Consider the following 55,584-nt stretch of genomic DNA (forward strand, 5'->3'; position numbering starts at 1 on the left):
ACCCCCCAGGCTCGGGGGGTCCCATCCCCCCTACAAACCCCATGGGGCGCTGGGCTGGGCCTAGCTTGGCCCGCACCCCTGCAACAAAAACCCCCCGCCCCCGGGGCGGGGGGTGGGGGGGGGGGGGTGCTTTTCCAGGAGGGGGATCCCCTGGACCTGCTCAAGCTCTCGCCCCACGAGCGGGCCGCTTGGATGCAAGCGGTGTGGGAGCGCCACAGCCAGCCCTAGACTGCGGCGGCTTGCTTGGCGTGTTCCTGCCGTAGGTAGGCCTGGATGAAGTGCATCAGCTCCTCCGGCTCGCCGTTCATAAACGCCTCGACGTTGGTGGTTTCGGCGTTGGTGCGGTGGTCTTTGATTAACTTGTAGGGATCGAAGGTGTAGGTGCGAATCCGACCCCCAAAGCCCTGGGTCACGATCTCGCCGCGGATCTCGGCCAACTTTTGCCGGCGCTTTTCCTCCTCGATTTCGAGGAGCTTTGCCTTGAGGATCTGGATGGCCCGCTCCTTGTTTTGCAGTTGGGAGCGCTCCTCGCTGCAGCGCACGGCAATGCCGGTGGGCTTGTGGATAACCCGCACCGCCGTTTCCACCTTGTTGACGTTTTGGCCTCCTGCCCCTCCCGAACGGCAGGTCTCGAACTCCAGATCCTCCATCCGCAGCTCAAACTCGTTCTCTTCCTCCAGGATGGGCATGACCTCAACGCCGGCAAAGCTGGTCTGGCGCTTGCCGTTGGCGTTGAAGGGGCTGATGCGCTCCATGCGGTGGTTGCCCTTCTCCGCGGAAAGATACCCGTAGGCATAGGGCCCCTCAATCAACAGCGTGGCTGACTTGATGCCCGCCTCTGCCCCTTCCGAGTAGTCCGAAAGGGTAACCTTGTAGCCCTGGTTCTCTGCCCAGCGGGTGTACATCCTCAGCAGCATCGCCGCCCAGTCCTGGGCATCGGTTCCTCCGGCTCCAGCAGTGATGGTGAGGACGGCGCCGTTTTTGTCGTAGGGTCCTGAAAGCAGTTGCTGCAGCTCCCATTGGCTTAACTCTCGCTCCACCGCGGCTAGAGATCCCGCTGTCTCGGCCAAGAGCTCCGAATCGGCTTCTTCTTGCAGGAGCTCCAGGGCAGTGGCAACCTCTTCCAGGCGGGCTTTCCAGCGGTGGACCTGCTCCCAGGAGGCCTTGAGGCTGTTGAGCTGCTTTAGGTGGCGACGAGCTGCCTCCACATCGTTCCAAAATTGCGGCTGGGAGGCTTCCTGCTCCAGAATGGCGATCTGCTGTTCCAGGTAAGGCAGGTCAAAGGTAGTCCTGAGCAGTGCTCAGGCGCGCGGTGAGCGCTTCTAGGCTGCGTTTCAGCTCGGCCAGTTCCATAGGTTTACGAACACTGTCTCATACTTTTGGACCCCGTCCAGAATCTCATCTTAACTTCCCGACCTCCAGAAGGAGGTAGCTATCTATCGTATTCAGACTAAATCCGAGCTTGCTCCAACAAAGCTTGCAACTCCTCCAGGGCCACCTGGGCCGACTGGGCTTGCTGGTAGAGGGATTGCACCACCTCGGCGCTGGCCTGGGCCGATTGCAGGGTGGCTTGGCTTTGGCGTTGGATGCGATCTGCCAGGCCGCGGATGCGGTTGCTGGCCTCGGTAGTGCGCCCCGCCAACTTGCGGATCTCCTGGGCAATGGCGCCAAAACCCCCGCCCCCACCGCTGCGGTTGGCCTCTACAGCCGCGTTAAAGGAGAGCAGACGAATGTAGCCCGCCACCTCTACGATCACGTCGACGATGGTGTTGATTTCTTTGAGCTCGCGGGATAGCTCCTGATTGCTGTCGGCAATTTCCTGAAATAGGCGGCGCACCGCCTCTACCCCAGCAAAGGTGGCGGCAAAGGTGGATTTGCTCTTCTCCGAGAGCACCGAGCTGATCTGGATGAGGCGAGCGTTGAGGCGGACCAGTTCTTCCGAGCGCTGCTGGGCCCGGCGCCGCTCTTGCTCCAAAGCAATGTTCTGGCTGAGGATCTCGGCTTTCTGCCGCTCCAGATCGCGGGCATACTGGAGGCTGCGGTTTTTCTCCTGCTCCAGCTCGGCCAGGATCCGTTTCATCTCCTCCTGCTGTTCTTCGAGCTTCCGCTGGGTGGCTAGATGTACCTGGGACTGAGCCACCAACAACACCGGCACATCCAAAAGGCGATAGTCTTGGGGGCCGACTTCTACCACCACCGGGTCGTAGATAGTCTCCTGGGGCCGCCGGAAAGCCTGGCTGGCCGCCTCAATGACATCGCAGTCGCCGGGCAAAAGGAGAAAACCCTGGCCCTGGAACTCTGCTAGGGAGCTGATGGGCCGCTTCGAAAACACCTCCAGGCCATAGGGTTTGCTCAGCATCCACTCCAAAATGGCACGCCGAGTCAGCATCCCCCGCAGCTGCGACTGCCCGTCCAACACGACTACCCCTGAAAGGGTGGGGTCGTCTTCCAGGCGGCGCACCACGTTCTCGCAGGGGGTGGACTCACCTACCTGAAAGTCCACTAGCGCCAGATCGCGCAGCTTGGTGTGGATCGATAGGGTGGGAGTGGGCGGATTCGTCAGGGTAGTCATCCTAGGGATCCTCAGCACAGGCTGGGTAGAGACAAAGTAATGTACAGAGGACAATAAGGACCTGCCTCTGCTCTGCTTTTCAAAGGCCTAGCAGCAGTGGTGCTGGTTACCTTTAGTTTGACTTGGGATCTGGTTTCCTGGCTACAGTTCTGCCCGGAGTTATACGGAAAGAGGCTCTTTTTTGCGGTTTTTACGGACAGACAAGGGAGCTGTCCCAACCCCAGGGGCTGAAGCGATCTGAGCTTAGCGAGGCTCTTGGTAGCGGTGGTAGATCTCTAGAATTTCACTGCGGCCACGGTTAAAAGCTGCCACCACTTGAGGATCGAAGTGGCTACCGCTTTGGCTTTCCACGAAGCGAAAGATATCTGACAGATCCCAAGCTTCTTTGTAGGGGCGGCGGCTAGCTAAAGCGTCGAACACGTCGGCCAAGGCCACAATCCGCCCTTCTAGCGGGATCTCTTCTCCCTTAAGGCCCCGCGGGTAGCCGCTGCCGTCGAACTTCTCGTGGTGGGTGAGGGCAATGATGGCGCTTTTTTTCATCAGCTCCGAGTCCGATTTACTGAGGATCTCGTAGCCAATCTCGGGGTGGCGGTTCATAATTAGACGCTCTTCGGGGGTGAGGGGGCCTGGCTTCCGCAAGATGGCATCCGGGATCCCGATTTTGCCCACATCGTGCAGGGGGCTGGCATAGAAGATCAGCTCTTGTTCATGGCTGGAGAGGCCCAACTGTTTGGCAATGATGCGGGAGTAGTGGCTCATCCGCTTGAGGTGAAAAGAGGTGTCCTGATCCCGGTATTCGGCGGCTTGGGCTAGACAGAAAATCGTTTCCAGGTGAGCGGCTTTCAGCTCTTCCCGCAAGCGCACATTTTGGTAGGCAACCGCCGCCTGGGAAGCCAGGGCTTCTGCCACCCGGACTTCCAGCTCAGAAAACGGCTGGCTCCAGTTAGCCACCTGGTTGGGCGCTAGGTTGGCAGGGCAATCCGGCCTGAGACGGTTCAAGAGTTGCAGGGCGCCAAGGATATTTCCTGAGGGATCCCGCATCGGCACCGTGAGCAAAGAGCGGGTGCGGTAGCCGGTCTGCTGATCGACTTGGGAGTTAAAGGCATAGGGCAAGCCCGCTGGCAAGCGATAGACGTCCGGCAGATTCAAGCTCTCCCCCGTGAGCACCACATAGCCCACAATGCTGGAAGGAGCAAGGGGCAGGCGCAGATCCTGCAGCTCCTCGTTGCGGTTGACCACGAAAAAGCGCAACTCTTCTCCCTCCCGGATGAACAGGCTAGCGCCATCACAGCAGGTCAGCTCGCGGGCTTGGGCGACAATCAGTTCCAGCAGGCGCCTTAAATCCGTTTCCGAAGAAAGGGCGATCCCCACTTGGATCAGCCGCTGACTCAGGCGCAAGGCAGCAGCAGCCTCAAATTCGGCTTCGCCAAGAGCAAGAGAGAGATCGAAGGCGGAAGGCCCATGGGACATAACCTTATCCTCCAGTGGGTTACGAGTGTTCCAAAGGAAGCGGGATTGGAGCGCTAGCAGGGATCCTGCCCCTGCTCCAAGTTGGGAGGCTGGGGGTCGCCAATCCAAAGTAACTCTGCTACCCTACTTTACCTGTGGAAGCGAGAGACGCTGTGACCCAGGTCAAGACCCAGCCGCCAGATGAGGTTGCCCTCCAGCTCATCGTTGGCCTAGGCAATCCTGGCCCACAGTATGCCAACACCCGCCACAACTGCGGCTTTATGGTGGTGGATCAGTTGGCAGAGCGCTGGGGGATCCCATTAGCTCTGGAAAAGCAGTTCCAAGGCAGCTACGGAGAAGGTTTTGCCCTAGGGGGCAAGCGGCGCCTGCTCAAGCCGGCGACTTATATGAATCGCTCTGGCGAGGCAGTGCGGGCAGTCCTGGATTGGTACAAGTTGGATCCCAGGTCGGTGCTGGTGGTCTACGATGATGTGGACTTGCCCCTGGGTCGCCTGCGACTGCGGGGATCTGGCTCCGCCGGCGGGCATAACGGCATGAAGTCTGTCATTCAGCACCTGGGCAGCGAAGCCTTCCCTCGCTTGCGCCTGGGCGTGGGCAGGCCCAAGGGCAACCAAGACATGGTTGGGCATGTTTTGGGAAGGTTTGAACCTACTGAGCAGGCAGTGCTGGAGCGGGTTCTAAGGGCAGCAGTGGAGGCAGTGGAGTGTTGCTTGCAAGAAGGATTGAGGGCGGCGATGAACCGCTTCAACCCTCTGGATCTCTCTGAGCCGCTATCTGAGCGAGATCGGCAAGATCCGGCAGCTTCTCTCGACCCAGCCAAGACTGGGCCTGGGGAAGGCTGAGGCCGGGATCTTGGGCGCTATCCGAGTGAGCCAAGCCGCCTCATCGAGGACTACGTTCGGCCAGCCGCGGCAATTTCTCAGAACCGTCTGACTGCGTCAGGAGGTCGGCTTCCCCAGAGCCACTGGCAGGAGAGGGCAAGGAACCCTCTAAGATGCTCCCCGCAGGGGCACCCCCAGGTCCAAAAAAGTCAGCAACTCCCCTCCCTCAAATGGAGCGAAGCCGTTCTCCTCCTCAGCCGAACTTTTTACCCTCTCTAGTCGCAAGCTAAGCGGGGCTACGGCTGTTGCAAGAGGTCTTGCCGCACCGCCTCCACATACTGCAGCAGTTTTGGGGATCCCGTGCCCGCAGACCGCCACAGACTCAAGGCGCTGTCCAGATCCGCAGCAGCGCCAGCCTTGTCTTCTCCCTGGTAGGCGCGCGCCATGCCCCGGTGGTAGTACCCTTCAGCCCGCTGCGGCTGCAGCTCAATCGCCCGGCTGAAATCGGCAACGGCCAGTTGGAAATTGCAGATGCTCGCCCACATCAGGCCGCGATGAAGGTAGGCATCGAAGAGATCGGCGATGTTTTGATTTTGTTTGGCTAGTTCAATAGCCAGGTTAGCTACATCAAATGCCGATTCCAAATGCCCTTGCTCGGCCCAAATGCGGGAGCGCAACAAGTGGAGTTGGGGGTTGCGATAGGCAATGCGATCCAAGGGAGACAAGGTTGCCAAAGCCTGCTCCAGCTCTCCAAAATGCTCGCGCTGAATCCTGGCCTTGAGCAAATAAGCCTCAGGCAAATAGGGATCCAAAGCAATGGCAATGTCCAGATCCCGCAGAGCCCTGAGCACTAGATGGTCGGCCGCTGGCTGCTCTGGCTCGCCCACCTGCGAATACTCCCAGAGGTACTGGGCCCGCTGGAGATAGAGCCGCGCATTTCCTGGCTCCTGCTCGATGAATTGCCCTAGCTGCAGGAGCAGTTGATGAGCCTGGGAGCGCTGTTCAAGCTCTCGTGCCCGGGCTTGCCATTGAGCTTGCCGCCGAAGCAAAGGTTCAGGACCTGGCTTGTCTTTAAATCGCGGCAACTGAGCTTCCTGCAAGAGGGGCACAGAGAGACCTTCCGTGGTCTGCCCCTTGCGCAGCGAGGCCAGCCAGCCACATTCGCCGTTCAAACACAGCCAAGACAGCAAGCCCACCAGGGCCGATCCGGAAAGCAAAAGACTGGGCCTAAGCATGGATCCCGCCCCACGAAACAGCATGGAAAGAGAAGTTGCCTCTAGGCTAGTTCGCCATCGCAGCGGTGTCCAGATTTCTTGGCTACACAGGCGTGCTCCAAAGCCCGAAGGTCTTAGAGGATTTTGCCGCTAGCCAGCTCCACTAAGAGGCGGTTCTTCGCCCGGCCCTCGTCGGCAGCCTGCTCCGACAGCCATAGTGCGGCGCCCTTCGACAGCTTGAAAACGATAGGGCTGCACGGAAAAACACTCTCAATTGGTCTGAGGCGCCGGCGGCATTGAGAGAAGTCTCACAGCTTCCTGAGGTTGAGCTTGGAACATTTGGGTTAGTGCGGAAAACCTAAGTGACCAATAAAACTGGGTTTCAAGCCCCGACCTTGGGAGCGGCTTTTTGTATAATGCTCTAGATAGCAGAAAGACAATTTTTTGCATGTACTTTGTCCGCAAGCTCAAGCTGGGAGTCTCGGAACAACTACAACTTTTGAGCAGGGCGGCAGGCGAGCTGTACTCCCAGACACTCGTCAGTTTTTGGCGCGTCGTCCGCAAGAAAGGGCTGTGGTTGAAGCCTGCCACGCTTATGCGTTGGTTTCCCAGTGATCCTGAAAACAGACTTCACGCCTACAGTGCGGATGCTGTTGTCCAAAGTTTCTTTGCCTCCCTAAAGTCGTGGCGAGAACGCCGCAAAACGGATCCCAATGCTCGCCCACCTCGACGCCGACGGTACTATTACAAAATCCAATGGAAAGCTTCAGCCATCAAAGTCGTAAATGGAAAGTTGCGGTTGTCCAACGGAAAAGGCAACGAGCCTTTGGTCATTCCTTGGGCTTGGGATACGCCTGTCTGGGTAGAAATTGGCTGGGACGGCAGGCAATACGAGCTAAGGGCTTGCTACAAATTGAGTGATGCGCGCCCCAAAGAAGAGAGGAAAGAAAGCGGTGTTGCCGGTGTGGATCTGGGTGAGGCTCACCTGGCCGTTGCCCATGATGGGGAAACACCTACATCGCCAATGGCAGGCTGCTGCGTTCCAAGCGCCGCTACCAGAACAAGCTGAAATCTACTCTGTCAAGGCTGCTTGCCAGAAAGAGGCGTGGCTCAAGGCGTTACAGGAGAGTTTTAGCTTCTGGGCGAAAGCAGCTGGCGAGGTTAAATCACCAAATTCGAGATATTTTGCACAAGCAAACTACAAGGCTTGTCTCGACGCTGTATGCAAGGGGCGTCCAGACCGTTGTAATTGGGGACATTCGGAATATCAGGGTGTCTGCTGATTACAGCACAAGGTTGAACCAAAAGCTCCACCAGATGTTGCATGGCCAAACTCGGCACCACATCACCTACAAGGCTGAACGACTGGGAATGAAAGTTGTGCTGCTGGATGAGCGGTACAGCTCTCAAACCTGTCCTGCTTGCAACAAGAGGAACAAGCCGTTCGCGTCAGCGGGACGGAGTCCTCAAGGCCGTGTGTATAGGTGTGGGTGTGGGTTTGAGTTTCATCGCGACGGGGTGGGAGCACTCAACCTTCGCAGAACGTATCTGGGCTCTGGCCTAGTAGTTGGGGTTATGGCATCCCCCACAGGGTTGAGGTTTCAGCCTCATGCTCTGTGTAGCTCAGCCGGTAGGAGCCATCCTGCTGTCTGAGAAAGAATCCCTGCCTTTTATGGCAGGGAGAATGTCAAGTGCCCTGTCCCACACCAAAAGAGTATGAATCCCAAGCCAAAAGCTCGTCCACAGCCAGTTATCCAGCCAGATCTTGCCGAGAACAGGTAGGGTCAAACCCTCTGTCCCTCCCAAAACTAGGCCGGCTGCCAAGATCAGCCCTTCAAAAGCAAGAAAACCTAGGATGAGCATGGCTGCAATCCAAAGATAATTCCACAGCCATCGTCCAGCTCGGAGAGGGTGGGGCTGGAAGAAAAGAGGGCGGTAGCTGGCTAGCAGGGCCACCCCCACCGTGCCGATCCCCAAGACCACCCCCCAGGCAAAAGAGTCAGGCGTGCGGGGATAGTTGTGCCAGACATAGCCAAAGATTTGGTTGGCTAGCCAAATCATCGAGGCGCTAACTATTGCCCTTTGGCGAGTTAACGTGGTGCCCGCAATGATGCCAACGGTTACAAAAGGAAGCGTACAGGTATAGGCAATGTTGCTAAGGCAGCCAATGGTGGTAAATAGACTGGGCCAAAATCGGCCACAGGCCAAGTCTTGGGCAGCCCGTAGCCAAATGGCAACCGGGATCCAGGGGCGAGGTTTGGGGATGGACTGCACAAGGGATTGCAGACTGACCATAGGCTAATCTCCGGGAAAAAGGTGAGCTTTCAGGGGGCAGTTCTTTAGCAGATGCTCCTGGACAATTTGCCGCGCTACTGGAGGTGTAACCCGCTTGTACCAAGTGCGGTCGCCAGAGTAGAAAACCACAGGGCCTTCCTGACAGACTTCTAGACATCCGGAAGTAATGACCCGAATATCTAAATTCGCTTCTTGCAGGGCAGATTGCAGGGCTTCCACAACCGGTTGATAGTTGCGGGAAGGATAGCAGCGGCTGGAGCGGCAAACCGCCAAGTAGGGCCGCTTGAGAGGGTTATCTTCGTAAGGGATCCGCTCTTTTCCCTCTACATAAATGGCTCGCAGGCGTTCATAGAGGGAGAGCTTTTGGTAGTTGGCTTGGCTTTCGGGCAGGTAGTCTTCTCCTGGCCCTAAAAAGGGACTGGGCAAGAAGATCTGCAGCAGAGATTCCTCTGCCCCGTTCCAAAATTGAATTCCCCATTGGCGAGGCTGGCGCTGCGGATTGAGGCGGCGATAGAGGGCGGCGCGGCTGACCAATCTTTTGCGGCGCAGTTCTAGGGGGGTTCGGCCATAGGGGCCGCCTCGGTGCTCCTCTAGACACAGATGCAAATGCCAAGTTTCGGTAGCCACGGTCAAGTAGCCGTCGTAGAGCACACAGAGAGCAGGAGGACTGGTAAAGGCCGCTTCCAGCACTCCCCCCTCCGCCACACAGCCCACTTGGATCTCAGCCCAGTGCTCCTGGAAGAGCTCATAGAGGAGCGGCCCAAGACAGTCGATGTGAGCCGGGATCCCTTCGTAGAGAGTTATCCAGCCAGTGGGGGAAATCTCCTGCCAACTTTGGTTTAAGGGCGTAATCCAGGGACTGAAAGCGGCCATAGGTTGCTCCTATTGGACTGGTGGAATGCGGGCAATCACCCCCTTTTTAAGAGGGCGCTCTGCCCAGGGCAGGACGCCATCGGGCTTTGTCAAATACAGCTCCGCTGTCTGCAAGATTGGCTCCACGTCTTGGGGATCGAGATCTCCAAACACGTAGGTCATCTTTCCAGGGGCTGCCAGGGCAATCACGCAGGCATGGCTGCAGCCGCTCATACAGGCAACTGGCTTAAGCTGCAATTGAGGATTGAGCACCTGCGATTGCAAGGCGGCTAGAAGCATTTCTCCTTTGCTAGTCCCTTCTTTTTGGCCGTTGACCCAGCGAGATCCGCAGGTGGTACAAACCCAAAGGTAATGTTTGGCCTCAGCTTGAGTCGAGATTCTGGTTGAGATCGTCATACAGTTGCTTCCAAACTAGAAGCACCCCACAAATGGTTAGCCAGAATTCAAAAACAACCTGAGATGTTGCTAAAATTGCCCCCGCAAGTTCACCCTCAACGTGCGACCAACGCCGGGATAGCCGGGGAAGACTTCATACTGCTCATCCAGCAGGTTGTCGATCCCCATCTCTAGGCTTAGGTCCTCAGTCAACGGGATCCCTCCTCGCCAAGCTACGGTGGTGTAGCCTGGTAGGGATTCCGTGTTGGTGTTGTTGGTAAAAAAGCTCCCAATGTGATGGACTAAAATTGAGCTGTACCAGCCTTGCTCGTGACGGTAGGTCAGGCCTAAGTTCAGGCTATCGGCTCCCACAAAGGCTAGCTGCTTGCCAACTGTGGCTGAGTCAAGGGCAGCGCGGATGATGGGATCATTGAGGGTGTAGTTGGCAAAAAGCGTCCAGTTTTCCCCTAGCCGCACATCTAAGGCTGCCTCCAGGCCGGTATATTCAACCAGCCCAATATTTTCATAGGTTCCCCGGCGCGGCCCAAGGCTGACAAAGGTGATGCCATCGCGGATGCGGTTGTGGGCAAAAGTCAAGCGCAGCAGGCCAAAATCTCCCAAGGCTTGATCTAAGCCAATGTCAAAGCTTTCCCCTCGCTCTGGGCGGAGATTGGGGTTGCCATCCACTTCAAAAAAGCCGCGCAGCCGGAAGAACAATTCCGAGATCAAGGGAGTGCGAAAGCTGCCGGCATAGCTGGCCCTCAAGGTGGTGCCTTCCGCCAAAGCCCAGCGGATCCCTAGAGCAGGCGAGGTAGCCGAGCCGCTGGCCAAACTGCTGAAGTCCTGGCGGATGCCTAAGTCGAGGTGGAAACGGGGATCTGGGCTGTAATCCAGGCGGGCAAACAGGGCTCCCTGGTTAACCGTATCGTCGTAGTTGATATTGGTAGAACCCCTGGCAAACGAAAAAGTTGTATTGCGGGCTGAGATGGAGCGATAATCTGCCCCCAGGACTCCTTCTAGGTTTTCGCCGGCTTTCCAAGCATACTGGAGCTGGGATCCCCAGCTATCGCGCAGGATGAGGTCGCGGGAGCCCTGGCTTTGCGGGGCGCTGAAGCGGTAGTTGAGATCGTCCAAAAAGAGCCGAGCTTGCAGGGAGCCTGTTTCCTGAGTCCACAGCCACCTGAGATCCAGCAGCAGGTCGTTGGTGGTTTGCTCGGCATCGGGAGAAGGAAAGTCTACGCTACCGGGCACGCGGAAGGTTTTGTTGAGGTAGAGGGCGTTTGCCGTTAGGACTTGGTCTTCGGCCAGTTGCCAGGTGAGCTTGGCCTGCAAGTTGTGGTACTCCACCGCCGAGTTTTCCCGCCTGCCTGACTTGCCCAGCCGCCGGATGGTAAAGGGAAAGTCGTTGTTGCTCTGCAGGCGACGGTAGCTGAGCACCCAGCCCAGCTCCTGCCCTTGGCCGCGGCTTTGGATCCCTTGCTCATTGAGGCCATAGCTGCCGACCGCCGCTTCCACCACCGTCTCCGTTTCTGGCTGGGGCTCCACCGTGACGATGTTGATGACGCCGCCAACAGCGTCTGAGCCGTACAGGGTAGAGCCGCCGCCGGGGGAGACTTCAATTCGCTCGACGACATCGGTGGTGATTTGCGAGAGGTCAAACCCCCCGAAAAAACCCAGATCGTTGAGGGGGCGGCCATCCAACAGCACCAGCACCTGGGCCGTTCGCGCCCCTCGCATGAACTGAGAGCTGAGAGCCCCCAACTGGGTGCCGGCTGTGCCATCGCTGAGGATGCCGGGCAGATAGCGCAGGGCTTCCTGCACGGTTCTTGCCCCTTGCTCGCGCATCTGCTGGCGGGTGATGACATAGACGGGGCGGGAAGACTCTCGCAAGAGGCCAGGACGGCGAAACGGGGTGGTGACGGGTTGATTCAAAATCTCGGCGCTGAGGCCGGTATCCAAGACTGCTTGCGCCCAGGCTGGGATCCCCAAAACCCAACTTCCCAGCCCAAGGCTGAGACCTAGAACTGTCTTTTTCACTAGAACTGTCTTTTTCATGTCAGCTCCTTGCTCCGTGCAATGCGGAAGGGCTCTGAGCCCTGAGCTGAAGCCGCAGGCGGGCATCCTGCCATCACAGTTGCGGCACAGCGCCGGATTTGCACCGGACTTTCCCCATTGCTTGCCCTGGCTGATCCCCAGAGCAACCTAGCGGCACAGCTTTCTCCTTAGTCCTTCTGGAAAAAGCCGTGCTAGGCATCATATCTCTCCCGCCCTGGAGTTCCCATCCTGCTGGGGGGATCGGCGCTAGGGTCTAATCGTGAGACGGAAAAGAGCCTCGTCGGCCATTTGAAGAACTTCCTGCCCCGCTGCCATAAGCCGTTCTGGGGGCAGCTCTCGGTACTTAGCAATAAACCCAGGCAAGACTTGAAACTCCACCCGCTTGCCAGTTTCTCGATGGATGACAACACTGCGCATTTTGTCCAGGGAGTCCACCTCCACCAGCTTTAAGTTCAGCTTGCCCAAGCTGGCTCCAGTGGCGGCGTGCAACCCATCCACGATGCAGGCAAAGGGAATCTGGAGCGGCGACTCGTGAATGACTTCCACCACAAAGCGACTTGGGGAGGTGGGGGGGAGGGGACTTGCCAAGCCCAGCTCCTTGAGATCCCGCATCCCCATGCGATAACCCACCACCGCCCAGGGGCCAGCACCCCCGTGGATTTCGGTAACTCGCTGGGTGGCAGCCTCAAGGGCAGCCGGAGGATTGGCAGAGCTGCTGCTGGGGTGGGCCAGGGCAGGGATCCCGACCGCTAGCTGAATGGCCACCCACAGGAGAGGAAGCTGCTGCGGCTTGAGAACCCATCGCTTGCGCATAGGCAGACAAGAACTAAACCCCAAGGCAGTATCCTAAGCCCTGCTCCTGGGTCTTGCCTATGCAGGGGGGGAGGTTACCTGAGCAAACGGAGAGCTAGACAACCACGTTGACCAGCTTCTTCGGCACCACGACGACCTTCTTCGGCGTCGCCCCTTGGAGATACTTCTGGGCCGCTTCCGACTGCAGAGCTAGCCGCTCCTGCTCCTCCGGCGTGACATCGGCAGGGGCTTCAAAGGAGCCGCGCAGCTTGCCGTTGACCTGCACCACAATCGTGACCGTATCGGCCACCAGCGCCGCCGGGTCGTAGCTGGGCCAAGACTGGCGATGCACCGAGTCGGTACCGCCTAGGGCCTGCCACAGCTCTTCGGCAATGTGGGGGGCAAAGGGCGCCAGGAGCAAGACCAGGGTGCGGATCCCTTCTGCATAAACTGGCGAGTCTGGGATCCCCGCCTCGGCTAGGGCATTGCTCAGCTTCATCAGCTCGGCAATGGCAGTGTTGAACTGGTACTCCTCCAGATCCTCACTGACTTCCTTGATGGCCGTGTGGACGGCACGGCGCAGATCCCTTTCCGCCTTGGTCAGGGATCCCGCCTCGACTTTGGCCTGCAAGGACGCCGTCCCGCCACCGCGACTGACAAAGTCGTACACCTGCCGCCAGACGCGGTTGAGAAAGCGAAACTGCCCTTCCACGTCGGCATCGTCCCATTCCAAGTCCTTTTCCGGCGGCGCCTTGAAGAGGATGAACATGCGGGCCGTGTCTGCCCCGTAGTTGGCCAGCACCTCTTCCGGATCCACGCCGTTGCCCTTGGATTTGGACATCGTAGCGTAGATAACCTGCAGGGGCTCACCGGTTTCGGGATCCCGCGGATCGTTGGGATCCTTAACCAGCGCTGTAGGGATCCAGCGATCCTTGCCGGACTTGTTGGGGTTGTAGTAGGTGCGCGCCTGTACCATCCCCTGGGTGAGCAGGCGGGAGAAGGGCTCATCGAAATTCAGCAACCCCAGATCCCGCAGCACTTTGGTGAAAAAGCGGGCGTAGAGCAGGTGCAAGATAGCGTGCTCGATGCCGCCCACGTACTGATCCACCGGCAGCCAGGCGTTGACCAGATCCTTGCGGAAGATCTCGCGGTCGTTGCGGGGATCGCTAAAGCGCAGGAAATACCAGGACGAGCAGATGAAGGTGTCCATGGTGTCCGTTTCCCGGCGGGCCTCTGCGCCACAGGTGGGGCATTTCACCTTCACCCACTCCTCCAGTTGGGCTAATGGGGATCCGCCTCGCCCCGTCAGCTCTACATCTTCTGGCAAGAGCACTGGCAGATCTTCTTCCGGCACTGGCACAATGCCGCAATGGGGGCAGTGGATGACCGGGATGGGGCAGCCCCAGTAGCGCTGCCGCGAGATGAGCCAGTCGCGCAGGCGGTAGTTGACCTGCCGTTCCCCTAGCCCCTGCTCCTCCAGCCAGGCGATGGCCCTTTCCACACTTTGCCCTGGGCCCTTGCCCACCGGGATTCCGTTCAAGGGGCCGGAGTTTATCAACACCCCCTCCCCTGTCCAGGCCGCCTGCAGATCTTCAGCAGTCTCCACCCCACCCTGAGGCGGCTGCACCACCAGCTTGATGGGCAGGCCAAACTTGCGGGCAAACTCAAAGTCCCGCTGGTCGTGGGCCGGCACGGCCATGATGGCCCCTGTGCCATAGCCCATCAACACGTAGTCGGCAATCCAGATGGGGATACGCTCTTGGTTGACGGGGTTGATGGCGTAGGAGCCCGTCCAGACGCCCGTCTTTTCCCGATCCTCAGCGCTGCGCTCGATCTCGCTGCGGGCAGCAGCCTCGGCCTGGTAGGCTTTGACGGCAGCCTGCTGCTCGGGGGTGGTGAGCTTCTCCACCAAAGGATGCTCCGGCGCCAGCACCATAAAGGTGGCTCCCCAGAGGGTATCAGGCCGGGTGGTAAACACCGGCAGCTCTTCCCCTGTTTCGGTTTTGAAGAGAACTCTAGCCCCTACCGACTGGCCAATCCAGTTCTCCTGCATGGTGCGCACCCGCTCTGGCCAGCCGGAGAGCTTCTCCAGGTCAGCCAGGAGTTGGTCGGCATAGGCCGTGATCTTGAGAAACCACTGCTTGAGGAGGCGCTTTTCTACCCGAGCCCCAGATCTCCAGGATCTCCCTTCCGCATCCACCTGCTCGTTGGCCAGGACGGTCTGATCCACGGGATCCCAGTTCACCGGCGCTTCCTTTTGGTAGGCCAGGCCTGCCTTGAAAAACTGCAGGAACAGCCACTGCGTCCATTTGTAGTAGTCGGGGGCGCAGGTGGTGATCTCCCGCTCCCAGTCGTAGGAAAGCCCCAGCCGCTGCAGTTGATCCCGCATCTGGGCAATGTTCTGGTAGGTCCACTTGGCCGGCGGGATCCCCCGGTCAATGGCGGCGTTCTCTGCCGGCAAGCCAAAAGCGTCCCACCCCATGGGGTGCAGCACCGCATACCCCTGCATCCGCTTGTGGCGGGCAATGACATCCGTGATGGTGTAATTGCGCACATGCCCCATGTGCAGGCTGCCGCTGGGGTAGGGGAACATCGACAGGGCGTAGAACTTGCGGCTTTCTGCTGTTAGCTCTGGCGTGCGATCCAACCCAATTTCACGCCAGTGGGCCTGCCATTTCCTTTCAATGGCCTGGGGATTGTAGCGCGCGTCCACAGCTTAGGACTCCTGGAAAACCTTTTGCCTCTGGGGAGCCTAGATACCAGCATTTTGGCATGCTTTGGCCGCTCCAGAAACCTCCAGGACCCCCTAGTAGGTTTCCTCGTTCCAGCGGCTAGCTTTCTTGAGCTCCTTCTGGAAGCTGCTCCAGTCTTGGCCTGCTTGTTGGGCTACGGCAGCCATGACGCTGTTGATGCCATCTTCCATCCCCTTGAGACCACAGATGTAGACGTAGGTGTTAGGTTTTTGCAGCATCTCCCACAGCTCGGCGCCGTACTCGGCCATGCGGTTTTGCACATACATCTTTTTGCCATCGGGGGTTTGCTGCTCGCGGCTGATGGCGTAGTCGACGCGAAAGCGATCCCCATGCTCAGCTTTCCAGGCTTCCAGGTCGCCCCGATACAGCAGGCTGGAAGTGGTGGGTACCCCAAAAAACAGCCAGATCTTGCCTTGGTAGTTGGGATCCTCCTCGAGCAAATGCTTGATGAAGGCCCGAAAAGGAGCAATGCCCGTGCCAGTGGCAATCAAGATCAGGTTGGCGTTTGGATCCTCCGGCAGGAGGAACGTCTTCCCAGCCGGCCCCGTGATCATCACCTCATCCCCAGCTCGGAGATCGGTGAGGAAGCCCGAGCAGACTCCCACTCCCGGCTGGCCGGTTTCCTTATCCACGTATTCGGCCCGCTTCACGCTCAAGGAAACCGTGCGCCCCTCGCCATCGTCGCCATAGCGGGTGGAGGCTATCGAGTAGAGGCGGGGCTTGTGGGGCTTGCCTTGGGCATCGACGCCAGGAGGAATAATGCCAACGCTCTGGCCCTCCAGGTAGCGGAAGTTGGGATCGGGCAGGCTAAGCACAATGTGCTTGGTTAGGCCGGGTGCCCCTTCCTCGACAAGGGAGTAGGTTTCCAAACATTGGCCAACTAGAGGGGCATTGGGGCGGTAGAGATTGACCACAACTTCTCGTTTTTGGGCGCTGGCAACCATGACTGGGACTGCTCCTGGCAGTGGTAGCTACAGCAAACACCTTAGCAGGCTGCCTTTGCGGAAGGGAACTTGTCCTGTCAACTGGCGGCGTCTCCCTTGCCCATCCAGAAAAACGCCTGCACTGCCCAGAAAATGGTTTGTCTTCTGCCAGCGCCAGCTTTTCCAGCCTCAGGCTCGCTTGCGGTGGAGCGTCTTGTGGTAATATGCAAAGCCATAAAGTTTTAGCAGCCTCCTTGCAGTTTTGCCCCGCCTATCCCCAAGGAGTTCCCATGGCAAGCAGTCCCGAACGCATTGTGATGATTGGTGTTGCTGGAGATTCTGGCTGTGGCAAGTCCACGTTTTTGCAGCGGCTGAGTGACTTGTTTGGCCGGGATCTCATCACCACCATTTGTCTAGATGACTACCACTCCTTGGATCGCCAACAGCGCAAGGAAAAGGGCATTACGGCGCTGGATCCCCGCGCTAACAACTTCGACCTCATGTACGAGCAGGCCAAGGCCCTCAAAAATGGCCAGAGCGTGATGAAGCCCATCTACAACCACGAGACGGGGACCATCGACCCCCCTGAGCGGGTGGATCCCAGCCCCATCATCGTCTTGGAGGGCCTTCACCCCATGTACGACGAGCGGGTGCGGGAGTTGCTGGACTTTAAGATCTATCTGGATCTGGCGCCGGAAATTAAGGTTGCCTGGAAGGTTAAGCGGGACATGGCAGAGCGGGGCCACACCTATGAGGATGTGCTGCGCTCCATCGAGGCCCGCCGCCCGGATTTCGAGGCCTACGTCGATGTGCAGAAGCGCTATGCCGATGTGGTGATTGAGGTGCTGCCCACCAAGCTCCTGCCAGAGCTGGATCCGGAGCACAAGGTGTTGCGGGTGCGCCTGATCCAGCGCGAAGGGGTGAAGTACTTCGACCACGTCTATTTGTTTGACGAAGGCTCCACCATTGACTGGATCCCGTGCGGCAAGAAGCTAACCTGCTCCTATCCCGGCATTCGCCTGCACTACGGCCCCTCCACCTATTTCGACCATCCGGTCTCGGTGTTGGAAATTGACGGCAGCTTCGACAAGCTGGAGGAGGTCATCTACATCGAGAACCACCTGAGCAATCTGTCGACCCGCTATTACGGCGAGCTGACAGAGCTTCTGCGCAAGCACCCCGAATATCCGGGATCCCGCAACGGCTCCGGGCTCATCCAGGTCATTGTGGGCCTAAAGCTGCGATCCCTCTACGAGAAAATCCAAGAGGAAACTAAGAAGATGGCGGTCGCTTCTTAGGGGGATCCCTTTGGCCCGGCTAAGGCAGTAGAAGGCACCGATGCAAGGGTTCCAGTTGGAAATCTGGCCGGAGGGGGCAGCTCTTTTCCGCCGGGCAGTGGAGATCTGGCAGGAGCAGGCTGCGGCGGCCATTCGTCAACGGGGTCGCTTTACGGTAGCTTTGGCAGGAGGAAACACCCCGCGAAAGTTGTATGCCGCTTTAACCCAGACGCCAGGGATCCCTTGGCAGCAAACCTGGTTGTTCTGGGGGGATGAGCGCTACGTTCCCCCGGATCACCCCGAGAGCAACTACGGCATGGTACGGCGGATCCTGCTGGAGACGGTCGGGGTTCCTGCCTCGCAGGTCTTTCCCATGCCTACCCAGGCAGGGGATCCCTTGCGGGATGCAGCGGAATACGAGGCAACCCTGCGGCGGGTTTTCGGCAACGAATGTCCTGCCTTTGATCTCATCTGGCTGGGAGTGGGGGAGGACGGCCATACGGCTTCCTTGTTCCCCGGCACAGCCGCCCTGCAGGTGCAACACCGCTGGGTAACCGTGGGGCAGAAAGGAGAGGAGCCGCGCCTGACCCTGACCTATCCTGTCCTAAACCAGGCGGCCCAGGTGGTGTTTTTGGTTGCCGGAGCTAGCAAAGCCGAGATTGTCAAAAAGGCGCTGACGACGGAGGCCCACCTGCCCTGTCAGAGCGTCAACCCTAGAGGGCGGCTGCTGTGGCTGCTGGATGCGGCAGCGGCGGCAGAGTTGCCCCTGCCGGCAGTGGGCTTGCTTGGCTAGGCCCTGGCTGAGGATGGCCATTTGACTTGGATCACGGCTGTCTCCTCCTCCTTCTGAATTTCATAGGGGTAGTTGAGTTAGAGCGCTGCCCCATGTCCATTCGCCTAATTGTCGAATCAGTTCTCCAGAGTGCCTGCCTCACCCGCGAACAAGAATCCCAAATCTGCTATCTCCTCCAAGAACGGTTCTACGACGAATTGGATCTGGAGGCCCTTGACCGGCTAACCCTGGCTTTGCTGGAAGGGCAAGTCCACCTGGAGGGAGAGGAAAGAAGCCGCGCTGCCTAGCCAGATCCTCAAGAAGCCCGATAGTTTGGCGGCCCGCCTGGCCTACCCTGCCCAGGGACGCCCTACCGCCACCGCTAGCAGCTTGCCTCCCTGAGGCCTTCTTGCCCATCTAAGCTATTGATAGCCATTCGAGAGCGCTGCCCCAAAGGAACGCGGACTGCCTGCAGTTATATGGAAAGAACTCTAGACGAAATTAACCGGCGGATTCTCCAAGGCCAGGTGCGGGTGTGGACGGCTCAGGAGGCCAAGGCCAAGCTAGCTACCCTTAGCCTTGAGGAGGCCTTCCAGCAGGTGGACGTGGTAACCACCGGTACCTTTGAGCCGATGGAGTCCTCGGGAGCGATCCTCAACCTAGGGCACACGGATCCCCCAATCAAGATTCGCCAGGCCTGGTTAAATGGTGTGCCCGCCTATGCCGGCTTTGGGGCTGTCGATCTCTACATCGGGGCAGCCCAGCCCAGCGAGCAAGCTGATCAGCCCTATGGAGGGGGCCATGTCATCGCCGATCTGGTTGCCGGCAAGCGGGTGCACCTGCGGGCCATTGGCCAAGTAACCGACTGCTATCCCCGCGCCGACTACGAGACCTTGCTGACGCGGGATCAGCTTAACCAGTTCTACCTGTTCAACCCCCGCAACGCCTACCAAAACTTCATTGTCGGCGTCAATGGCGGCGATCGGCCGCTGTACACCTACTTGGGCCTGTTGGAGCCCAACCTGGGCAACGCCATCTATTCCAATCCCGGCGAGCTATGCCCCCTGCTGAATGATCCCCTCCTGCGCCGGGTGGGGATTGGCAGCCGCATCTTTCTGGGGGGCGGCATCGGCTATATAGCTTGGGAAGGTACCCAACACTTTCCGCTGCAAAAGCGGCTGCCCAACCAAACTCCCATTGGCCCCGCAGCCACCCTGGCCTTGATTGGCGACGCCAAACAGATGCAAGCCGAATGGGTGCGAGGCTGCTACTTCCGCAACTACGGCCCCAGCTTGATGTTAGGGGTTGGGATCCCCATCCCCATCCTTTCCCCCAGCGATTTGGAGCCCATTGCCATCCGGGACAAAGATTTGGTGGCGCCCGTGATTGACTTTTCTATCCCCCGGCGGGTGCGGCCCACCTTTGGCCTGGTGAGCTATGCCCAGCTCAAATCCGGCTACATTGTCCTCAACGGCCGCAAGGTGCGCACTGCCCCCCTAGTCAGCCTGCGCCGCTCGATGCAAGTTGCCGAGATTCTCAAACAGTGGATTGCCAGCGGTCAGTTTACCCTTACCCAGCCAGTGGCTCCCCTACCGCTAGATCGGGAGTTCCTCACCCAAAATCCCTATTCATGAGAGAACCTTGGCTGGCAAGGGGTTGCCTAGCTGAGAGTTGCCGCTACCATTACGCCTTAGGTGTCCCTGGGGGAAGAGCATGTTCCGGCGTATGGCTTTTGGCTGGGCGGTGTTGGGATGGCTCCTAGCCCTGCCTGTTCTTCCCGGCCACGGGTTTGGGGAGCGGCGGGTTGTGCCTGACACCCCCTTCTACTTCGACAACCACTACTTTGATCGCTACCCCGAGGCAGTGGTGGTGGGCGTGGTCAATGGCGACACGCTGGTGGCGCAGATTGAAGGGGAACAGAAATTGCGCTTGATCCGGCTGGCCGGGATCCAGGGCCTTAGCCCCCAGGAGGATCCTTTTTATCAGCAGGCGCTTGAGCTAATGCGTGAGCGCATCCTCCGCCGCACGGTCAAGCTGGAAGGGGATAAGCTGCTGCGCAACGTCGATGCCACTGGCTTGGTGGAAGCCTATGTCTGGCTGGAGGGCCAGCAGATGAACGCCCTGATGGTGCGCAACGGCTTGGCTCGCATCGCCCCCTACACCCACAACATCAAGTACGACAGCTACTTCCGCGGCCTGGAAAAAAGAGCTCGCCAAGAGCACCTCGGCATCTGGAGCCGCCTCTAAGACCTTGGGTAGCTCTAGACTGGACTTAGCGCTAGACGTCTCTTCCTGCTTTGAGGGTCAAGCGAGATCCCAACCGCTGGCTGCGGCGACTGCCTTTGGTGGCAGGCGTTTTGGGCAGCATTCTCCTAGTCATCAACCGGCTGGCCTTTACGCCAGAACTGCTGGCCAGTCAATCCCGCTCTGACGCCTTGGGGATCCTCCTCAGCGCCGTCTTAATCCTAACTGGCCTTTTGTGGCAGCAGGTTCAGCCCCGTCCTCCCCAGGCCGCTCCCCTGCAGGGGAGTCCAGGTTGCGATTGGCATCCTGAGCTGTCTGAACGCGAAAAACTGGAGCTGGCCTGGGCCTCCCACACTCTCCTTAGCACTACCGCCGCCCGCACCGTGGTGATCTGGGTGGAGGGACGCACTCTGCTGCAGCGAGGGATCCTAGCTAGCCCTGGCCAGTTGCCCTCCCTACAGCCCCAAGGCACTCTGCAGCAGGTGTTGAAGACGGGGCAGCCGGTTTACCTAGGGGATCTGCGATTTTTCCCCGCCCGCGCCGAGTTCGAGGGCCTGTTGCCGGCCGGATCCCAGGCGGTTCTCTGCCAGCCCATTGGCCAAAAGGGATGCCTTATCTTGGGCAGTGACAGGCCGCGCAGCTTCAGCCGCCAGGAGCAAGCCTGGATTGCTGCCATCGCCAACAAACTAGAAACCCTGTTTGCCTAACTCCCCCCCTGGAGGAGGGGTTGGGAGCAAGGGCTAGGCAGCGCTCTCCAGGCTCACCTGAAACACCTCGCTAAAGGCCTTCTCGACCTTGTAGCCGGAGTCGATGGTTTCCAGAGGATCCTTGCGCAGGCGGTGGCGCAAGCACAAGCTAATCACCCGGCGAATGTCGGCAACAGTAACTTCCGTACGCCCTTCTAGAGCCGCTAGGGCCTTGGCCGCCCGGTTGGTGACGATATCTCCCCGCAGCCCGTCGACTTCCAAGGCCGCACACACGCCAGAGATCTTCAAGCGCAATTCGGGATCAATCCCCACCTGCGGCAATAGGTGTTGGGCTTTTTCAATGCGCTCCCGCAGGCGCTGCTGGGCATCGGCGTATTTGGCTAAGAAAGCCTGGGGATCGGCGTCGAACTGGCTGCGCTCTTCCACAATCTGCACTCGCAGGGCCGGATCCCGCACCGTTTCGATGCGGACAAACATGCCGAAGCGATCCAGAAGCTGGGGGCGCAGCTCCCCTTCCTCGGGGTTGCCGGATCCCACGAGCACAAAGCGGGCTGGGTGGCGAATGGAGATCCCCTCCCGCTCGACGGTGTTCCAGCCGGAGGCCGCCGCATCCAGCAGCACGTCCACTAGGTGGTCGTCCAGGAGGTTGACCTCGTCCACATAGAGGATGCCGCGGTTGGCCTTGGCCAGAAGCCCCGGCTCAAAGGCCTTCACCCCTTGAGAGAGAGCCCGCTCGATATCCAGGGTGCCGCAGACCCGGTCTTCGGTGGCCCCTAAGGGCAAGTCCACCATCGGCACCTGGATCCAGGTGGTTTCCAGGGTTTCTCCTGCCTGCAGGCGCTCCCACACCTGATCGCTCATCAGATCCCGCTGCCGCGGATGGCTGTTGAAGGGATCCCCTTTGACGACCTCAATTTTGGGAAGGAGATCGGCCAAGGCGCGGATGGTGGTGGATTTGCCCGTGCCCCGATCCCCCATGATCAGCACGCCGCCGATGCGGGGATCGATAACGTTGAGGAGCAGGGCCAGCTTCATTTCTTCCTGGCCAACAATGGCCGTGAAAGGGAAAACCGGGCGACGTTCCAAGTTCATAAAGCTACAACCAGCAATCCACCCTCATTATCCCCCTTCTGGGCTGTTCAAGGCCCCAGCAGGAACCTCAGGGCCACTTTTTGGTCAAAAGAAGTAGGCGCCGGCGACAACTAGCGGTGGCTTGCCTGGGGTAGCTTGAAGCGGGTTGCAGACAAAAGCTACACCTAGGAGAAGATCCCAGCGACACCGGCAACGCAGTGATTGGGTGGGGAGATAGTAGCGGTGTTTGGTCAAGCAGGTCGGAAAGGAGGAGCGGCACTCTCGCTGGCAAGCGTGGCCCAGAAAGGGCTGGTGGGCTTGATCTGGGTTTGTACCTGGATCCCGCTGGTGGGTGTTTCCCTGGCTGTAGCCCAAACCCCTGCCACTCCCCTAGCTCTAAGCGATGAACAGGTTACCAAGTATGCCCGCATCGTCTTGGAGATGGAGCCCCACCGGCAGGAAGCCCAGCAGCGCTCTCAGGCTACCGAGGATCCGGCCACCAAGGATCAAATCCGGCGGGAGTTCATTCGCACCGCCACGGAGATCATCACCCGCCATGGCATGACCGTGCCGGAATATAACCGCATCACCTTGTGGATTCGCTCTGAAGAAGGAAAAGAGCTCAAACAACGCATCGAGGCGGAAATCCTGCGCCTGCAAAGCAGGGACTCCCATCGCAAGCCCTAGCCTTCTAGATGACCCCACGGCTTGAGGTAGAGGCTTCTGCGCCGCGCCTTGCGGTGACGGGGGGCAGAGGATGGGGATAGGCTGGAAGCGGATAGAGAGCGGGGGAAGAAGGATGAGCGGACCCATGTCGCAGCTAGGAGGGGCGACGGTTGAGCGCATGCGGTCTCGCTTGCGCTTGACGCGCCGCTTTGGGTTCTGGTTTCAGGGGGTTCTGGGGGCAACGGCCCTGCTGCTGTGGCTTGGTTTTTTAATTGGCCAGAATACCGTCTATCGAGATGACTCGCTGGGGGCTACTATCGCCTTCTGGTTTACTCTGCTGACTTTACTCACTCTAGCAGCCGGCCTCTTCCTCAACTGGCGCTACTTGCTGCACGCAGAGCGCCGCTCAGCTTCCGCTACTGCCTCAGGCCAATTCGATTTGCCCAAGCAATTGCAGTTGGTTACCTACGTCAGCCTCATTGGAGCGTTCCTGGCTTTGATTGGCATGGAAGCCCAAGTCGGCGAGCTATTGGCACGCATTTTCGCCCGCACCCAGGCCAACCAGGTAACAGGAGTACTGCTCTTGGCTGCCAATATCAACGTCACCTTCGCCCACTTTGTCTGCTTGGCAGGAGTGCTCTGGATTACCGGTGTCCTTGACCGCGATCTCTGACTCCTCTAGAAGAGCTACTAGCCTGGGGCAGAGCATTCTGCAAAGACAACTAACCCCTCCGCGACTGCAAGAGGGGCGAGCCGGAGCTACCGATTCCAGCCGACTGGGACTTTACTTAAAGCCCACCGCCGCCTGCCAGACAAAGGCAAGCAGGAAAAACAGAACGGGGATGATCGGCAAAATATCGACCAGTGGGTCGAACAGTTCATAGCCTTCTGGCAAAGCAGCCAGGAGCATCGTTACAGGCATGACACCAAACCTCACCAGGAAGGAAGTGGGACTAGAGAAACGAGTTCGTTAGGGATTTTCCTATTGGCTCCAGATCTTGGCTGGGTCGCAGTTTTCCTGAACCGCTCTGAAAGACTTATTCAACCCCGGGCAAAAGCAGACTTTCGCTCGGCGTTGAGGCTTTCTTCCTGCTTCCACGACCCGTAGCTAGTAGTAGAGTTCACCTCTGCTACCCCGCCAGAGGGATCTCCACAGGCGTCACTTCCCCGCGAGCTGCAGGTAGTTGCTCCTTGCTCTTGATCGAGCACACAGGCTAAAGACGGAGCCAACTTTAGCCTAGGCAAAACGCCTACCCAAGAAGATGTACCTGCTAGCCTACTAGCTCAGCCCATCTACGTCAAGGCAGAAGGCTAGTTAGGTCCGGTGAATCAAGGACTAGAGGAGAACCCTGAGGGCAGGAGTGCTTTCAAGAAGCTGCGTCGCCACCTTACTGGCAGAGCCATAACTAGGCTAGCACAAGGCGACTTGTCCTCGGTCGCGGCAGCAGTGCAGAGCGCTTGGCACGAAGGCCAGGGCTTGCGTTGCCATGCAACCTAGAGAACCCCCATGTTGGAGAGGCCCAAGATTACTCCTACCCCCAGCAGATGACCAAAGCTGGCAACTCCCAGGACTTCTGGCCAGGTCATCCCCAACACCGGTCCAGTTTCTGAAGCGACCCCCGAAGAGGACTTGAAGCTCAGGTATGCCAGTCCTGTGCAGAGCAGAATGATCACCGCGCTTAGGGGAGACCAGGGGCTGGTGTGAGCGGTTATAGCTAGCGGCGCAACAAGGAGCAGCATGGTTTTCCTCCTTGGCTTAGGTTAACCGCCCCCTAGATTACCCCTGTTTTGCAAGACTTAGAGGGATCCCCCCGCGATCTTCACATGAATTGCAATAGAGGCCGCAACAAAACCTCACAACAGTTCTTGCCGGGATCCCTGTCGGCGGCAGTTGGGGTTGGCGGGAAAATCAGGCCTGACGGGACAAGCTGAGCGGTTCTGTGCCGTATACTAACGAAAGTTAACAAAGTTTATCCCTGCCGCTTGCTGGGGTTTGGCGGGTTGCCTTAAACCATCCCCACCGTCTGCGCTGTGCACACTCGAGGATGGCTGCCGATGACTGCTGCTGTGACTCCGCAACCGGACTCCAGGCCTTTTACCTTACCTCGTGAGCTGCTGGGGCCGCCGCCAGAATTTTGGAATCCCACCCTATTGATGTTTCTAGGGTCCGTGGCGCTGTCAGCCGCCTGCTTTTGTGGGTATGCCTTTTGGCATTGGCCCCGCTGGTTGGTGTTCTGGCTAAACTTTGTCGCCCTCTATGTGCTGGGCACGGTAATCCACGATGCCTCCCATGGCTCAGCCCACCGCAACCGCTTTTTGAACGAGGCTATGGGGCATGGATCTGCTCTGTTGCAGGGCTTTGCCTACCCTGTCTTTAAGCGGGTGCATATGCAACACCATGCCCACGTCAACCATCCTGAGAACGATCCGGATCACTACGTCTCCACGGGGGGGCCGCTGTGGCTCATTGCGCCGCGCTTTTTCTACCACGAGGTGTTTTTCTTCAAGCGGCAGCTCTGGCGCAAAGGCCGCTGGGACCTGCTGGAGTGGGCTTTGAGTCGGCTAGTCGTGGTCTTGACCTTTGCCTTGGCCTTCCACTTCGGCTACACCGACTACCTCCTGAACTACTGGCTGCCCCCTGCTTTTATCATGGGGCTTCTATTGGGCTTGTTTTTCGACTACCTGCCCCATCGCCCCTTTCAATCTCAGGAGCGGTGGTACAACGCCAGGGTCTACCCTAGCCGGCTAGCCAACATCCTCCTGTTGGGACAGAACTACCATCTCATCCACCACCTCTGGCCTTCGGTTCCCTGGTACAAGTATCAGGCGGCCTACTGGGTGGCTAAGCCAGAGCTGGACGCTCGCAACTGCCACCAAACTCTGGGCATTTGGCGAAAGGGTGAGTTTTGGAGCTTTCTCTACGACGCCCTAATTGGCCTGCACTGGCACAAGCCTGCCCCTGCGGCTGCCCAGGCCAAGTCACTAGGAGCGTCATCCTCTGCGGATCCTCAGCAGGGCGAAGAGGCCGATTGAGAGGGTCTTGCCCACGCCCGGATCCCTCAGTTGCTGCTGTTTGTCGAGGCAGCTAGCTTGCTGCAGGACGCCGGCCAAGCCGTTGTGGGCGCAGGTGCGCGGGTCCAGGGTCCGGCGGCACCGCTATCGCGAAGGCAAGCCAGCATGGGCTCGATCCCGCTAGAGGGAGATCTTGGCATAGGCCTGGCCAGCCTCTCGGCGCAGCTCTTGGGCCCGTCGAAACAGCTCTTGCCCGGTGTGCAGGTGGCGGTCGTCGAAGTTAAGCGGAAAATGGCTCAGCTCCTCCAGAGCATCTTCCAGGTGGTTGAGGGCGTAGTAGAGGCAGGAAGCCACTTTCCCCAAGCTGCTGGGGTTGGGAAGACGGCGAAAGATCTGCTGAGCTTGGGCCAATTTCTGCGCGCATTCCTCTAGGTATAGGCCAAAGGCCGCCAGCAACTCGGGATCGAAGGGATCGGCGGACAGAGCGTTTAGCTGGGGTTTTAGGGAAGCCAACAGAGATCCCAAGAGTCGGTTCAGGGGGGTGTAAACCTGCCGAATCCAGGCTTCGCGGAGGAGGGCTTCTTGGCTGACCGTCGGCGGCGGGGAGGCTATCGGCTGAGAGCGGCGCCAGGTCTGGCTGGCAAGCAGTTGCCGGTCGTATTCGCGGCGGGCTTGGGGATCCCGGAGCACGGCGTAAGCGGCGTTGATCTGGCGGATCCGCTCAGCAGCGGCCTGATCCTTTTTGGCTAGCAGACTATCGGGGTGGTAGTACTTGACCAAGCGGCGGTAGGCCCGCTTGATCTCGGCTGCCGTCGCCTGCATGGAGACTCCCAAAACCTCGTAGTGGGAAACCGCTTCCAATCCGCTCCCCATCGTCTTCCGCTAGCAAACCTTCACATTCTACGCTGGAGCCTACAATAAGGGTGAGCTCTCCCGTGTTGCCCCATGTCTTCCTCCTCTCCGGGATCCCCCCATCCCCTCAGCGCTCTCTTGGGGGCCACCTTTGCTGCCGGCCTAGGCTACGGTTTCCTGCAATTGCTGCTCTCAATGCTGGCCAAGCTGCCGCCTGTTGATCTAGACAGCGGATCCCTGGCACGGGGAGTCGGCATTTTGGTGCGCTACCTGTTGGTGGGCTCCGTTTCTCTAGTTGCCTTCATGTTTGTCATGGTAGGCTTGGGGCTGGCGGCCTACTCGGTGCAACTGCTGAGGGAGCGGCTGACCTCTTCCCGGCACCGGTCTAGCCTCTAGCTGGAGCGCGCTGGCCAGGGTGCGTCCTTCCCGCGTGTAGAGCTGCCAGTAGTTCCAGTAGTTGCCGAACACCGCCTTGACATAGCCGCGGGTTTCGGCAAAGGGGATCTGCTCCACAAACTCGTCGGGATCCTCAAAGCCAAATTGGCTCAGCCACTTGGCGACGTTGCCGGGGCCGCCGTTGTAGCTGGCCAGGGCCAGCAGGGTGTTGTCTTGATAGGCGCGGTGGGTGTAGTCGAAGTACCAGGATCCCAGGCGAAGGTTGTCGGCAGGGTTGGTGAGGCTGTACTGGGCTAGGCCAATTTTTTGGGCAATCCAGCGGCCGGTGGCAGGCATCACCTGCATCAAGCCCAGCGCTCCTGAGGCCGAGACGATCTCCGGCTCAAAACGGGATTCCTGGCGAATCAAGGCCGCCACCATCAGGGGATTGAGGCTAAACTGTTGCGCCCAGTGGGCCAGGCCAGGCTGGGCATGGGGATCCCTCTCCCACCTGTTCTCGGGGCTGGCGTAGTAGTGCAGCGGGTAGAGGGCCTGCCAGAAGTCTTGCCGTTGCCTTAAACTCTCCAGCAGCGGATCCGCCTCGGTGCTAAAGCGCAGGGCAGCCACCTGGTTGATGCCCCGCAGGTGCTCACCGGCGTTGTTGCGCAAAATGCCACTTGCAAAGCGCTCGGCCACACTCATCTGGCCCGCATCCCGTTTCTGCAAAGCCATTTCCCCCTGCCAGCGCTCCCAGGCCAGTTGGCTAGCGCCGAGCAAATGCAGGGTCTGGGTAGCCTCGGAAACAGCAGGCAGAGGTTGGCGAACCGGCTGGAAATCCACTTCAACCCTTTGGCGCCCGCTGGAGAAATCTCCTACTGGCCAGCCCAGTTGCGCCGCCGCCCGCCAGCCGTAGTAGGTGCGAGGAAATCGCTGCAGCACCTGCTGATAGGTTTGCCGCGCCGCCGCCATGTCCCCCAGTCGTTCCCGCCATTTGCCTGCCCAGTAAAGTAGTTGCGCCCCCATTTCCGTATCCCGCTGCGCCAAGCCAATCTGCTGGGCCACAGCAATAGCTGCCCTCAGGTTGCCCGCCTGCGCCTGGCGCCAAGCCACTGTCCAGGCGGCGTTGGCTGCTGCTTCGCTGGCCGGGAAGCGCTCCCAAAGAGCCTGCCGCACCGCTTGGGCCAACTGGGGGCTGTTGTTGCGCTCATGAAGCTGGCTGAGGCTGAGGAGAGCCTCTGGGGCCTCTGGATCCGAGCCGGATCCCACCTGGCGAAGTAACTGGATTGCCGTCGGCAGGTCGCTCAGCTCGGCCAGGCGACGCCGGGTGAGGGAGGCCTCTGCAGCGTTGGGAAATTGCGCCAGTAGCGCTTGGTAGGCGGCCCTGGCCTGGGGAAACTCCCGCGAGATCTGGTGGCTGCGGCCCCAGCGGTAGAGGTTCTGGGGGGTGGCAGGGGCGTACCTGTAGGCGCGGGCGGCTTTGCCGTACTCCCGTTGCTCCCAGTAGGCATCAGCCAGGATCTGCCAGTCGGAGGCCGTAAGGGATCCCTCTTGGGCTTGCCGCCAGCGATCCAGGAGGGGGGTTAACCCAGGGGTTTGCGGGTGATGTTGGGCCAAATCCCGCAGCAGGTCATAGCGGTTGGGATCCTGCTCCAGCAAGTGCTTGAGGGCGCGAGCAGTCAAGGGGTGGGTGGGAAATTGCTGCCGCAGTTGCTCCACCTGGCCTATTCCCCAAAGAGCATAGGCGGCTACAGGACTGTGGGGGTACTCCTGCAAAATCTTGGGCCACCAGACCCTCTGAGCAGTTTCTCGATCCCCCAGCTTTTCGTAGGCCTGGGCCCTGAGCTTCCAAATCTCATCGGTTAGAACGGGTAGCTTCTCTTCCAAGCCTTGCAAGTCCTCCAGGGCCGCTTGGGCTTGGCCGGCCTGCAAGGCTTTGTAGGCGCGCAAAAAGGCCGCGCCAGCAGTCGAGCTCAGGGGTGCTGGAGGCACTGCCGCCATCTCGACAGGTTCTGCCCAGGTGTAAAAGCCCCAAAGGGCACCGCTCAGCGCTCCGCCTGCTGCCAAAGCGCCAACAACCCATCGCCGCCAGCGTCCTCGGTTGCTCATTGGGATCCCCATGCCTTTACGATACTCAACGGCAAAGTCTCGAGCTCCTTACCGGCTGGGAGCCGGTCCTCAAGGGGAAGCGCTCCAGTTTTTGATCGCAACTGGCTCGATGGGCTCTACCAGGGGAAACCCCAGGATCTGGGCATAGAAGTAAAGCTCTGCCTCCAGGGCCCGTTTGAGGTTGGCTGCCTGGCGAAAGCCGTGCTGCTCTCCAGCAAAAGGCACGTAGGCCACTGGGATCCCTTTGGCCTGTAGGGCAGCCACCATCCTCTCCGCCTGGTTGGGAGGGACGATAGCGTCTTCCAGGCCCTGAAAGAAGATAACCGGGCAATTGAGGTCCTCTAGGTGGTAGATGGGAGAGCGTTCCCGGTAGAGATCCTGCCGCTCCGGGTAAGGACCGATGAGGCTGTCGAGGTAGTGCGACTCGAACTTGTGGGTCTCTTTGGCCAAAGCTTCCAGGTCGCTGATGCCATAGTAGCTAGCGCCGGCCTTAAAGACGTTGTGAAACGTCAAAGCCGCCAGGGTGGTATAGCCGCCAGCGCTGCCGCCGCGAATGAGCAATCGCTCCCCGTCCACCCGGCCTTGTTGGGCCAGAAACTTGGCCCCGGCGATGCAATCTTCCACGTCCACCACGCCCCATTGGCCCTTGAGGGCCTCCCGATAGGCCCGTCCATAGCCGCTGCTGCCGCGGTAGTTGACATCCAAAACGGCAATCCCGCGACTGGTCCAGTACTGGATCCCGAGATCGAGTACGGCTGCCGTTGCCCCTGTGGGCCCACCGTGGCTCTTGACCAAAAGAGGCGGCTTCTCGCCGGCAGGGGCCACGAAGTCGCGGTTCTTGGGGGGATAGAAGAAGCCGTAGGCCACTGCCCCGCCTGAGGTGGGAAAGGCGATGGGCTCGGGGATCGACAAATACTCTGGATCGACTGCCACATGGCTGGAGCGGGCCACCACCTCCAGCTGTCCAGACGGCAAATGCAAGCAGACTAGGGCAGGGGCTTCGCTAGGGGAGGCGGCCAGAAAGGCAGCTTTTTCGCCGCTAACTTGGAGGTTGTGCAGCTCGGTGTAGGACAAGGGGATCTCCTGAAGCTCTCCTGAACGGGGATCCAAAAGCGCCAGGTGGCAGAGCCCCTCTTGGCGATAGATGGCCAGGATCCGCCCGTCCTCACAAAAGCCGTAAGTGCTCAAGCCAAACACCCACTGGGGTTCTCCAAACTCGGCTTCCATAGGGCAGAGGGGAAGGGGGCCCTGGGGATCCCAGCGGTAGAGGTTCCACCAGCCGCTGCGGTCAGAAACCAAGTAAAGCTCCCCCTGCGGCGACCACTGGGGCTGGAAGATGGACTCAGCCGGGCCGCCAGCCAGTTTCTGGGGCTCTCCCAAACTGCCGTCGGGGGCAACCTCAGCCCGCCACAGCTCCGTGCCGTCCCAGGGCATCTGGGGGTGATCCCAGGTCAGCCACACCAGGGCTTGACCGTCTGGGCTGAGCCGCGGGCTGGCGTAGAAATCGTGGCCCCTAGCCAGAACCTGCTGAGCTCCGCTTTCAAGGTCAATGGCAACCAGCGTGTTTTCTGGCTCTCCCTGCCGGCTATGATCCTCGCGCACACAGAGAATGCGCCGGTGCCTCCTGTCCACCACCCCGTCGGCATAGCGGTAGGGGCCAGCTTCGGTGAGGGGCCGGATCTCCCCCGCTGGAGACAGGCAGTACAGCCGTTGATCGGCAAAGTTGCAGAAATACACCACTCCCTCAGAGACCCAGTAGGCGCCGCCGCCGTACTCGTGGACTCGCGTGCGCACGTTAAAAGGCTCCGGTGTCAGCTCCTCCACCTTTCCGTTAGCCAAGCGCCGCCTCAGGACGTTGCGTCCTTTTTCCTGGGGCCGGCCCTCGATCCAGTAGAGAGCCCCCCCTTCCCAAACCGGTTGTCCCAGGCGCAGGGATCCGGCTACCACCAAATCCGCGCTAATCGGGGACCGCCAGGATCCATAGCCAGCCTGTTGCACCATCTCCCCCTCCCTGCCAGCGACACGCTAGACCAAGAGCTTTATTATGGCGGACGCAAGGGATCCCTGCAAAAGGAAGTATTCTACTGCTCCCGTAGGCAGAAATCTGTCAGGATCGAGCAAGAGAGAATCTCACGCCCGTGGCTGCTCCCATTCACGTTACCGCCGAGCCCTGGCTGCACACCTACAGCGAGATTATCGACGTGCGCTCGCCAGCAGAGTATGCTGAAGACCATTGGCCAGGGGCCATTAACCTGCCTGTGCTTGACGACGCGGAACGGGCGGAGGTGGGCACGCTCTACAAGCAGGTGGATCCCTTCACAGCCCGCAAGCGGGGGGCCAGCCTGGTGGCCCAGAACATCGCCCGTCACCTGCAAACCCACTTTGCTGACAAGGACCGGGACTACCACCCCCTGATCTACTGCTGGCGGGGAGGGCAGCGTTCGGCCAGCTTGGCCTTGGTGTTGTCCCAGGTGGGCTGGCAAGTAACCGTCTTGCAAGGCGGGTACAAAACCTACCGCGCCTGGGTGCGTCGGCAACTACAGACCTTGCCCCAGCAGTTTACCTACCGAGTGCTCTGCGGGCCAACGGGGAGCGGCAAAACCTTGTTGCTCCACTATCTCCATCAGCAGGGGGCCCAAGTCCTGGATCTGGAAGAGCTGGCCTGCCATCGGGGATCCCTTCTGGGGGCCGAGTGGGGGAAGCCCCAGCCCAGCCAGAAGAGCTTTGAAAGCCAGTTGGTCCAGGTCTTCCTCAAGTGGGATCCCGCTAAGCCAGTTTGGGTGGAGGCAGAGAGCGCCAAAGTGGGCCAACTCCACCTGCCCCCTGCCCTTTGGCAAGCCCTCACCCAAGCCGACTGCATCGAGGTGCAGTTGCCCCTAGAAGAGCGCGTGAAGGGGTTGATTGCCCACTATCCCCACTGGATAGCCCATCCCCAGGCGCTCAAGGAGAAGTTGCTGCCCCTAAAAGCCCGCTATGGCCAAGCGCGTCTGCAGCGCTGGTTTGAGCTCATCGACGCCCAAGACTGGCCGCAGTTTGTCCGGGAGCTGCTGCTGCAGCACTACGACCCCACCTACCAGCACGGCCTACAGCGGAACTTCAATCGTATTCGGGCCCGGCTTGAGCTGCCTGACCTCTCCGAGACCAGCCTTAAGAAGGCTGCCACCTACCTCCTCGAGGGGCAGTTTGAGGTTGGCCTGACGGGGATCCCTGTACTTCAATCTCCCAGCCCGCCTCTAGCCTGGATATTAAGATAAGTAAAGTCAGCACCCAAAGAATTGTCTGGGCCTGAGCCTCAAGGGAGGCTTGCCGTTGGTGCAGAAGTCTCCAGGGGTGCCCCTCTAGGTTTAGCAGGAGTGCATGTGAGGAAAGTTGGGCAGCTACCGTCGGCGCAGCGACGCAACTTGGGCGTCCTGTTCGTAGCCGGCTTGCTCTTTTGGGCCAGTTTGTCCTCGCTGCTACCCACCCTGCCCCTCTATGTCCGGGATGCCGGCGGCACTAGCCAACAGGTGGGCTTGGTGATGGGATCCTTCTCCGTTGGGCTGCTAGCCTTTCGGCCTTGGTTGGGGCGCCTGGCAGATGGCTACAGCCGTCAGATTGTGCTTCTTATCGGCATGGGGGCAGCAGCAGTGGCTCCCTTGGGGTACTGGCTTTCGGACTGGATCCCATGGGTAGCGCTGGTGCGGGCCTTCCATGGAATTAGCATTGCTGCTTTTGCCACTGCCTACGTGGCTCTGGTTGCAGATCTTGCCCCCGAGGAAAGACGCGGCGAGATCCTAAGCTTCATGAGTTTGGTCAATCCTCTGGGTATTGCCATTGGTCCCGCTTTGGGGGGCTTCTTGCAGGAACTGGCTGGCTATGGGCCCCTATTTTTCTTCGCTGCTTTGCTGGGAGGGGTGGGCTTTCTCTGTACCTGCGCCGTCCAAGAGCAGCGGCGGGGACAAGGGGGATCCCTGGCCTGCAAGGGGGCCTTCTGGAGCCTTTTGCTTCACCCAAAGGTGTGCTCCCTCACGGGAGTGATGCTGCTGGTGGGGTTGGCCTTCGGCACCCAAACAACTTTTGTGTCTCTGTTAATGCAGGAGGCTGGAGTTCCCTTGAATCCAGGTCTTTTCTACACGGCAGTGGCCTTTGCCAGCTTTGGCGTGCGCCTGCTCACGGGTCCCGCTTCCGATTGCTACGGGCGGGGGCCGTTTATCGCTCTCAGCTTGGCCACCTATGCGCTGGTTATGGGAGTGCTGCTTGTAGCCAACAGCGCTTGGGCCTTTCTGGCTGCTGGGATTGGGGTGGGATCGAGCTTTGGCACCCTGATCCCGCTCATCTCTGCCCTTGTAGCCGACCGCTCTGAGCCAGCAGAGCGCGGGCGCCTGTTTAGCCTGGTGATGTGTGGGTTTGACTTGGGCGTGGGCCTGGCAGGGCCCATTCTCGGCACCCTGGCGGTTGGGTCTAGCTATCGAATCCCGTTTGGCTACGCCGCTCTCCTGGCCTTTGCCTCTTGGGTCTGTTTTGTCTGCTTCTGCAACGGTAAGCTGGTCTCCTCCCTGCGCTTTGCTCTAGGTTGGGAGCCGGATCGCTACAGGTGGCAAGACAAGTCCCCTCAGCGGGATCCCGCTAATTTTCCCCGTCCCTTGCCCTATCCTAAGCTGAGGTGGCTGGAGAAACCCTAGCTAGATGAAAGCACGGCGTTGGCTTGCCTTCCTCGGATCCCTGCTGCTGGGCCTCTGGGGGGGAGAGGTGGAAGGCGCTTGGGCGGTAACGGTGCGGGTTCAGTTGGCTGATACCACCACTCCTTTGGTGGTGGGGGTTTCTCTGCCTGCCCGGCTGACCAATGGTCGCGGAGAGGTGTTGGCAGATCTGCCGCCCCTACGGGGGTTTTGGGCCCGCCCCAGCCGCCGGGGAGTACACCTGCACGAGGCTGTGAGCCCAGTGCTGTTCATCGAGCCGCCGGAGGGGGGTCTTGTGGCAGTCAACGGCCGTTGGTATTCCGGCAAGGTGCTCTTGATGGGCTACAACCGCGTGCAAGCCATCAATTACGTTCACCTCGAGGACTATGTGGCCAGTGTAGTGGAAGCTGAAATGGGAGCCCGCTTCTTGCCGGAGGCCCTGAAGGCGCAGGCGGTAGCTGCTCGCACTTATGTCCTCTACCACCGCAATTCCCGGCGCTGGTTTGATGTGTTTAGCGACACCCGCTCCCAGGTGTACCGCGGCCTCTCGCAGCGCTCGGCAGCCGCCCTAGAGGCAACACGGGCTACCCGCGGCGTGGTCTTGGTGTATGGAGGAAAGTTTGTCAATGCCATGTACAGCGCCAGTGCCGGAAGCCGAACTGTGGGAGTGGACGGGATCCCTTACCTGCAGAGCCTGCCGGACTTTAGTCCCTACCCCAAGTTTGGCCATGGCATTGGCATGAGCCAGTGGGGTGCCCAGGAATTGGCCCGCCGGGGCTGGAGCTACCGCCAAATTTTGGCCTACTACTACCCAGGCGTTAGACTTGCCCGCTTGCCAGACTAAGACGTTCCTTGAGGTCTTTTGAGGGAAGGGGGGAAATGCTGCAGAATAGGGATGGCTATCCCCGCTTAAGTTTGCTTGCGCACCTCACCATGAACGAAACGACTTCCTACGATCCAGCCACAGCGGCCCCTGCTGGGGATCCTGCTGCTCCCAAAACTGCCGCGGGCTCTGAAAAGGGATCCCTTGGCCGCCGTCTCCGCCAATTGCTGGGCATGAAGGGGGCAGAGGTAGAGTCTCGCTCCATCTGGCAAGTTCACCTGCAACTGATGAAGCCGGTTACCTGGATCCCGTTGATGTGGGGCTTGATCCCGGGAGCGGCTTCCTCTGGCCACTTCACCTGGACTTGGGAGAACGTGGCGCTAGTCTTGGCGGGCATGGTCCTAGCCGGCCCTCTGATGGCAGGTTACACGCAAACTCTGAACGAGTACTATGACCGCGACATCGACGCCATCAACGAGCCCTACCGCCCCATCCCTTCCGGGGCCATTTCCCTGCGGCGGGTGGTCATCCAAATCTGGGTGCTGCTGATCCTGGGACTGGCGCTGGCCTATGCCCTCGACTGGTATACTGGCCACCCCTTCCCGGTGATTACCAGCATTGCCCTGGGGGGAGCCTTGCTGGCCTACATCTACTCGGCGCCGCCCCTGAAGCTGAAGCGCAACGGCTGGCTGGGCAACTACGCCCTGGGCGCTAGTTACATCGCCCTGCCCTGGTGGACGGGCCACGCTCTATTTGGTGAGCTGAACTGGACGGTCTGCATCCTAACCCTCCTCTACAGCTTGGCGGGCCTGGGGATTGCCGTGGTCAACGACTTCAAGAGCATGGAGGGAGATCGGCAGTTTGGCCTGGCCTCGCTGCCAGTGATGTTTGGCGCCATGGGGGCGGCCTGGATCGCGGCGCTGATGATCGACCTGTTTCAGCTTGGCATGGCCGCGTTTTTGCTGGGAGCTGGTCTAAAGCTCTACGCTGCGATTTTGGTGCTGCTCATTCTCCCCCAGATCACCTTCCAAGACATGTACCTGCTGCGGGATCCGCTGAAGAACGACGTGAAATACCAGGCCAGTGCTCAGCCTTTTTTGGTGTTGGGCATGCTGGTGGTGGGGCTGGCGTTGGGCCGCTCAGGGCTATGGTAGTCAAGCTAAGGTGCCCATTCTGGCAACCGAGGTGACGGTTTCTGCCCTAGATTGCCCCCGCTGTCTGGGCCAAGATCAAGCCAGGGATCCCGCTGGGATGAACAGTGGGATGGCCTCGGGCCAAAGGAGGTGTTTGATGAAGCTGTTTCTTCCCCTCCAACTTAGCCTGAGCCTGGCTTTGCTCTTGGGGACTGGCGCTCCTGCCCAGGCACAGCGGATTGTTACCGACGAGCGCGGGATTGTGGTTGAACCCAGCCCAGGTGGCCTGCTCATTCCCAACCAGCCGCTTTTTGCTCCGATCCCACCCGGGAGAGTTCCTTTTTCCATCGATGCAGAGGGCCAAGTGGTCTCTGCCCCTGGCTATCGCTGCAGCGCCGCTACTGCTGCCGACAACTCTCCCATCCTCTGCCGATCCCAGTTCAACCCCCGCGATGTGGTGGTGTACGAGCGGGATGGCCGCCCCAACACCCTCTTTGCCGACAACGTGATCCGGCCCACCGGCAGCGGCCTGCGGATTTTGCCCAACCCTGGGCCAGGGCAGTCCTCCGGCAGTGGCCTGCGCATTATCCTCAACTAAGAGGCGAGGAGCGTCCAGCCCGTCTTGCTTCTAGTTCCTGCAGGATCTGCCGATGGCGCTGCCGGGTAATGGGGTAAAGCCACACTAGACAAATGCCGCCAATCAAAGCCACTGCCGGCAGGGGGCCGATGGCGAGGCGGATGGCCAGCAAGGCTGACTCCGGCTGGGAAGGCAGAGGCTCTCCGGCTACCGAAGGGATAAAGCCAGCCCAGTCTAGAACTTGTCCCAGGAAAAACAGCCCCAGCCCCAGGCCTACTTTTTGCAGGAACACCATCAAGGCATAGAAGATCCCTTCCCGCCGCTCCCCGGTTTGCAGCTCGTCCAGGTCAATGACATCTGGCAACATCGACCAGGGGCCAAGGTAGGCCGTGGCTGAAACCCCTGCTCCTGCCAACAACGCCAGCGCAATCATGAGCTGCTCCTGGCCGGGTTGTAGGAAGAACAGGCCTGCCTGCGCGATCAACCAGAACCCCGCCCCGATCAGGTACATGGCGCGCTTGCCTAGCCGGGCGCTCAGTCGCGTCCAGGCAAACAGGGTCAGCACGGCAACGCTCTGAACCGCCAGCACCACCAGGGAAATCCACACCTCGGGCAAGTCCATCCAGAAAACGATGAAGTAGGGGATGATGGTGGCCGTAAACTGAAATGCTAGCCAGGAACATAGGTAGATGCCGCTTACAAATAGATAGGGGCGGTTGCTGAGGGCCACCCCCAACTGCTGGAGCAAAGGCAGCGGATCCCGCCAGGACTGATGCCGTTCCCGCACCCCCCAAAAGCAAAGCACTAGAGGCAGAGTGGAGATCACCCCAAAACAGCTCCCTGCCAGCAAATGCCCACTAGCTCGATCCGGCAGCAGGTTAACCAAGAGGGGAAAGGTGGCCACCGCAACCATGCTGCCCCCCACCGAGAAAGCAAAGCGGAATTGGTTAAGCTGGGTGCGCTCGTCGTAATCCTGGGTCAGCTCCGCCGTCAGGGAGGCATAGGGGATGTTGGCAGCCGAGTAGAAGGCGTTAAACAGCAGCGACACCGCCAGGTAGTAGGCAAACAGAAGCCCAGTTCGACCAGGAAAAGGGATCCACCACTGCGCTACAAAGGTTAGGCCAAAAGGGATGGCTGAAAACAGGAGCCAGGGGCGGCGGCGACCCCAACGGCTGCGAGTGCGGTCGCTGAGGAGGCCGATGATGGGATCGTTGATGGCATCCCAAAAGCGGGTGAGGGCGGAGATGCTGCCGGCCAACCCTGCTGCCATGCCGACGGTGTTGGTGAGAAAGGGCAGCAGGAAAAAAATGAGGATACTGGCCGTCATGCCCGTGCCCAGATCCCCCACCCCGTAGGCCAGCTTTGTCTGCAGGCTGAGTTGTTGTCTGGTCATCATCCCCCCTGGAATGCCAGGATTCCAGTGTAGGGGGTATGGGGATCCCTTTAAAGCTCAGGGTCTTCTCCCAACTCTCGGAGCCGCTGGGCCAGTCGTTCGGCCCGGGAGCGTTCTAGGTCTGCCCGCTGCCGCTCCATTTCTGCCCGTTCCCGTTCCCTTTCTGCTCTTTGCCGTTCCAACTCTGCCCGTTGCCGCTCTAACTCCGCTGCCGTGGGCAACAGTCGCCCTGCTCTGTCGTACCAGCGCACCCAAAAGCGTTCTCGCCCCTCGTAGGATCCCCACCACCGACCGATGCTCAAGTCCAAATCGGGCAACAGAATTGGGGGATGTTCCCCAGCGCCTGAGCCGGGGAGCAGCTCATAGTGTCCGCCTTGGAGCTGATAAACGTTCAACTCATTGGTCTCTAGCTCGAAGGTGACGTAGTAAGGGATCCGCAGCCGCCTTTCATAGAGCTGGAACTTGGCCTGTCCGGGTTTTTCTTCCCCCAGGTCGTTGCAAATGATCTCCAAGATGAGGACAGGCAAGATATTCCCTTCATCCCAAACCACATAGCTTTTGCGGGCAGTGCCATCCCGCCAACGAGGAACCCCCAGCACTAGAAACAAATCTGGAACAACGACCTGCCGGGGTAGGGCGTAGTAAAGGCCCATATTGCAAGCCACAAAAAAGTCTTGCCGGTCTGACCAGTGCAGCAGCAGCGGTTCCCGCAGCAGGGGGTATTGGCGGCCTTGATCCTCGTTGTCCAAGGGAGTGTCGTCTGTGTCGGGCAGGTCGTGCTGGGTGGGCCAGCGATAAGGGGTAACGGTCATGGTCAGGCGGAAGCAGTACACCTCCACTCTAGCAATGGGTCAGGCCTGCATCTGGCTCATCGCCTCCAGATCCAGTACCTTGGCCACTTCTTCCGGGCTCATCAAGTTGCGCTCCAACAGGATCTGGCGGATGGGCTTCCCGGTTTCCAGGGAGATCTTGGCCACCTCTGCCGCCTGCAGGTAGCCAATGTAGGGATTGAGGGCAGTCACCAAAGCCAGGGTTCCCTCGGCATAGCTGCGACAGCGATCTGCCTGGGCCTTGATGCCGCGGACGCAGCGCTCAGTAAAGACGCGCAGGCTGTTGTTGAGGATCTGCAAGCTATGCAGGAGGTTATAGGCAATCAGCGGCATCATCACGTTGAGCTCAAATTGCCCTGCCTGAGCTGCCAAGGTGATGGCGGTGTCTAGCCCGATTACCTGAAAGCAGACCATGTTCAGCATCTCAGCTATCACCGGGTTGTACTTGCCAGGCATGATGGAGGAGCCAGGCTGCACGGGTGGCAGTTGGATCTCTTTGAGGCCAGTTTTGGGGCCAGAGTCCATCAGGCGTAGGTCGTTGGCCACTTTGATGCCGTCTTGGGCCAGGTTGCGCAGGGATCCCGACAGGTGCACAAAGGGAGCCATGCTCTGCATAGCCGCCATGGGATGGGGAGCCGGTGTGAGGGGCAACTGGGTGTACTCTGCCAGCCGCTGCACCACCTTCTGCCGGTACTGGGGGTGGGTGTTGAGGCCGGTGCCCACGGCGCTTCCCCCTAGCCCCAAGCTGCACAGGGCTTGGCTGGCCTCCTCGATCCACTGACGATGTTGGGCAAAGATGGCTGCGTAGGCGCCGAAGCTGTCTCCCAGGCGCACCGGCACGGCATCCTGCAAATGGGTGCGGCCCGCCTTGAGGATGTCGCGAAACTCCTGGGCCTTTTGCTCCAGCGCCGCCACCAGGTTGTCCAGCGTGCCCAAAAGATCCCGCCGCACCCGCAGCAAGGCCGCTAGGCGAATGGCGGTGGGAATGACATCGTTGGTGGATTGGCCGTAGTTGACATGGTCGTTGGGGCTGACCCGCTCGTACTTGCCCTTGGGCTCCCCTAGGATCTCCAAAGCCCGGTTGGCCAGCACCTCGTTGACGTTCATGTGGTGGGAGGTGCCTGCCCCGGCCTGGTACACATCCACCACAAACTGATCCCGCAGGGATCCCTGCAGGATCTCATCGGCTGCTTGAACAATGGCCCTGGCCACCTCCACTGGAATGCAGCCTAGCTCGCCGTTGACCTCCGCCGCCGCCTTTTTAATCAGCACGCAGGCTTCCACGTACTCTGGCAGCGGCTTGAGGCCGCTGATGGGAAAATTCTCCAGGGCGCGGGCCGTTTGAATGCCGTAGTACACCGACTGGGGCAGTTGCCACTCCCCCATCGAGTCTCGTTCGCTGCGCACCTGTGAAGGCATGGCCATTTGGCTGGCTTAGCTGGCGGGGTTGGATCCCTTTTCCTGCAAAGCAGCCAACTGCTGGCTGAGGCGCTCGTTGTTTTCCGCCAAGACCAGCACCATGGCTGCACAGGCCAAGTGAACTGCCGCCCGAAACTCTGCCGAAGTCTTATACTGGGCCAACGCCTCGCTGTCGCCTTCGCGGGGGCTGAGGATCAGTTGGACGGACTTTTGAGCCAGCTCTTTCAGTTCTCGTTCCGTTAAACCCAGTTGCACCGCTTTTGCCCTCCCTGTAAACTAGAAGGCTAACTTTGCCCCACCCTCTTTGCCAGCAGGGCTGCCACCTGGCTATCCTACCGCAGTTGTTACCCCAATCCAGCAGTATTTTTCCCGTGGGCAAGCCCAAAGCTTCTAGAAAGAAACAGGAAATACCGGCTAGTATAGGTGCAGAAGCTTCTGCCCTTCTGGCCAATAACAGGGTTTTTTGCCCATTGGCCGGCAGCGGCGCAAAGTAAACCAAATTCTGTTGTTCGTTCAGAGAGAGGAGAACTTGTCCGTCGAACGTCCACTTGACCCCTCTTCCCCCAAGCAGCGCGCAGAGCTGCCCGCTATCAATGAGCGGATTCGCTTCCCCAAAATCCGTCTCATCGATACCGATGGCACCCAGCTGGGGATCATGAGTCCTCAGGAAGCGCTGCGCATAGCAGAGGAAAAGGATCTGGACTTGGTCTTGGTGAGTGACAAAGCGGATCCTCCTGTCTGCCGCATTATGGACTACGGCAAGTTCAAGTTTGAGAAAGAGAAAAAAGAACGGGAGGCCCGCAAAAAACAACACACTGCCGAGATCAAGGAAGTGAAGTTTCGTTACAACATCGGCGAGCACGACTACCACGTGCGCCTGCGGAGTGCCCAACAGTTCCTGGGGGAGGGAGACAAGGTGAAGGCTACGGTAATGTTCCGTGGCCGCGAGGCACAGCACGCCGAGCTGGGGGAAGAGTTACTGCACCGCTTGTTCAGAGACTTACAAGAGGTGGCGGAAATGCAGCAGCCTCCCCAGAAGGAGGGTCGGAACATTACGATGATCCTTGCTCCTAAACCTGCTCCTAAAAAATCAACCTGAGGAGGGATCTTGCCCATGCCCCTTGCTGTTGGGGATCCTGCCCCGGAGTTTACCCTGCCGGATGCCGAGGGTAGGCCGATTAGCCTCAACCAACTGCGGGGCCAGCGGGTGGTGCTCTACTTCTACCCAGGGGACAACACTCCCGGCTGCACCAAAGAAGCCTGCGGCTTTCGGGACACCTATGCCGACTATCGAGCCCACGGGATTCAGATCCTGGGGGTGAGCCCCGACGATGCCCGCTCCCACCAAAAGTTTGCCCAGAAGCTGCAACTGCCCTTTCCGCTGTTGGTGGATGAGGGGGCTAAGGTAGCCACTGCCTACGGGGTCTACGGCCCGAAAAAGTTCATGGGCAAAGTCTACAACGGCGTCCACCGCACCACCTTCGTTATCGACCCGGAGGGGAAGATCGAGGCCATTATCACTAAGGTCAAGGTGGAAACCCACGCGGCAGAACTGCTCAAGCAGCTAACCGGCTCCTAGCCTTTGGAGCTCAGCAGAGTTTTTGCTGGTGGATCCCGCCCCAAGCAAGGAAAGCGATTCCCCTTGGGCTAGAGCTGTGTCCCGGCGCACCCGCACCACCAAGTCAATCCACGACAGCTACCAAATCCTAGGCTTGGCTGGACAAGGACAGTATGGGCGAGTCTTCTGCGCCCGGCCCCGCCAAGGAGGGAAGCTGGTGGCTCTCAAGGAGCTGCCGCTGGAGCGCTTTCCCACCCCTAACCTATTGCGGGAGCTGCGCTATCTGTTGACGTTAAACCACCCCAACATCACCCGCTGTTACGCCCTGGAACATGCCCGCGAGGGGCGCTATCTGGTGTTGGAGTACTGCGAGGGAGGTACCCTGCGGGAGCTGATCAACCAGGTGGAGCAGGGGCTGTGGCTGCCCGTTAAGCTGGTTTTGGGCTTTGTGGATCAGATCCTGGCTGGCCTAGACCATGCCCATGGGCAGGGAGTCATTCACTGCGATGTAAAGCCCGAGAACATTTTGCTCAAGCCCACGCCCCAGGGCTGGCAACTGAAGTTGACCGATTTTGGCATTGCCCGCCAGCCGCAGCCAGTTCCTCGGGAGAGCGCTGCTACCGGCTCACCGGCCTACATGGCTCCCGAGCGGTTCTACGGTCAGTTTAGCCCTGCCTCGGATCTCTATGCGGTGGGAATCATCCTGCTGGAGCTGTTGACGGGCCGGCGGCCCTTTTCCGGATCTCCCCCCCAGTTGATGCACGCCCACCTCAACCAGCGGTTTGTCTGTCCGGAGGGGATCCCGGCGCCTTTGCAGGAGGTGCTAGAGGTGGCTTTGCGCAAGCTGCCCCTGCGGCGGTTCCGCACAGCAGCGCAGATGCGTTCGGCCCTGGCGGCGGTTGCCCAGAAGTGGCAAGAGCCAGCTGCCTGTTGGGTTGGCCCGCGCCTGCTGCGCCAGTCCCCCCCCGGGGTTCAGGTTTGGGATCTGCCAGCCAACGGCGGCTTGCAGAAGTTTTATGTCTGTGAGGATCCCAGCGGCTGCCGTTCCCCCCTGCTGCTGCGAGTTACCCCCCAGAGCTTAGAGTGGCTGGAACTCCAGACCCTTGCCCTGGGGGCGCCGCCTCTAGCCTGTTTTCCCTTGGCCGAGCCCCTGCAGGAGGTGGTGTTCCTGGGGACTTTTCCAGAAGCCCTGGCTGTTTCCAAAAGTAGCCTTCTGCACCTCAGTCCCACCCGCATCCGCACCCTCCTGAGTTTTGAGGAGAGGTGGCAAGCCACCTGGCTAGAGAAGCGCCAGGAGCTCATCTGGGCCACTGCCAAGGAAATTGGGGCAGTGCAATGGCTGCCAACTGGGCCAACTGCAGCTCAACCTTTTCCCGAGTTCCACTGCTACTTCCGCTGGCCTTGGCAGGTGCCAACGGGATCCCTGCCCCGTTTACTAGCCCTCTCGGAGCAGCTGGTGCTGCTAGTAGGGCGGGGACGGCAATGGGTGGACATGACCGTGTTGCCCTATCCAGGAGTTGGGCAGACGGGAGTGCAGCCGCTTTGCTATCGCCTGCCGCTAGATCCCCGAGGGGAGGTGCTCAGCTTGGGAGAACGGCTGCTATTCGCCCCTAGCGAGGGCGAGAGACAGGGCGGCTGCCCCCACCTTGGCGTAGTCCAGCTCAACCCGCTGCGCCTGCGCCGCTGGTTTTTAAAAGGGTGGCCTGTCCAGATGGCCAAGGCCCCTTGGGGCGTGCTGCTGCTGTGTCAGGAGGGGGAGGGGTTCTTGTCCCTCTGGCTGTACAGCAAGGGGGGGGATCCCTTGGCCCAGGTGGCCGTGCCTGCCGCCTCCAAGGTGTTGCAGGTGGGAAAAAAGGGACGGGTCTGGCTGCAGGTGCCCAAGGCCGGGGAGCTGCAGCGCTTTGAGCTGTGGCAATTGGATTTCAACCAGTTGCCAGGGGAGGGCCATGCTGCCCGAGTAATTCCCTTGGACTAACTTGGCCCAGGGAAAGTCCTTAAAATCGTACTCTAACCTGGCCTCGGCGTGGCCAGCTGCCGCCCTTTGGGATTCCAGTGGATCTTTGCCCTGCTTTCTGGTAGTGGTTGCGGAGGAAGCTTTGCCATGAGTCAGCATTTGCCTGAACCCTCCCCCAGCGGGTTGCTGGAGCAGCTGCGGCGCAGGGAGGGGGGGTGGTTGGACTGGGCCAAGGCCTGCCAAAGCTTGCAGCACCAGAAAATGACCCCCCAGGCCATCTTTGAGGCCACGGGGCTTGAGCCTGCCCAACAAAACCAGATGGTTGTTGCCGCCCAAGTCTACGAGGGAATGGCCAAGGCAGGCGCCAGCGCGGCCCTCTTGGAGCACTTTGCCCAGCGAGGTAGCGACATCCTCTACGAGCTGCGCATCCTCTCCCCCAAGGATCGCATCCGGGTAGCGGAGCTGGTGGTCAGCCGCAACCTAGGTGCCGGGGAAGCCCACGAGATTGCTCGGGCTGTGAAAAGCTATGCCCAACTGCAGCAGCTTCCGGAAGGGTTTACGGATCACCCCGGCGATGCGGTGGCCTATCAAGCCTGGAAGACTGCCCAGCAAAGCCGCGATCTGCAGGAGCGGACACGGGCCATTGGCCGGGCTCTCCAGTATGTCCACAGCGAAACCGCCCGCCGCCAGATCGAGCAGCTCCTGACGACGCTGGCTCTCGGCTCCCGGCGCAAGCTCTTGCCCAGGCTGTCGGTATTTCGCCCGGAAGAGGAGTTGCCTCGCTTGTTGCCCGTGGCCGGATCCCTGCCGCTAGCCACCGCCACTTGGGAAGGGATCCCTCCTGCTGCACCGCAGGGGCCTTTTGGCTGGGTCAGCAGTGCCGCTGGACAGATGTGGATAGCTTTGCCCGCTTGGCCAGCCCTTCAGAGGGCCGCTGATCCCGTGGCCCTGCAGGTGGAAAATCAACTCCTGGGATCCCTCTTGGACCAGCCGGTGGCCGCTGAGGAGGAGCGGGATCCCGTCCTGCTAGTGGTCGATCGCGCCGTTCGCACCTGGGAAGGGAGAGCGGGGGTTTTTCTAGTGGATCGGGAGGGATGGCTCTCCCTGGAGTGGATCGACGAGGACTTGCCCCCCTCTCCCCTCTTGGGTCAAGTGCTAATGGCCATACGTCCGCCTCGCATCTTCGATGAGGAGGTGGCCCAAGATCCCTGGCAGCTAGAGGAGTAAGCAGCGGCTCTTTTCACGCGGCCGCTAAGAGGGGCCCTTCAAGGGCCGGTGTAAAGCCACAGGGGCAAGCCAGAAGTACTGACCTCAAAGTGCAACCGTTCCAGGGCCTCTGCGACGGGCAGGAAGCGGGCCCACCCCCTACGCCGGGGCAGCAGATCGTAGAACTTGGCCTCTGGTGACAGCCCTGCGAGTTCAGCCGCCCAGAGGCGAGCATCTTCTTCCGTTCCCAAGCGATCAACTACTCCCAAGTGCAGCGCTTGCTCGCCACTGAAAATGCGGCCATCGGCAAAGGTTTTGACCACGTTCACGCTCAACCGTCGCGCCGCTGCAACGGTGTGCACGAACTGGCTGTAGGTGATGTCGATCAGCTCCTGGAGGATGTTGCGCTCTTCGGGAGTCAGCTCGCGATCAAAGGAGAGGATATCTTTGTAGGGGCCGGACTTAATTACCTTAAAGGAGATCCCAATTTTGTCTAGCAGCTTTTCAAGGTTGTTGCCGCGAATGATGACACCAATGCTGCCGGTGATGGTGCCAGGGTTGCTGACAATTTTTTCCGCTCCCATGGCAATGTAAACTCCCCCCGAGGCTGCGATGTTGCCAAAGCTAGCCACAATGGGGATACCTTTTCGCTCCCGCAGGCGCACAAGGGCGCTGTAGATTTCCTGCGAGTCCGCCACCGTCCCGCCAGGACTGTCGATGCGCAGCACCAGGGCAGGGATCTGTTTTTCTTCCACCTCTTTCAAGGCTTTGAGAACCCGCTCCCGGGTTTTGCTATCGATAACTCCCGCCACCTCAATGCGGCCAATTTGCCGACGTAAACCACCCGAGAACCATTGCTTCAGCATAGTAAAGAACGGCACAAAAATAAGCCCATATCTCCTATCATGGAAGGTGCTTGGTGGCTGGGTCAACCAACTGGATTAGACATTGCCATACACCGGGATCGCTGCCCCTCTGAGATCGCGGGCTGCTTCCGAGACCAAAAAGGCAATCACCTGCCCAATCGACTCCGGCTTCACCCACAGCTCTGCCTGCTCAGATCCCATGGCGGCGCGATTGGCGGGGGTGTCAATAATGCTGGGCAGGATGACGTTGGCGGTGATGTCGGTGCCTCTGGTCTCGGCGGCAATGGTGCGGGTGAGGGCCACTACCCCGGCTTTGGAGGCACAGTAGGCCGCCAGCTGAGATCCCGGTTCTACTGCCCCTCGGGAGGCTATCGTTACGATTCGTCCATAACCCTGTTGCCACATCTTGCGCAGGCTGTGCTTGCAGGCCAAAAAAGTGGTGGTGAGATTGAGGTCGAAGTCGCGCCGCCAAGCTTCTAGGCTGTACTCGTGGGTGGGGCCCATGGCAAAGCCACCCACCAGGTGCACCAAGCCATCGACGCGGGGCAGATCGTCAATGAGCCGGGCCACAGCGGCTTCGTTCAGCAAGTCCACCTGCACAAAGCGCACCCGATCCAGGCTATTGGCTGGCAGGCGCTGCCGCAAAGCAGCCAGCTCCTCTTCTTGGCGGTAGGTCAAGGTCAACGCTGCCCCTGTGTCCAGGAGCACGGGGGTTACCCCCAGCCCCAGCCCACCGGTACCTCCAGTAACAAGGATCTGTTTGCCCTGGTTGTTGAGCATAGGTTGTTCTGGGCGAGAACTCCCTCTCACCCTACCGCGGTTTTCCCTTGCCGGAAACGGCAGCCATCCTAGGCATCTGCTCCAGCAGTAGATTGCTCAGGGCCAGCCAATCGCCCAGATCCAGCTCTTCGGCGCGCGCCGTGGGGCTGAGGCGGAGTTGGGCCAGAGCGGCGGCCACGGTCTCGCGATCCACGAGCCCTCTTAGAGCGTTGACAAGTTGCTTGCGGCGGGCAGAGAAGCCCTGGCAAACCAGTTGGGAGAACCAGCGGGGATCGTGGGCGGGGGTGGGGGCAGGGCGGGGAGTGAGGCGAACCACTGCTGACTCCACTTGGGGAGGAGGCTGGAAGGCGCTGGGGGGCACGCGGCAGATGAGCTCGCACTCAGCTAGGTAACGCACCCGTACACTCAAAGCGCCGTAGGCTTTGCTGCCGGGGCTGGCCTGCAAGCGATCAGCCAGCTCTTTTTGCACCATCAAGACGATGCGCTCAAACTGCCTCACCGGCTGGGCTGGGGATCCCAGAACTTTCTCCAAAATGGGGCCAGTGAGGTTGTAGGGGATGTTGGCCACCAGCAGGCGGGGCTGAGGCGGGAGCGGCAGGCGCAGAAAATCTCCCTCCAATAGCTGAAAGCGGGACTCGTTGGCAAAGCGCTTGCGCAGCAACTGGCACAGATCCCGATCGATCTCCACTGCCACCACCTGGGCGCCTTGGGCCAACAGCCGCCGTGTTAACTGCCCTGTACCTGGGCCAATCTCCAGCACCCAGGGGGGATCCCTGCCCTCTTGGGGTGGTGGCAACTGAGCGGCCTCCACAATTGCCGCGTGGACAGCAGGATCTTTGAGCCAATGCTGGCCAAAGCGCTTGCGGGGATAGGGCATGGGTGGGCTGTCGGCTGGAGAATCAGGGTGAGACCGGCGTCTTCTCCTGGGGCAGATCGGGATCCCTCCCTGGAAGAGGCTGGCGGTAGAGCGGCACGGTAAAGGTAACGGTGGAGCCCAATCCCTCTCCCAAGCTGTAGAAATGGATCTCCCCCCCCATTGCCTGCACCAGGCGTTGGCTGATGGCCAAGCCTAGGCCGGTGCCCCCGTACTGGCGAGTGGTGGAGCCATCTACCTGGGTAAAGGCCTGGAACAGCTTTTGCTGCTTTTCCAACGACACGCCGATCCCGGTGTCGATAACGCGAATGCGGGCCATCCCTGGCTCGCCAGGCAGGAGGTCTGCTCGCACCGTTACCGAACCCTTGGGGGTAAACTTGATGGCATTGCCCACTAGATTCAGCATCACCTGCAGCAGGCGTTGGTAGTCGCCGTAGAGCACAATGGGCTCCGCCCTGGGGGGCAGGTGAAAGCTGAGCTGCAATCCCTTTTGACTGGCCTGCAAACTGGTTTTGGCCTCCACATCCTTGAAGAGAGCTTGCAGGTCGCAGGGTTGAAACTGCAACTCCAGTTTGCCGGCTTCAATTTTGGCAATATCCAGCACGTCGTTGATTAAGGACAATAGGTGCAGGGCAGAGCGGTAGGCTTCCTGCAAAAAGTCCAGCTCCTCTTCCCGGCTTTCGGCCATTCCATCCAGTACCAGCCTAATGAAGCCGATGATGCTGTTTAAAGGGGTGCGCAGCTCGTGGGAGGTGTTGGCCAGAAATTGGCTTTTGAGTTGGTTGGCCGATTCTGCTTGGGCGCGGGCCAGCTCTAGCTCTTTGTTTTTCTGAAGCAAGGTTTGGTTAGCCAGTTGCAGACGGGTGGCCAGTTGGCGACTTTGTTCGAGCAACCTGGCGTGGGCAATGGCAGTACCCAAGTAGGTGGCAATAATCTGCAGCAGCTGGAAGTGGCCGGTCTGCCAGGCAGGAGCTGTCTTGGGGGGCAGCACTTCTAGCCAAAGCAAGCTGTTGGGATAGCTGCGGTAGCACATGGCCACGGCTAGGTGGCGTTCTGTTACCACTGGCTCTTCCTGTCTAAGGGCCTGGAGCAAATGGGGGTGATCTCCTAGCCGCAGCGTCTGGTTGAGCAGCGAGGGAGTTTCCGGATAGCGGCGGTACTCGGCGTTAACCGTCAGGAAATCCTGTCCCACCTCGTAGAGGGCAAGTAGACACCGATCCACCCCAAACAACTGCCCCAACTGTTCTACCGTCTGCTGGCACAGCTCGCGGATACCTGCCGAGTGGCCAATGCTGCGCAGAAGCTGAGCTGTAACCGCCTGGAGCGGCTCACCGTCCCTGAAGGAATAGGGCGACCTAGGAGTCTTGCTTGTCCCTCCAGCCAAGTTGAAGGGCGTTGCCCCCAGCACCCTGCCCACCACCGCAACAGCTACTACCTCCCCCTCTGTATCCCGCACGGGGTTGAGGCAAAGGTGCAAATGCAGCTTGTAGCGGGGCGAGAGGACTTGGCATTCGTGCTGCAGGGGCTCCCCTGCCGCAAACACCTGGCTGAGCTTGGCTTGGTACTCCTCCCCGTTCACCAACTCCCACCTCTGCTGGGCAGCCACAATCTGCTGCGGGTAGATGCCGTAGCTCTCAGCACCTTCCCAGTAAAAACTTTGAAAGCGCTGCTGGCGATCCTGCGTGTAGAGGATGAGATCCGGTCGAAGCACACCCACCTTGTTTGAGCTTTGAAAAACCAAGCTCTTGGGATCCAGAACTTAGGTTTTTGCAGAGGAAGCTGAGGTAGTGGGGTTGGAGTCTCTGTCGGCAAGGCGGGCAAAGAGCATTCGCCCTGCCGAGGTCTGAATGGAGCCAGTAACCACGACCGAGCGAGTTTTGCCTACGGCCCGCTGTCCCTCTTCCACCACCACCATCGTGCCATCTTCCAGATAGCCTACCCCCTGGCCTGGCTCCTTGCCCTCACGAGTAATCTTGATGTCGAAGCTATCCCCAGCGATGTAGATAGGCCGCAAAGCCTCAGCCAGCTCGTTGACATTCAGCACCTTGATCCCTTGCAGCAGAGCTACCTTCTTTAGGTTGTAGTCAGTGGTTACCAGCATCCCGCCCACACTTTGGGCAAGGCGCACCAGCTTCTCGTCGACGGTGTTTAGGTCAGGGTAGTTGGCTTCGTGGATAACAAAGCAGTTGGGGTTGGCCTGGCGAAGGGCCTGCAGCGTATCCAGCCCCCTCCGACCCCGCTCCCGTTTTTGGGGATCGGCCTTGTCAGCAATGGCCTGTAGCTCGGCAATCACAAAGCGAGGAACGACTAGCGTTCCCTCCAGAAAGCCCTTCTCAATCAACTGAGCCACGCGCCCGTCAATGATGGAGCTGGTATCCAAAACCTTGGGGCTGGCTGCCACCACACTCCCTTCTGCTGCCGCCTGTAGGGCATAGTTAGGGTTGAATAGGCGCAACAGCGCCGGGCCGTGGGTATCGGCCAAACTCACTCCCAAGTAGGCAAAGGAGAGGCTAAAGAAGACAGAGGCCAGGGGTTCCAGAAAATTGTTCAGCTCCTGGGGCAGGGGCAGTAAATAGACAGGAGCCATAGCCAAGTTGGCAATCACCAGGCCAATGACCAATCCTACCGAGCGGCTAATCAGCACATCCGGTGGCAGCGAGCGCACGTTGGCCTCGAAGCGGCGGTAGCCCCAGCGCACCAGGGATCCCAGCGCCAAACCTGCCAAGGCCCCAAAGCCGCCAGTAACCACGCGCGCCCCTTCGACGTTGGCTCCTTCAAGAGCAGCAGGGGGGAGCAGATCTAGGCCGTAGAACCCAAGGCCCGAGCCCGCTAAGATGAAGATGGCAATGAGTAAAATGTCCAACATGGCGCGGAAAGTGCCCCTGCTGGGAATGGCAAGCTGTCAGCAAGGGGCAAACCTGCCCCCTATTCTAGTCTTCGGGCTGGAGGCGGATCTCCTCCCCAAACTCTAGAAAAAGGAGGCTATGCTGAAAAAGGGCGATCCCTGGCTGGCTTAAGTGCTAGTCAAGCTTAACGCCACCAATCAAGGTCTGAGCAAGCTAGAAGGAACCATGGCCCAAACCTTAGAACTAACTGCCGAAAATGTGGAAAAGGTCCTCAACGAGCTGCGCCCCTATCTGCAAGCTGATGGCGGCAATGTAGAGCTGGTGGAGATCGATGGCCCAGTGGTGAAGCTGCGCCTGCAGGGGGCCTGTGGCGCCTGCCCCAGTTCTACCCTAACCCTGAAGATGGGCATTGAGCGCAAGTTGCGGGAGAGGATCCCCGACATCCTAGAAGTGGAGCAGGTGTTCTGAGGATCCCTGCCCCGAGGACTTTGGGCTGAATTCCCCTCTCTTGCGAGGGTAGCTGTCTCCTCTTTTGTTGTTGCCAGCACATGCCGATTCTTCTCTCCATCGCCATCCTAGCCCTCCTCATTCTGGTGCACGAGGCGGGCCACTTCGCAGCAGCCAAACTGCAAGGGATCCACGTCAACCGCTTTTCGCTGGGGTTTGGCCCCGTGCTGTGGCGCTACCAGGGCAAGGAAACAGAGTATGCCATTCGCGCCCTGCCCTTGGGAGGCTACGTAGGGTTTCCTGACGATGACGAGCGCTCCCCCTACCCCCCCGATGACCCGAATCTCTTGAAAAACCGCCCCCTTGCGGATCGCCTGGTGGTGATGAGTGCCGGAGTGCTGGCCAACTTGGCCTTTGCCTACCTGGTGCTGGTGCTGATGTTTGCTCTGCTAGGGATCCCCTCGGTTACCCGCATCCAGCCCGGCATTCTCATTGCTCAGGTAATGCCAGGTAGCCCGGCAGAGCGGGCGGGCCTGCAGGCAGAAGATGTGGTGCTGCGGGCAGCTGACCACGACTACAGCGACCTTGCCGATGCCGCCTCGGCCTTGGCGGCCCTCAACGATTTTCAGACGCTCATCCGCAGTAGCGAAAACCAACCCGTTCCCCTGCAGGTGCGACGAAGGGAAAAAGAAGCGCTGCTGGAGATTACCGTAATCCCGGAGCGGCAAGGGGAGAAGGTAGCCATTGGGGTTAGCCTAGCGCCCAATCAGGAGGTGAACCTGCGCCCAGCCCAAAACCTGGGGGAGATCCTGACGGAAGCTGGAAACGCCTACCAGCGCTTGGTGATGATGAATCTCACTGGCCTGCAGGAGCTGCTGCGGAACTTCCAAAACACCGCTACTCAGATATCCGGGCCGGTGGGGATCGTCAAGATTGGCGCAGACCTAGCGCGGGATGACGTTGCCAGCTTGTTGAATTTCACTGCCTTGATTAGCATCAACTTGGCCGTCCTTAACCTGTTGCCCCTCCCTGGCTTGGATGGAGGCCACATTGCCTTTTTGATCTTGGAAGCCATCCGTGGCAAGCGGCTGCCCAAGGAGGTCGAAGAGCGGGTGATGCAGACAGGCTTGGCGCTTCTCCTAGGGCTGGGAGTGTTCCTAATCTTCAAAGATACTCTTGCCATTGTCACCGGGTCGGGCTAGTTGCCAATGACCAGCAAGCGGGCTTTGCGCCAAAGAGCCTTGGAGATTTTGCTGCGCCTGAAGCGCCATTACCCCAACTCCAAGTGTACTCTCCACTACCAGACGCCGCTGCAACTGCTGGTGGCGACGATTTTGTCAGCCCAGTGCACTGACGAGCGGGTTAACCAGGTAACCCCAGAGCTGTTTCGCCGCTTCCCCGATGCCCAGGCTCTGGCCACAGCCCCGCGGGAGGAGATTGAGGCTCTAATTCGGCCCACCGGCTTCTACCGCAACAAGGCCAAACACATCCAAGAGGCCTGCCGCAAGATCTTGACAGACTTTGGCGGCCAGGTGCCGCGCACCATGCCGGAGTTGCTCACCCTGCCAGGAGTGGCCCGCAAGACGGCCAACGTGGTACTAGCCCATGCCTTTGGCATTAACGCTGGCGTAACGGTCGATACCCACGTCAAGCGCCTCAGCCGCCGCCTTGGCCTTACCGAGCACGAGGACCCCGTGCGCATTGAGCGGGATCTCATGCAGCTGCTGCCGCAGGTGGATTGGGAGAATTGGTCCCTTCGCCTTATCGAGCATGGCCGAGCTATCTGCACCGCCCGCCAGCCTCTCTGCCAGCAGTGCTTCCTAGCTGATCTCTGCCCCACTGCCTCCCTTCTAAAGCCGGAGGCAGCTGCCAATTGAAATCCGCAGGAGCTGGCCCTCTCTCCGGAGGGAGTCCTCAAGCCCCTGCTTTTTACCTCGGTATGAGCGCGGTCACGCTACCCCAGCATCACCTTGGGAGAGAGCAACAGCGTCAGGGATCCCTGGCCACAATCAATGCGCCCTTGAGCAAAGCGCACGCGAGCCAGGCCTGCTTTCTTGAGGGTAATGGCCTCGGGATGGGCTGGCTGTAGCCCAATGGCTGCCTGTACCCAGAGGCTCAGATCCGGCTGGTGGCCAACTACCGCCAGCGAGGTGAAGGGATCCCGCTCCGTCTGCCAGCGCACCAAGTCGGCAAAGCTGCCGCCGGGGGCCAACGGCTCAAACACTTCCAGGGCTTCGGCCAAGTTCTCGTCCAAGAAGATCTCTGCCGTCTGCCGCGCTCTGACCAGAGGACTGGTGAGCAGGAAATCCCACTTCCAGCCCATGCTCCTGAGCTGGCGGGCAATTTTGCGACAGCGCTGGCGGCCTTTATCCGTTAGGGCGCGCAGGCTATCCTCCTTCCCTGGTTGGGGCTCTTCGGCTATGCCGTGGCGAACAAAATCCACGGTCACTGCCCTGCCTGTTACCTGACTGTTGTTGTCTGGTTCAAGCTCAAACACCATCGGCACCCGGCAACCTTTCACGTTCCTCCTAGGATACCTTGCCCTGCTCGGGAAAAGCCCAGTGGCGACCCTAGTTGTGATACGATAACTAGGATACTAGATGATGTTTTAGGAGTTCCCCAGGCATGTCTGCGGCAATAGATATTGCTGATGCTACCTTTGAAGCCGAGGTGCTGCGCAGTGAGATTCCAGTTTTGGTTGATTTTTGGGCACCCTGGTGCGGCCCATGCCGGCTGGTAGCTCCTGTGGTGCAGGAGATAGCAGAGCAGTATGCTGGTAAAATCAAGGTTGTAAAAATCAATACCGACGAAAATCCCCAAACTGCCAGTCAGTACGGCGTTCGGAGTATTCCTACCCTGATTCTCTTCAAAGGTGGCCAAAAGGTAGATGTGGTGGTTGGCGCCGTTCCCAAGGCAACGCTGACCACGATTTTGGAAAAGCACCTTGGAGCCTCTGCCGAGGGCTAAGGTTTTGGCCAAGACCAGGGATCTTGCCGGCTCTCCACCAGAAGGCAAGTCCTCCAGCCGGGGGAGCCTATTGCAGTAAAAGTGGGTAAAAGAAGTAGACAGAGGATTCTGGATCCCAGCTTGACGGATTCTCTTTCCTTGCTGCTGCAAGAGATTTTTTCCAGTGCGGAAGCTCGTCTCAAGCAGTTACACCACCCCAACCGAACAGCTTGGTTGCGGATCTTGCGGTCGCTGCAGCGGATGGGATCCCTGAAGCTCAGCCGTCTGGACGCCAAGATTCTGGCAGCTACGCTTGAGGATCTGGAGCAGGGTTTTGCCACCTTCCAAAACTACACCCATCGGCGCAAGGTAACAGTCTTTGGCTCGGCGCGTCTAGGGGAGGACAGCCCCGAGTACCAGCAGGCGCAGCTACTTGCCCACCGCATTAGTCAGCTAGGCTTCATGGTGCTGACAGGGGGCGGCGGCGGCATCATGGAAGCCGGTAACCGGGGGGCGGGGCAAGAAAACTCGTTTGGGCTGAATATTCAGCTGCCCTTTGAGCAGGTAGCCAACCCTTTCATTGCCGCCAGCGACCGGGTCATTAACTTTAAGTACTTCTTTTCTCGCAAACTTTTCTTTGTCAAGGAAACAGATGCCCTAGTGCTGTTTCCTGGCGGCTTTGGCACCCAGGATGAGGCTTTTGAGTGTCTGACCCTGATGCAGACCGGGAAGACCAAGCTGATGCCGCTGGTGCTGGTGGACAGGCAAGGCGGCTGCTACTGGAAAGAATGGGATGAATATGTGCGAGAGCACTTGCTCAGCCGCGGCCTAATCAGCTCCGAGGATCTCCACCTTTACTCCCTAACTGACGATGTCGAGGAGGCCTGTCAGCAGATTGTCGATTTCTATCGCATCTTTCACAGCAATCGCTACGTGGGGGAGCTTTTGGTTTTGCGCTTAAACACCAAGCTTTCACCGGAAGCCCTAGAAATTTTAAACCAAGAGTTTGCTGACATTCTCGAGTCGGGCCGGATTGAGCAAACAGAGGCTCTGCCCGAGGAAGCTGAGGAAGACATTGCCCATCTGCCGCGGCTAGTAATGCGCTTTAACCAGCGCAGCTTTGGGCGGCTGTGGCAAATGGTGCGCCGAATCAACAAGCTCCCTCCCGAAAGGTCAGAGCCTTTGATGCAGCCTGAACAAAAGTAGCATCAATCCCAATGGGCCGGTTGTTTGTCAAAATCTGCGGCATCACGCGGCAGGATCAGGCGGAGGCCATTGCGGCGCTGGGGGTAAGCGCCCTAGGGTTTGTGGCCGTGCCCAACACGCCGCGCTATTTGCCTCTTTCGGCAGCGCGCTGGGTGGGATCCCTGCCCCGCCATGTGGAAAAGGTAGGGGTTTTTCTGGATCAGGATCCCGGCACCATCGCCACCTGGGTGGAAACGGCTGGCCTCACGGCTGTTCAGCTTCACGGCCAGGAATCTCCAGAGATGTGTCGGCAACTGGGAGAGTGGCTCCCCGGCATCCGCCGCATCAAGGCCCTGCGCATCCGGTGCCCAGCAGACCTGGAGGTGGCCGACCTCTACCGCGACTGTGTAGAGACCTTACTGCTGGATGCCTATCACCCCCAACGGGCAGGTGGCACTGGGCAAACGCTCAACTGGTCGGAACTGGCCTCCTGCTCTCTGCCCTTGCCCTGGCTTCTGGCTGGTGGCCTCAACCCAGACAATGTTCTGCAAGCGCTCAGCCACCTTCAGCCTGCCGGCATCGATCTCTCCAGCGGTGTCGAACGCCAGCCGGGCGACAAAGACCTAGACAAAGTCCGGCGTCTGCTGCAGCAGTTAGCATCCCAAGGTTGGGCAATCGCCCCTGGCCAGTCTCAACCCCCTGCAAGCCAGGGAGGCTCGCGCCCGATCCCTACTGCAGGGATCGAAGGTCCAGCCCTGGCTCAAACCTCACCTCTTTCACCTCTCCAAACCGTCCCATCAGTCCCAGAGGGCGATCGTTGAAGGTCACCAGCACCCCGCCCGCATTGCCAGTGCGCAGCACGAT

55 protein-coding genes, 2 pseudogenes and 1 riboswitch (1 of these 58 only partly in view) are annotated in these 55,584 nt (G+C 59.7%); of the genes and pseudogenes, 29 read left to right on the top strand and 28 right to left on the bottom strand.

Features of this window, described 5'->3' with window-relative positions:
• Positions 1-228, top strand: a pseudogene (locus NW833_RS06755) (hypothetical protein); the annotation flags it as partial.
• Here the strand turns inward: NW833_RS06755 and prfB are convergent.
• From prfB to NW833_RS06770, 3 genes are all read right to left on the bottom strand, one after another.
• Positions 225-1,353, bottom strand: a protein-coding gene (gene prfB, locus NW833_RS06760; RefSeq protein WP_414411959.1) for a peptide chain release factor 2 whose coding sequence is annotated in 2 segments (ribosomal slippage) — positions 225-1,280 and positions 1,282-1,353 — 1,128 coding nt in all. Because the reading frame shifts where the segments join, the coding sequence is not laid out codon by codon here. The pseudogene NW833_RS06755 and the gene prfB overlap by 4 nt on opposite strands.
• A 97-nt stretch (positions 1,354-1,450) precedes the next feature.
• A complete protein-coding gene (locus tag NW833_RS06765; RefSeq protein WP_414411960.1) occupies positions 1,451-2,572 on the bottom strand; it encodes a methyl-accepting chemotaxis protein in 1,122 nt (373 codons plus the stop codon).
• A 243-nt stretch (positions 2,573-2,815) separates the two neighbouring features.
• Complete coding sequence (locus tag NW833_RS06770) at positions 2,816-4,042, bottom strand: HD domain-containing phosphohydrolase (RefSeq protein ID WP_414411961.1); 1,227 nt, start codon at positions 4,040-4,042, stop codon at positions 2,816-2,818.
• A gap of 152 nt (positions 4,043-4,194) precedes the next feature.
• On the opposite strand from NW833_RS06770, the gene pth reads away from it, so the two are divergent.
• Positions 4,195-4,884 (top strand): aminoacyl-tRNA hydrolase, encoded by a 690-nt coding sequence (gene pth / locus NW833_RS06775; RefSeq protein ID WP_414411962.1) that lies wholly within the window; start codon positions 4,195-4,197, stop codon positions 4,882-4,884.
• A 275-nt stretch (positions 4,885-5,159) separates the two neighbouring features.
• On the opposite strand, the gene NW833_RS06780 is transcribed toward pth, so the two are convergent.
• Positions 5,160-6,122: a hypothetical protein gene (locus NW833_RS06780; RefSeq protein WP_414411963.1), complete on the bottom strand. Its 963-nt coding sequence runs from the start codon at positions 6,120-6,122 to the stop codon at positions 5,160-5,162.
• 403 nt (positions 6,123-6,525) lie between these two features.
• On the opposite strand from NW833_RS06780, the gene NW833_RS06785 reads away from it, so the two are divergent.
• Complete coding sequence (locus tag NW833_RS06785) at positions 6,526-7,146, top strand: hypothetical protein (protein WP_414411964.1); 621 nt, start codon at positions 6,526-6,528, stop codon at positions 7,144-7,146.
• Positions 7,143-7,730: an RNA-guided endonuclease TnpB family protein gene (locus NW833_RS06790; protein WP_414412023.1), complete on the top strand. Its 588-nt coding sequence runs from the start codon at positions 7,143-7,145 to the stop codon at positions 7,728-7,730. Before NW833_RS06785 ends, NW833_RS06790 begins: the two co-directional genes overlap by 4 nt.
• Here NW833_RS06790 and NW833_RS06795 read toward each other — a convergent pair.
• From NW833_RS06795 to NW833_RS06825, 7 genes are all read right to left on the bottom strand, one after another.
• Positions 7,701-8,372: a hypothetical protein gene (locus tag NW833_RS06795; RefSeq protein ID WP_414411965.1), complete on the bottom strand. Its 672-nt coding sequence runs from the start codon at positions 8,370-8,372 to the stop codon at positions 7,701-7,703. The genes NW833_RS06790 and NW833_RS06795 overlap by 30 nt on opposite strands.
• A 3-nt stretch (positions 8,373-8,375) precedes the next feature.
• Positions 8,376-9,245 (bottom strand): (2Fe-2S) ferredoxin domain-containing protein, encoded by an 870-nt coding sequence (locus NW833_RS06800; RefSeq protein ID WP_414411966.1) that lies wholly within the window; start codon positions 9,243-9,245, stop codon positions 8,376-8,378.
• 9 nt (positions 9,246-9,254) lie between these two features.
• Entirely contained in the window at positions 9,255-9,641 is a 387-nt protein-coding gene (locus NW833_RS06805) for a DUF1636 domain-containing protein (RefSeq protein WP_099812174.1), read from the bottom strand.
• 69 nt (positions 9,642-9,710) lie between these two features.
• The gene (locus NW833_RS06810) at positions 9,711-11,675 is read right to left on the bottom strand and encodes a TonB-dependent receptor plug domain-containing protein (RefSeq protein ID WP_414411967.1); all 1,965 of its coding nucleotides are present in this window, start codon (positions 11,673-11,675) and stop codon (positions 9,711-9,713) included.
• 39 nt (positions 11,676-11,714) lie between these two features.
• A riboswitch (cobalamin riboswitch) is annotated at positions 11,715-11,841 on the bottom strand.
• Between the two features lie 80 nt (positions 11,842-11,921).
• The gene (locus tag NW833_RS06815; protein ID WP_414411968.1) at positions 11,922-12,488 is read right to left on the bottom strand and encodes a formylmethanofuran dehydrogenase subunit E family protein; all 567 of its coding nucleotides are present in this window, start codon (positions 12,486-12,488) and stop codon (positions 11,922-11,924) included.
• 94 nt (positions 12,489-12,582) lie between these two features.
• The gene (gene leuS, locus NW833_RS06820) at positions 12,583-15,180 is read right to left on the bottom strand and encodes a leucine--tRNA ligase (protein WP_414411969.1); all 2,598 of its coding nucleotides are present in this window, start codon (positions 15,178-15,180) and stop codon (positions 12,583-12,585) included.
• A gap of 93 nt (positions 15,181-15,273) precedes the next feature.
• The gene (locus tag NW833_RS06825) at positions 15,274-16,164 is read right to left on the bottom strand and encodes a ferredoxin--NADP(+) reductase (protein WP_414410013.1); all 891 of its coding nucleotides are present in this window, start codon (positions 16,162-16,164) and stop codon (positions 15,274-15,276) included.
• A 269-nt stretch (positions 16,165-16,433) separates the two neighbouring features.
• Here NW833_RS06825 and NW833_RS06830 point away from each other — a divergent pair, with 269 nt between their 5' ends.
• From NW833_RS06830 to NW833_RS06855, 6 genes are all read left to right on the top strand, one after another.
• A complete protein-coding gene (locus NW833_RS06830) occupies positions 16,434-17,441 on the top strand; it encodes a phosphoribulokinase (protein WP_414411970.1) in 1,008 nt (335 codons plus the stop codon).
• Positions 17,442-17,481: 40 nt separating this feature from the next.
• On the top strand, positions 17,482-18,213 hold the full coding sequence (pgl, locus tag NW833_RS06835; protein WP_414411971.1) for a 6-phosphogluconolactonase: 732 nt from the start codon (positions 17,482-17,484) through the stop codon (positions 18,211-18,213).
• 92 nt (positions 18,214-18,305) lie between these two features.
• Positions 18,306-18,500 carry a hypothetical protein gene (locus tag NW833_RS06840; RefSeq protein ID WP_414411972.1) on the top strand — a complete coding sequence of 65 codons (195 nt, stop codon included), beginning with the start codon at positions 18,306-18,308 and terminating at the stop codon, positions 18,498-18,500.
• A 171-nt stretch (positions 18,501-18,671) separates the two neighbouring features.
• The gene (locus tag NW833_RS06845; RefSeq protein ID WP_414411973.1) at positions 18,672-19,826 is read left to right on the top strand and encodes a homocysteine biosynthesis protein; all 1,155 of its coding nucleotides are present in this window, start codon (positions 18,672-18,674) and stop codon (positions 19,824-19,826) included.
• 79 nt (positions 19,827-19,905) lie between these two features.
• Positions 19,906-20,439 (top strand): thermonuclease family protein, encoded by a 534-nt coding sequence (locus NW833_RS06850; protein ID WP_414411974.1) that lies wholly within the window; start codon positions 19,906-19,908, stop codon positions 20,437-20,439.
• 50 nt (positions 20,440-20,489) lie between these two features.
• Positions 20,490-21,143, top strand: coding sequence for a cofactor assembly of complex C subunit B (locus NW833_RS06855; protein ID WP_414411975.1), 654 nt, complete (start codon positions 20,490-20,492; stop codon positions 21,141-21,143).
• Between the two features lie 33 nt (positions 21,144-21,176).
• Here NW833_RS06855 and bchI read toward each other — a convergent pair whose 3' ends face one another.
• Positions 21,177-22,235, bottom strand: a complete 1,059-nt coding sequence (bchI, locus tag NW833_RS06860; protein ID WP_414396168.1) for a magnesium chelatase ATPase subunit I — start codon at positions 22,233-22,235, stop codon at positions 21,177-21,179.
• 273 nt (positions 22,236-22,508) lie between these two features.
• Between bchI and NW833_RS06865 the strand changes: the two genes are divergently transcribed.
• Both NW833_RS06865 and NW833_RS06870 read left to right on the top strand, forming a co-directional pair.
• On the top strand, positions 22,509-22,901 hold the full coding sequence (locus tag NW833_RS06865) for a DUF4168 domain-containing protein (protein ID WP_414396166.1): 393 nt from the start codon (positions 22,509-22,511) through the stop codon (positions 22,899-22,901).
• A gap of 112 nt (positions 22,902-23,013) precedes the next feature.
• Positions 23,014-23,553 (top strand): DUF3611 family protein, encoded by a 540-nt coding sequence (locus NW833_RS06870; protein WP_414405007.1) that lies wholly within the window; start codon positions 23,014-23,016, stop codon positions 23,551-23,553.
• Positions 23,554-23,664: 111 nt separating this feature from the next.
• Here NW833_RS06870 and NW833_RS06875 read toward each other — a convergent pair whose 3' ends face one another.
• Both NW833_RS06875 and psaK read right to left on the bottom strand, forming a co-directional pair.
• Positions 23,665-23,802, bottom strand: coding sequence for a photosystem II reaction center protein K (locus NW833_RS06875; RefSeq protein ID WP_414396163.1), 138 nt, complete (start codon positions 23,800-23,802; stop codon positions 23,665-23,667).
• 572 nt (positions 23,803-24,374) lie between these two features.
• The gene (gene psaK / locus NW833_RS06880) at positions 24,375-24,620 is read right to left on the bottom strand and encodes a photosystem I reaction center subunit PsaK (protein WP_414396161.1); all 246 of its coding nucleotides are present in this window, start codon (positions 24,618-24,620) and stop codon (positions 24,375-24,377) included.
• A 315-nt stretch (positions 24,621-24,935) separates the two neighbouring features.
• Here psaK and NW833_RS06885 point away from each other — a divergent pair, with 315 nt between their 5' ends.
• Positions 24,936-25,913: a fatty acid desaturase gene (locus tag NW833_RS06885; protein WP_414396159.1), complete on the top strand. Its 978-nt coding sequence runs from the start codon at positions 24,936-24,938 to the stop codon at positions 25,911-25,913.
• Positions 25,914-26,072: 159 nt separating this feature from the next.
• Here the strand turns inward: NW833_RS06885 and NW833_RS06890 are convergent, their stop codons facing one another.
• On the bottom strand, positions 26,073-26,765 hold the full coding sequence (locus NW833_RS06890; protein WP_414405009.1) for a J domain-containing protein: 693 nt from the start codon (positions 26,763-26,765) through the stop codon (positions 26,073-26,075).
• 72 nt (positions 26,766-26,837) lie between these two features.
• Here NW833_RS06890 and NW833_RS06895 point away from each other — a divergent pair, with 72 nt between their 5' ends.
• Positions 26,838-27,140, top strand: a complete 303-nt coding sequence (locus NW833_RS06895) for a DUF3082 domain-containing protein (protein WP_414396155.1) — start codon at positions 26,838-26,840, stop codon at positions 27,138-27,140.
• Here NW833_RS06895 and NW833_RS06900 read toward each other — a convergent pair.
• Both NW833_RS06900 and NW833_RS06905 read right to left on the bottom strand, forming a co-directional pair.
• The gene (locus tag NW833_RS06900; RefSeq protein ID WP_414411976.1) at positions 27,036-29,225 is read right to left on the bottom strand and encodes a transglycosylase SLT domain-containing protein; all 2,190 of its coding nucleotides are present in this window, start codon (positions 29,223-29,225) and stop codon (positions 27,036-27,038) included. The two genes, NW833_RS06895 and NW833_RS06900, sit on opposite strands and share 105 nt — an antisense overlap.
• A 69-nt stretch (positions 29,226-29,294) precedes the next feature.
• Entirely contained in the window at positions 29,295-31,226 is a 1,932-nt protein-coding gene (locus NW833_RS06905) for a S9 family peptidase (protein ID WP_414411977.1), read from the bottom strand.
• A 137-nt stretch (positions 31,227-31,363) separates the two neighbouring features.
• Here NW833_RS06905 and mnmH point away from each other — a divergent pair, with 137 nt between their 5' ends.
• The 5 genes from mnmH to NW833_RS06930 all read left to right on the top strand — a co-directional run bounded on the left by mnmH (position 31,364) and on the right by NW833_RS06930 (position 36,437).
• Positions 31,364-32,479, top strand: coding sequence for a tRNA 2-selenouridine(34) synthase MnmH (gene mnmH / locus NW833_RS06910; RefSeq protein WP_414411978.1), 1,116 nt, complete (start codon positions 31,364-31,366; stop codon positions 32,477-32,479).
• Positions 32,480-32,584: 105 nt separating this feature from the next.
• Positions 32,585-33,886 (top strand): MFS transporter, encoded by a 1,302-nt coding sequence (locus NW833_RS06915; RefSeq protein WP_414411979.1) that lies wholly within the window; start codon positions 32,585-32,587, stop codon positions 33,884-33,886.
• Between the two features lie 4 nt (positions 33,887-33,890).
• The gene (locus tag NW833_RS06920) at positions 33,891-34,727 is read left to right on the top strand and encodes a SpoIID/LytB domain-containing protein (RefSeq protein ID WP_414405015.1); all 837 of its coding nucleotides are present in this window, start codon (positions 33,891-33,893) and stop codon (positions 34,725-34,727) included.
• A 35-nt stretch (positions 34,728-34,762) separates the two neighbouring features.
• Positions 34,763-35,860, top strand: coding sequence for a chlorophyll synthase ChlG (chlG, locus tag NW833_RS06925; protein ID WP_414411980.1), 1,098 nt, complete (start codon positions 34,763-34,765; stop codon positions 35,858-35,860).
• A gap of 136 nt (positions 35,861-35,996) precedes the next feature.
• Positions 35,997-36,437 (top strand): hypothetical protein, encoded by a 441-nt coding sequence (locus NW833_RS06930; protein WP_414411981.1) that lies wholly within the window; start codon positions 35,997-35,999, stop codon positions 36,435-36,437.
• Here the strand turns inward: NW833_RS06930 and NW833_RS06935 are convergent.
• Genes NW833_RS06935 through NW833_RS06950 form a run of 4 tightly spaced genes read right to left on the bottom strand, consistent with a single transcriptional unit; the run spans position 36,430 to position 40,313 of the window.
• Positions 36,430-37,809: an MFS transporter gene (locus tag NW833_RS06935; RefSeq protein ID WP_414411982.1), complete on the bottom strand. Its 1,380-nt coding sequence runs from the start codon at positions 37,807-37,809 to the stop codon at positions 36,430-36,432. The two genes, NW833_RS06930 and NW833_RS06935, sit on opposite strands and share 8 nt — an antisense overlap.
• Before the next feature lie 50 nt (positions 37,810-37,859).
• Complete coding sequence (locus tag NW833_RS06940; RefSeq protein WP_414411983.1) at positions 37,860-38,621, bottom strand: Uma2 family endonuclease; 762 nt, start codon at positions 38,619-38,621, stop codon at positions 37,860-37,862.
• Between the two features lie 39 nt (positions 38,622-38,660).
• On the bottom strand, positions 38,661-40,064 hold the full coding sequence (locus NW833_RS06945; RefSeq protein ID WP_414396135.1) for an aspartate ammonia-lyase: 1,404 nt from the start codon (positions 40,062-40,064) through the stop codon (positions 38,661-38,663).
• A gap of 9 nt (positions 40,065-40,073) precedes the next feature.
• The gene (locus NW833_RS06950; protein ID WP_414396133.1) at positions 40,074-40,313 is read right to left on the bottom strand and encodes a hypothetical protein; all 240 of its coding nucleotides are present in this window, start codon (positions 40,311-40,313) and stop codon (positions 40,074-40,076) included.
• Between the two features lie 274 nt (positions 40,314-40,587).
• On the opposite strand from NW833_RS06950, the gene infC reads away from it, so the two are divergent.
• The 4 genes from infC to raf1 all read left to right on the top strand — a co-directional run bounded on the left by infC (position 40,588) and on the right by raf1 (position 44,797).
• Positions 40,588-41,157 carry a translation initiation factor IF-3 gene (gene infC, locus NW833_RS06955; RefSeq protein ID WP_414405020.1) on the top strand — a complete coding sequence of 190 codons (570 nt, stop codon included), beginning with the start codon at positions 40,588-40,590 and terminating at the stop codon, positions 41,155-41,157.
• 15 nt (positions 41,158-41,172) lie between these two features.
• Complete coding sequence (bcp, locus tag NW833_RS06960) at positions 41,173-41,637, top strand: thioredoxin-dependent thiol peroxidase (protein ID WP_414411984.1); 465 nt, start codon at positions 41,173-41,175, stop codon at positions 41,635-41,637.
• 76 nt (positions 41,638-41,713) lie between these two features.
• Entirely contained in the window at positions 41,714-43,591 is a 1,878-nt protein-coding gene (locus NW833_RS06965) for a serine/threonine-protein kinase (RefSeq protein ID WP_414411985.1), read from the top strand.
• Positions 43,592-43,717: 126 nt separating this feature from the next.
• Complete coding sequence (gene raf1, locus NW833_RS06970; protein ID WP_414411986.1) at positions 43,718-44,797, top strand: RuBisCO accumulation factor 1; 1,080 nt, start codon at positions 43,718-43,720, stop codon at positions 44,795-44,797.
• 38 nt (positions 44,798-44,835) lie between these two features.
• Here the strand turns inward: raf1 and sppA are convergent, their stop codons facing one another.
• From sppA to NW833_RS06995, 5 genes are all read right to left on the bottom strand, one after another.
• The gene (gene sppA / locus NW833_RS06975) at positions 44,836-45,642 is read right to left on the bottom strand and encodes a signal peptide peptidase SppA (protein ID WP_414411987.1); all 807 of its coding nucleotides are present in this window, start codon (positions 45,640-45,642) and stop codon (positions 44,836-44,838) included.
• Between the two features lie 75 nt (positions 45,643-45,717).
• Complete coding sequence (fabG, locus tag NW833_RS06980) at positions 45,718-46,422, bottom strand: 3-oxoacyl-ACP reductase FabG (protein WP_414396123.1); 705 nt, start codon at positions 46,420-46,422, stop codon at positions 45,718-45,720.
• A gap of 31 nt (positions 46,423-46,453) precedes the next feature.
• On the bottom strand, positions 46,454-47,299 hold the full coding sequence (gene rsmA / locus NW833_RS06985; protein ID WP_414411988.1) for a 16S rRNA (adenine(1518)-N(6)/adenine(1519)-N(6))-dimethyltransferase RsmA: 846 nt from the start codon (positions 47,297-47,299) through the stop codon (positions 46,454-46,456).
• Positions 47,300-47,321: 22 nt separating this feature from the next.
• Entirely contained in the window at positions 47,322-49,007 is a 1,686-nt protein-coding gene (locus NW833_RS06990; RefSeq protein ID WP_414411989.1) for an ATP-binding protein, read from the bottom strand.
• Between the two features lie 48 nt (positions 49,008-49,055).
• A complete protein-coding gene (locus tag NW833_RS06995; RefSeq protein ID WP_414411990.1) occupies positions 49,056-50,162 on the bottom strand; it encodes a PIN/TRAM domain-containing protein in 1,107 nt (368 codons plus the stop codon).
• 205 nt (positions 50,163-50,367) lie between these two features.
• Here NW833_RS06995 and NW833_RS07000 point away from each other — a divergent pair, with 205 nt between their 5' ends.
• From NW833_RS07000 to nth, 3 genes are all read left to right on the top strand, one after another.
• The gene (locus NW833_RS07000) at positions 50,368-50,610 is read left to right on the top strand and encodes a NifU family protein (protein ID WP_414396728.1); all 243 of its coding nucleotides are present in this window, start codon (positions 50,368-50,370) and stop codon (positions 50,608-50,610) included.
• A gap of 80 nt (positions 50,611-50,690) precedes the next feature.
• Positions 50,691-51,791 (top strand): RIP metalloprotease RseP, encoded by a 1,101-nt coding sequence (gene rseP / locus NW833_RS07005; protein ID WP_414396730.1) that lies wholly within the window; start codon positions 50,691-50,693, stop codon positions 51,789-51,791.
• Positions 51,792-51,797: 6 nt separating this feature from the next.
• On the top strand, positions 51,798-52,466 hold the full coding sequence (gene nth, locus NW833_RS07010; protein ID WP_414405029.1) for an endonuclease III: 669 nt from the start codon (positions 51,798-51,800) through the stop codon (positions 52,464-52,466).
• A gap of 77 nt (positions 52,467-52,543) precedes the next feature.
• On the opposite strand, the gene sixA is transcribed toward nth, so the two are convergent.
• Positions 52,544-53,089 (bottom strand): phosphohistidine phosphatase SixA, encoded by a 546-nt coding sequence (gene sixA, locus NW833_RS07015; protein ID WP_414411991.1) that lies wholly within the window; start codon positions 53,087-53,089, stop codon positions 52,544-52,546.
• A gap of 125 nt (positions 53,090-53,214) precedes the next feature.
• On the opposite strand from sixA, the gene trxA reads away from it, so the two are divergent.
• The 3 genes and pseudogenes from trxA to NW833_RS07030 all read left to right on the top strand — a co-directional run.
• Positions 53,215-53,556, top strand: a complete 342-nt coding sequence (gene trxA, locus NW833_RS07020) for a thioredoxin (protein ID WP_414396739.1) — start codon at positions 53,215-53,217, stop codon at positions 53,554-53,556.
• Between the two features lie 120 nt (positions 53,557-53,676).
• Entirely contained in the window at positions 53,677-54,741 is a 1,065-nt protein-coding gene (locus NW833_RS07025) for a TIGR00730 family Rossman fold protein (protein WP_414411992.1), read from the top strand.
• An 11-nt stretch (positions 54,742-54,752) separates the two neighbouring features.
• Positions 54,753-55,379 (top strand): annotated as a pseudogene (locus tag NW833_RS07030) (phosphoribosylanthranilate isomerase); the annotation flags it as partial.
• Positions 55,380-55,449: 70 nt separating this feature from the next.
• Here NW833_RS07030 and NW833_RS07035 read toward each other — a convergent pair.
• Positions 55,450-55,584, bottom strand: the end of a protein-coding gene (locus tag NW833_RS07035) for a DUF4115 domain-containing protein (protein WP_414412024.1). Its footprint extends 456 nt past the window's final position; only the last 135 of its 591 coding nucleotides appear in the window; the start codon falls outside the window, past its right edge; its stop codon occupies positions 55,450-55,452.

The sequence above is a fragment of the Synechococcus sp. O70.1 genome (genome assembly GCF_047462215.1).
Taxonomy (GTDB): domain Bacteria; phylum Cyanobacteriota; class Cyanobacteriia; order Thermostichales; family Thermostichaceae; genus Thermostichus.

Coding starts and splice junctions, on each gene's coding strand:
- NW833_RS06765 (WP_414411960.1), bottom strand. CDS start 2,572: ATGACTACCCTGACGAATCCGCCCACTCCCACCCTATCGATCCACACC.
- NW833_RS06770 (WP_414411961.1), bottom strand. CDS start 4,042: ATGTCCCATGGGCCTTCCGCCTTCGATCTCTCTCTTGCTCTTGGCGAA.
- NW833_RS06780 (WP_414411963.1), bottom strand. CDS start 6,122: ATGCTGTTTCGTGGGGCGGGATCCATGCTTAGGCCCAGTCTTTTGCTT.
- NW833_RS06785 (WP_414411964.1), top strand. CDS start 6,526: ATGTACTTTGTCCGCAAGCTCAAGCTGGGAGTCTCGGAACAACTACAA.
- NW833_RS06795 (WP_414411965.1), bottom strand. CDS start 8,372: ATGGTCAGTCTGCAATCCCTTGTGCAGTCCATCCCCAAACCTCGCCCC.
- NW833_RS06800 (WP_414411966.1), bottom strand. CDS start 9,245: ATGGCCGCTTTCAGTCCCTGGATTACGCCCTTAAACCAAAGTTGGCAG.
- NW833_RS06805 (WP_099812174.1), bottom strand. CDS start 9,641: ATGACGATCTCAACCAGAATCTCGACTCAAGCTGAGGCCAAACATTAC.
- NW833_RS06810 (WP_414411967.1), bottom strand. CDS start 11,675: ATGAAAAAGACAGTTCTAGTGAAAAAGACAGTTCTAGGTCTCAGCCTT.
- NW833_RS06815 (WP_414411968.1), bottom strand. CDS start 12,488: ATGCGCAAGCGATGGGTTCTCAAGCCGCAGCAGCTTCCTCTCCTGTGG.
- NW833_RS06825 (WP_414410013.1), bottom strand. CDS start 16,164: ATGGTTGCCAGCGCCCAAAAACGAGAAGTTGTGGTCAATCTCTACCGC.
- NW833_RS06830 (WP_414411970.1), top strand. CDS start 16,434: ATGGCAAGCAGTCCCGAACGCATTGTGATGATTGGTGTTGCTGGAGAT.
- pgl (WP_414411971.1), top strand. CDS start 17,482: ATGCAAGGGTTCCAGTTGGAAATCTGGCCGGAGGGGGCAGCTCTTTTC.
- NW833_RS06840 (WP_414411972.1), top strand. CDS start 18,306: ATGTCCATTCGCCTAATTGTCGAATCAGTTCTCCAGAGTGCCTGCCTC.
- NW833_RS06845 (WP_414411973.1), top strand. CDS start 18,672: ATGGAAAGAACTCTAGACGAAATTAACCGGCGGATTCTCCAAGGCCAG.
- NW833_RS06850 (WP_414411974.1), top strand. CDS start 19,906: ATGTTCCGGCGTATGGCTTTTGGCTGGGCGGTGTTGGGATGGCTCCTA.
- bchI (WP_414396168.1), bottom strand. CDS start 22,235: ATGAACTTGGAACGTCGCCCGGTTTTCCCTTTCACGGCCATTGTTGGC.
- NW833_RS06870 (WP_414405007.1), top strand. CDS start 23,014: ATGAGCGGACCCATGTCGCAGCTAGGAGGGGCGACGGTTGAGCGCATG.
- NW833_RS06875 (WP_414396163.1), bottom strand. CDS start 23,802: ATGCCTGTAACGATGCTCCTGGCTGCTTTGCCAGAAGGCTATGAACTG.
- psaK (WP_414396161.1), bottom strand. CDS start 24,620: ATGCTGCTCCTTGTTGCGCCGCTAGCTATAACCGCTCACACCAGCCCC.
- NW833_RS06885 (WP_414396159.1), top strand. CDS start 24,936: ATGACTGCTGCTGTGACTCCGCAACCGGACTCCAGGCCTTTTACCTTA.
- NW833_RS06890 (WP_414405009.1), bottom strand. CDS start 26,765: ATGGGGAGCGGATTGGAAGCGGTTTCCCACTACGAGGTTTTGGGAGTC.
- NW833_RS06895 (WP_414396155.1), top strand. CDS start 26,838: ATGTCTTCCTCCTCTCCGGGATCCCCCCATCCCCTCAGCGCTCTCTTG.
- NW833_RS06900 (WP_414411976.1), bottom strand. CDS start 29,225: ATGAGCAACCGAGGACGCTGGCGGCGATGGGTTGTTGGCGCTTTGGCA.
- NW833_RS06905 (WP_414411977.1), bottom strand. CDS start 31,226: ATGGTGCAACAGGCTGGCTATGGATCCTGGCGGTCCCCGATTAGCGCG.
- NW833_RS06920 (WP_414405015.1), top strand. CDS start 33,891: ATGAAAGCACGGCGTTGGCTTGCCTTCCTCGGATCCCTGCTGCTGGGC.
- chlG (WP_414411980.1), top strand. CDS start 34,763: ATGCTGCAGAATAGGGATGGCTATCCCCGCTTAAGTTTGCTTGCGCAC.
- NW833_RS06930 (WP_414411981.1), top strand. CDS start 35,997: ATGAAGCTGTTTCTTCCCCTCCAACTTAGCCTGAGCCTGGCTTTGCTC.
- NW833_RS06935 (WP_414411982.1), bottom strand. CDS start 37,809: ATGACCAGACAACAACTCAGCCTGCAGACAAAGCTGGCCTACGGGGTG.
- NW833_RS06940 (WP_414411983.1), bottom strand. CDS start 38,621: ATGACCGTTACCCCTTATCGCTGGCCCACCCAGCACGACCTGCCCGAC.
- NW833_RS06945 (WP_414396135.1), bottom strand. CDS start 40,064: ATGGCCATGCCTTCACAGGTGCGCAGCGAACGAGACTCGATGGGGGAG.
- bcp (WP_414411984.1), top strand. CDS start 41,173: ATGCCCCTTGCTGTTGGGGATCCTGCCCCGGAGTTTACCCTGCCGGAT.
- raf1 (WP_414411986.1), top strand. CDS start 43,718: ATGAGTCAGCATTTGCCTGAACCCTCCCCCAGCGGGTTGCTGGAGCAG.
- sppA (WP_414411987.1), bottom strand. CDS start 45,642: ATGCTGAAGCAATGGTTCTCGGGTGGTTTACGTCGGCAAATTGGCCGC.
- fabG (WP_414396123.1), bottom strand. CDS start 46,422: ATGCTCAACAACCAGGGCAAACAGATCCTTGTTACTGGAGGTACCGGT.
- rsmA (WP_414411988.1), bottom strand. CDS start 47,299: ATGCCCTATCCCCGCAAGCGCTTTGGCCAGCATTGGCTCAAAGATCCT.
- NW833_RS06995 (WP_414411990.1), bottom strand. CDS start 50,162: ATGTTGGACATTTTACTCATTGCCATCTTCATCTTAGCGGGCTCGGGC.
- NW833_RS07000 (WP_414396728.1), top strand. CDS start 50,368: ATGGCCCAAACCTTAGAACTAACTGCCGAAAATGTGGAAAAGGTCCTC.
- rseP (WP_414396730.1), top strand. CDS start 50,691: ATGCCGATTCTTCTCTCCATCGCCATCCTAGCCCTCCTCATTCTGGTG.
- nth (WP_414405029.1), top strand. CDS start 51,798: ATGACCAGCAAGCGGGCTTTGCGCCAAAGAGCCTTGGAGATTTTGCTG.
- sixA (WP_414411991.1), bottom strand. CDS start 53,089: ATGGTGTTTGAGCTTGAACCAGACAACAACAGTCAGGTAACAGGCAGG.
- trxA (WP_414396739.1), top strand. CDS start 53,215: ATGTCTGCGGCAATAGATATTGCTGATGCTACCTTTGAAGCCGAGGTG.